General features: G+C 60.2%; 47 protein-coding genes and 1 pseudogene (1 of these 48 running past the window's edge). 33 read left to right on the top strand and 15 right to left on the bottom strand.

Annotated elements, in window-relative coordinates; genetic code table 11:
- The 9 genes from NH195_RS17610 to NH195_RS17565 form a co-directional block, all read left to right on the top strand.
- Window positions 1-218: the final stretch of a methionine ABC transporter permease gene (locus NH195_RS17610; protein ID WP_066710101.1), read on the top strand. The gene continues 457 nt to the left of window position 1, outside the view; only the last 218 of its 675 coding nucleotides appear in the window; its start codon lies beyond the left edge, outside the window; the stop codon is at window positions 216-218.
- Between the two features lie 33 nt (window positions 219-251).
- Complete coding sequence (locus NH195_RS17605) at window positions 252-1,028, top strand: MetQ/NlpA family ABC transporter substrate-binding protein (protein ID WP_066710100.1); 777 nt, start codon at window positions 252-254, stop codon at window positions 1,026-1,028.
- Between the two features lie 427 nt (window positions 1,029-1,455).
- Window positions 1,456-1,950, top strand: a complete 495-nt coding sequence (locus tag NH195_RS17595; RefSeq protein WP_238379802.1) for a TRAP transporter small permease — start codon at window positions 1,456-1,458, stop codon at window positions 1,948-1,950.
- Window positions 1,950-3,251 (top strand): TRAP transporter large permease, encoded by a 1,302-nt coding sequence (locus NH195_RS17590; protein WP_066710092.1) that lies wholly within the window; start codon window positions 1,950-1,952, stop codon window positions 3,249-3,251. Before NH195_RS17595 ends, NH195_RS17590 begins: the two co-directional genes overlap by 1 nt.
- Window positions 3,252-3,270: 19 nt before the next feature.
- Window positions 3,271-4,284: a TRAP transporter substrate-binding protein gene (locus NH195_RS17585; RefSeq protein WP_066710090.1), complete on the top strand. Its 1,014-nt coding sequence runs from the start codon at window positions 3,271-3,273 to the stop codon at window positions 4,282-4,284.
- 107 nt (window positions 4,285-4,391) lie between these two features.
- On the top strand, window positions 4,392-5,384 hold the full coding sequence (locus tag NH195_RS17580; RefSeq protein ID WP_066710081.1) for a VOC family protein: 993 nt from the start codon (window positions 4,392-4,394) through the stop codon (window positions 5,382-5,384).
- A complete protein-coding gene (gene mhpA / locus NH195_RS17575; RefSeq protein WP_066710079.1) occupies window positions 5,385-6,893 on the top strand; it encodes a bifunctional 3-(3-hydroxy-phenyl)propionate/3-hydroxycinnamic acid hydroxylase MhpA in 1,509 nt (502 codons plus the stop codon).
- A gap of 2 nt (window positions 6,894-6,895) precedes the next feature.
- Complete coding sequence (locus NH195_RS17570; RefSeq protein WP_066710077.1) at window positions 6,896-7,750, top strand: fumarylacetoacetate hydrolase family protein; 855 nt, start codon at window positions 6,896-6,898, stop codon at window positions 7,748-7,750.
- 45 nt (window positions 7,751-7,795) lie between these two features.
- Window positions 7,796-8,587 carry a DNA-binding transcriptional regulator gene (locus NH195_RS17565; RefSeq protein ID WP_066710074.1) on the top strand — a complete coding sequence of 264 codons (792 nt, stop codon included), beginning with the start codon at window positions 7,796-7,798 and terminating at the stop codon, window positions 8,585-8,587.
- A gap of 4 nt (window positions 8,588-8,591) precedes the next feature.
- On the opposite strand, the gene NH195_RS17560 is transcribed toward NH195_RS17565, so the two are convergent.
- Window positions 8,592-9,137, bottom strand: a complete 546-nt coding sequence (locus NH195_RS17560) for a carboxymuconolactone decarboxylase family protein (RefSeq protein ID WP_066710072.1) — start codon at window positions 9,135-9,137, stop codon at window positions 8,592-8,594.
- A 145-nt stretch (window positions 9,138-9,282) separates the two neighbouring features.
- Between NH195_RS17560 and NH195_RS17555 the strand changes: the two genes are divergently transcribed.
- Window positions 9,283-9,870 (top strand): glutathione S-transferase family protein, encoded by a 588-nt coding sequence (locus tag NH195_RS17555; protein ID WP_157779882.1) that lies wholly within the window; start codon window positions 9,283-9,285, stop codon window positions 9,868-9,870.
- Between the two features lie 242 nt (window positions 9,871-10,112).
- Here NH195_RS17555 and NH195_RS17550 read toward each other — a convergent pair whose 3' ends face one another.
- Complete coding sequence (locus NH195_RS17550) at window positions 10,113-11,027, bottom strand: AraC family transcriptional regulator (protein ID WP_066710066.1); 915 nt, start codon at window positions 11,025-11,027, stop codon at window positions 10,113-10,115.
- A 55-nt stretch (window positions 11,028-11,082) separates the two neighbouring features.
- Window positions 11,083-12,126: an alpha/beta hydrolase gene (locus NH195_RS17545; RefSeq protein WP_202906526.1), complete on the bottom strand. Its 1,044-nt coding sequence runs from the start codon at window positions 12,124-12,126 to the stop codon at window positions 11,083-11,085.
- 347 nt (window positions 12,127-12,473) lie between these two features.
- Between NH195_RS17545 and NH195_RS17540 the strand changes: the two genes are divergently transcribed.
- From NH195_RS17540 to NH195_RS17510, 7 genes are all read left to right on the top strand, one after another.
- Complete coding sequence (locus NH195_RS17540; protein WP_157779883.1) at window positions 12,474-13,454, top strand: substrate-binding domain-containing protein; 981 nt, start codon at window positions 12,474-12,476, stop codon at window positions 13,452-13,454.
- A gap of 86 nt (window positions 13,455-13,540) precedes the next feature.
- The gene (locus tag NH195_RS17535) at window positions 13,541-15,037 is read left to right on the top strand and encodes a sugar ABC transporter ATP-binding protein (RefSeq protein ID WP_066710060.1); all 1,497 of its coding nucleotides are present in this window, start codon (window positions 13,541-13,543) and stop codon (window positions 15,035-15,037) included.
- A complete protein-coding gene (locus NH195_RS17530; RefSeq protein ID WP_066710058.1) occupies window positions 15,030-16,010 on the top strand; it encodes an ABC transporter permease in 981 nt (326 codons plus the stop codon). The genes NH195_RS17535 and NH195_RS17530 overlap by 8 nt, the downstream gene beginning before the upstream one ends.
- Window positions 16,011-16,049: 39 nt before the next feature.
- Window positions 16,050-16,538, top strand: a complete 489-nt coding sequence (locus NH195_RS17525; RefSeq protein ID WP_066604082.1) for a VOC family protein — start codon at window positions 16,050-16,052, stop codon at window positions 16,536-16,538.
- A gap of 434 nt (window positions 16,539-16,972) precedes the next feature.
- Window positions 16,973-18,016: a 2-hydroxyacid dehydrogenase gene (locus NH195_RS17520; RefSeq protein WP_066710055.1), complete on the top strand. Its 1,044-nt coding sequence runs from the start codon at window positions 16,973-16,975 to the stop codon at window positions 18,014-18,016.
- Between the two features lie 46 nt (window positions 18,017-18,062).
- On the top strand, window positions 18,063-19,631 hold the full coding sequence (locus NH195_RS17515) for an FGGY family carbohydrate kinase (RefSeq protein WP_066710054.1): 1,569 nt from the start codon (window positions 18,063-18,065) through the stop codon (window positions 19,629-19,631).
- Between the two features lie 22 nt (window positions 19,632-19,653).
- Window positions 19,654-20,925: a class II aldolase/adducin family protein gene (locus tag NH195_RS17510; RefSeq protein WP_066710052.1), complete on the top strand. Its 1,272-nt coding sequence runs from the start codon at window positions 19,654-19,656 to the stop codon at window positions 20,923-20,925.
- A 9-nt stretch (window positions 20,926-20,934) separates the two neighbouring features.
- Here NH195_RS17510 and NH195_RS17505 read toward each other — a convergent pair whose 3' ends face one another.
- Window positions 20,935-21,783 carry a sugar-binding transcriptional regulator gene (locus tag NH195_RS17505; RefSeq protein ID WP_162265892.1) on the bottom strand — a complete coding sequence of 283 codons (849 nt, stop codon included), beginning with the start codon at window positions 21,781-21,783 and terminating at the stop codon, window positions 20,935-20,937.
- A gap of 367 nt (window positions 21,784-22,150) precedes the next feature.
- A complete protein-coding gene (locus NH195_RS17500; protein WP_066710048.1) occupies window positions 22,151-23,668 on the bottom strand; it encodes a M81 family metallopeptidase in 1,518 nt (505 codons plus the stop codon).
- Between the two features lie 114 nt (window positions 23,669-23,782).
- Here NH195_RS17500 and NH195_RS17495 point away from each other — a divergent pair, with 114 nt between their 5' ends.
- The 7 genes from NH195_RS17495 to ortB all read left to right on the top strand — a co-directional run bounded on the left by NH195_RS17495 (window position 23,783) and on the right by ortB (window position 30,599).
- The gene (locus NH195_RS17495; protein WP_066710045.1) at window positions 23,783-24,685 is read left to right on the top strand and encodes a LysR family transcriptional regulator; all 903 of its coding nucleotides are present in this window, start codon (window positions 23,783-23,785) and stop codon (window positions 24,683-24,685) included.
- Window positions 24,686-24,886: 201 nt separating this feature from the next.
- On the top strand, window positions 24,887-25,930 hold the full coding sequence (gene dctP, locus NH195_RS17490) for a TRAP transporter substrate-binding protein DctP (protein ID WP_066710041.1): 1,044 nt from the start codon (window positions 24,887-24,889) through the stop codon (window positions 25,928-25,930).
- Between the two features lie 73 nt (window positions 25,931-26,003).
- Window positions 26,004-26,534 (top strand): TRAP transporter small permease, encoded by a 531-nt coding sequence (locus NH195_RS17485; protein ID WP_162265891.1) that lies wholly within the window; start codon window positions 26,004-26,006, stop codon window positions 26,532-26,534.
- Window positions 26,534-27,817, top strand: a complete 1,284-nt coding sequence (locus NH195_RS17480) for a TRAP transporter large permease (protein WP_066710036.1) — start codon at window positions 26,534-26,536, stop codon at window positions 27,815-27,817. Before NH195_RS17485 ends, NH195_RS17480 begins: the two co-directional genes overlap by 1 nt.
- Window positions 27,818-27,845: 28 nt before the next feature.
- The gene (locus tag NH195_RS17475; protein ID WP_066710034.1) at window positions 27,846-28,880 is read left to right on the top strand and encodes a hypothetical protein; all 1,035 of its coding nucleotides are present in this window, start codon (window positions 27,846-27,848) and stop codon (window positions 28,878-28,880) included.
- A complete protein-coding gene (gene ortA / locus NH195_RS17470) occupies window positions 28,877-29,197 on the top strand; it encodes a 2-amino-4-oxopentanoate thiolase subunit OrtA (protein WP_238379801.1) in 321 nt (106 codons plus the stop codon). The genes NH195_RS17475 and ortA overlap by 4 nt, the downstream gene beginning before the upstream one ends.
- Window position 29,198: 1 nt before the next feature.
- Window positions 29,199-30,599 carry a 2-amino-4-oxopentanoate thiolase subunit OrtB gene (gene ortB / locus NH195_RS17465; RefSeq protein ID WP_066710031.1) on the top strand — a complete coding sequence of 467 codons (1,401 nt, stop codon included), beginning with the start codon at window positions 29,199-29,201 and terminating at the stop codon, window positions 30,597-30,599.
- A 108-nt stretch (window positions 30,600-30,707) separates the two neighbouring features.
- Here ortB and NH195_RS17460 read toward each other — a convergent pair whose 3' ends face one another.
- Together NH195_RS17460 and NH195_RS21310 are read right to left on the bottom strand one after the other, a co-directional pair.
- Window positions 30,708-33,365, bottom strand: coding sequence for an Ig-like domain-containing protein (locus tag NH195_RS17460; protein ID WP_155846220.1), 2,658 nt, complete (start codon window positions 33,363-33,365; stop codon window positions 30,708-30,710).
- Window positions 33,366-33,699: 334 nt separating this feature from the next.
- The gene (locus NH195_RS21310; protein ID WP_155846219.1) at window positions 33,700-33,843 is read right to left on the bottom strand and encodes a hypothetical protein; all 144 of its coding nucleotides are present in this window, start codon (window positions 33,841-33,843) and stop codon (window positions 33,700-33,702) included.
- Window positions 33,844-34,468: 625 nt separating this feature from the next.
- On the opposite strand from NH195_RS21310, the gene NH195_RS17450 reads away from it, so the two are divergent.
- Both NH195_RS17450 and NH195_RS17445 read left to right on the top strand, forming a co-directional pair.
- The gene (locus NH195_RS17450; RefSeq protein WP_162265890.1) at window positions 34,469-41,623 is read left to right on the top strand and encodes a DUF7507 domain-containing protein; all 7,155 of its coding nucleotides are present in this window, start codon (window positions 34,469-34,471) and stop codon (window positions 41,621-41,623) included.
- 11 nt (window positions 41,624-41,634) lie between these two features.
- The gene (locus NH195_RS17445) at window positions 41,635-45,225 is read left to right on the top strand and encodes a TonB-dependent receptor (protein ID WP_066710019.1); all 3,591 of its coding nucleotides are present in this window, start codon (window positions 41,635-41,637) and stop codon (window positions 45,223-45,225) included.
- A gap of 51 nt (window positions 45,226-45,276) precedes the next feature.
- Here NH195_RS17445 and NH195_RS17440 read toward each other — a convergent pair whose 3' ends face one another.
- On the bottom strand, window positions 45,277-46,305 hold the full coding sequence (locus tag NH195_RS17440) for a helix-turn-helix domain-containing protein (protein ID WP_238379800.1): 1,029 nt from the start codon (window positions 46,303-46,305) through the stop codon (window positions 45,277-45,279).
- A 195-nt stretch (window positions 46,306-46,500) separates the two neighbouring features.
- Between NH195_RS17440 and NH195_RS20985 the strand changes: the two genes are divergently transcribed.
- The 4 genes from NH195_RS20985 to NH195_RS17420 all read left to right on the top strand — a co-directional run bounded on the left by NH195_RS20985 (window position 46,501) and on the right by NH195_RS17420 (window position 49,537).
- Window positions 46,501-46,842 carry a M20/M25/M40 family metallo-hydrolase gene (locus NH195_RS20985; protein ID WP_162265889.1) on the top strand — a complete coding sequence of 114 codons (342 nt, stop codon included), beginning with the start codon at window positions 46,501-46,503 and terminating at the stop codon, window positions 46,840-46,842.
- Window positions 46,843-47,488: 646 nt separating this feature from the next.
- Window positions 47,489-48,187: a GntR family transcriptional regulator gene (locus tag NH195_RS17425; protein ID WP_066710006.1), complete on the top strand. Its 699-nt coding sequence runs from the start codon at window positions 47,489-47,491 to the stop codon at window positions 48,185-48,187.
- A 247-nt stretch (window positions 48,188-48,434) separates the two neighbouring features.
- Entirely contained in the window at window positions 48,435-48,662 is a 228-nt protein-coding gene (locus NH195_RS21770; RefSeq protein ID WP_238379799.1) for a hypothetical protein, read from the top strand.
- Complete coding sequence (locus tag NH195_RS17420) at window positions 48,647-49,537, top strand: BMP family ABC transporter substrate-binding protein (RefSeq protein ID WP_238379798.1); 891 nt, start codon at window positions 48,647-48,649, stop codon at window positions 49,535-49,537. The genes NH195_RS21770 and NH195_RS17420 overlap by 16 nt, the downstream gene beginning before the upstream one ends.
- A gap of 134 nt (window positions 49,538-49,671) precedes the next feature.
- On the opposite strand, the pseudogene NH195_RS21850 reads toward NH195_RS17420, so the two are convergent.
- A pseudogene (locus NH195_RS21850) lies at window positions 49,672-50,046 on the bottom strand (nucleoside hydrolase).
- A 2-nt stretch (window positions 50,047-50,048) separates the two neighbouring features.
- Window positions 50,049-50,363 (bottom strand): nucleoside hydrolase, encoded by a 315-nt coding sequence (locus NH195_RS21590; protein WP_066710003.1) that lies wholly within the window; start codon window positions 50,361-50,363, stop codon window positions 50,049-50,051.
- 266 nt (window positions 50,364-50,629) lie between these two features.
- Here NH195_RS21590 and NH195_RS17410 point away from each other — a divergent pair, with 266 nt between their 5' ends.
- From NH195_RS17410 to NH195_RS17400, 3 genes are read left to right on the top strand one after another with little or no spacing between them, the layout of a single operon-like run.
- The gene (locus NH195_RS17410) at window positions 50,630-51,343 is read left to right on the top strand and encodes a GAD-like domain-containing protein (protein WP_081424000.1); all 714 of its coding nucleotides are present in this window, start codon (window positions 50,630-50,632) and stop codon (window positions 51,341-51,343) included.
- Window positions 51,340-51,915, top strand: a complete 576-nt coding sequence (locus NH195_RS17405; protein ID WP_066710000.1) for a hypothetical protein — start codon at window positions 51,340-51,342, stop codon at window positions 51,913-51,915. The genes NH195_RS17410 and NH195_RS17405 overlap by 4 nt, the downstream gene beginning before the upstream one ends.
- On the top strand, window positions 51,912-53,324 hold the full coding sequence (locus tag NH195_RS17400; RefSeq protein ID WP_066709992.1) for a T6SS phospholipase effector Tle1-like catalytic domain-containing protein: 1,413 nt from the start codon (window positions 51,912-51,914) through the stop codon (window positions 53,322-53,324). The genes NH195_RS17405 and NH195_RS17400 overlap by 4 nt, the downstream gene beginning before the upstream one ends.
- An 8-nt stretch (window positions 53,325-53,332) precedes the next feature.
- On the opposite strand, the gene NH195_RS17395 is transcribed toward NH195_RS17400, so the two are convergent.
- From NH195_RS17395 to NH195_RS17375, 5 genes are all read right to left on the bottom strand, one after another.
- Window positions 53,333-54,202, bottom strand: coding sequence for a DUF4123 domain-containing protein (locus tag NH195_RS17395; protein WP_162265888.1), 870 nt, complete (start codon window positions 54,200-54,202; stop codon window positions 53,333-53,335).
- A 320-nt stretch (window positions 54,203-54,522) separates the two neighbouring features.
- A complete protein-coding gene (locus NH195_RS17390) occupies window positions 54,523-54,783 on the bottom strand; it encodes a PAAR domain-containing protein (RefSeq protein WP_066709986.1) in 261 nt (86 codons plus the stop codon).
- 33 nt (window positions 54,784-54,816) lie between these two features.
- Complete coding sequence (locus tag NH195_RS21305; RefSeq protein WP_155846218.1) at window positions 54,817-55,437, bottom strand: hypothetical protein; 621 nt, start codon at window positions 55,435-55,437, stop codon at window positions 54,817-54,819.
- Window positions 55,437-56,435 carry a DUF4123 domain-containing protein gene (locus NH195_RS17380; protein ID WP_066709980.1) on the bottom strand — a complete coding sequence of 333 codons (999 nt, stop codon included), beginning with the start codon at window positions 56,433-56,435 and terminating at the stop codon, window positions 55,437-55,439. The genes NH195_RS21305 and NH195_RS17380 overlap by 1 nt, the downstream gene beginning before the upstream one ends.
- 32 nt (window positions 56,436-56,467) lie before the next feature.
- Window positions 56,468-57,671: type VI secretion system Vgr family protein (locus NH195_RS17375; protein ID WP_155846217.1), on the bottom strand; the 1,204-nt coding region annotated here is incomplete at its 5' end.

Raw genomic sequence — 57,671 nt, 5'->3', positions numbered from 1 at the left:
CCGTGGTAAGCCTCATCGGCTATTCGGCCATGGTCGGCGCCGTCGGTGGCGAAGGGCTTGGCGATCTCGGCATTCGCTACGGTTACCAACGCTTCATGCCCGATGTCATGGCCGTGGTGGTCGTCATTCTCATTGTTCTCGTCCAGCTTGTGCAGTCCATCGGTGAATGGATTGCCGCCCGCGTGGACAAACGTGCGCCCAAGGGGCGTGGTCAATAACCCTATCCGAACCGCATCATAAGGAGTTTACACATGCTGCGCGTTGCAACCCTTTCCTCCGTGCTGGCTCTGATGGCCTCCGTGGCCATGGCCGAAGAGATCAAAGTCGGCGTGTCCCCCGGAGAACATGCTGAAATCATGGAAGAAGTCGCCAAAGTCGCCGCCCCGATGGGCCTCGACATCGACGTGGTGGAATTCTCCGACTACGTGATCCCGAACACCGCGCTGGCCGATGGCGACATCGAAGCCAACTCCTTCCAGCACGTGCCCTATCTGGACAACCAGATGAAGGATCGCGGCTTTGAGCTTGTTGTCGTGGGCAACACGATCACCACGCCGATGGGCATCTATTCCGACAAGATCGAAGATCTCGCCACCCTCGAAGACGGTGCAAAAGTCGCGATCCCGAACGACCCGACCAACGGCGGCCGTGCTTTGTTGCTGTTGCAAGACCTCGGTCTCGTGACGCTCGCCGAAGGCACCGGCCTCGTGCCGAGCCCGCTCGATGTGCAGGACAACCCCAAGGGCCTCAAGTTCCTCGAACTGGACGCCGCCCAACTGCCGCGCACCCTGTCGGATGCCGACATCGCGATCATCAACACCAATTACGCCATCGCTTCGGGTCTGAGCCCGAAAGACGACGCCATCGCAATGGAAAAGGCCGACAGCCCCTATGTGAACGTGATCGTCGTCCGCAAGGGTGACGAGGACCTGCCCTGGGTGAAAACCCTTGTGGAGGCCTATCACTCCGATGAGGTCAAAGCCTTTATCGAAGAGAGCTATGACGGCGCGGTGATCACCTCTTGGTAAGAGGCCTCTGTGGCATGGCTCAGGCGACGTCTTGACCGTTTCACCTGCCTGAATACCGAAACGCCGCCCTGCATCGGGCGGCGTTTTTCATTTGCGACGAGACATATCCAAGGTCCGTTTTTTGGCATTCCACATCAGCAAGCGAAGAGAGGTCTGCCTGCCCGGGGTGTTTGCTGCGGACGCGGCAAAACCATTCTGAAACACCGAGAGGGGATCAAACGAAAGACCATCGAAATGTGGCGCCTGATCTCCCTGAAGATGCCGTCGTCCATGCGTCCGCCAGATGGACACATCTTCCTTCCGCGTATCTTTTGACTGAACACGTTCCTTATTTTCGGCCAAAAGCGTTTGGGAGGAACGCAATGAAAACGCATCACACCTGCATGACTGCGGGCATCCTGCCATCCCGGAGACACGAGGGAAAAGAATGGCACGCATGACCCGGCTTACTTTCAAGAAAATCATCTCGAACGGCTTCCTGGCAGGCGCCGGGGTTTGTTTCCTCTTTGGGACAGGCGTGACTGTGGGGGATGTCGCCCTGCGTGCGCTTGCGGACAAGAACATTCCCGGCGCGATCGAGATGACGTCTCTCTCCATCGGCCTCGGCGCGCTTCTGTCTATGCCGGTTTGCTATGCCAAACGCACCCATGTGACGGCCAAGTTGCTCTCCGAGCTGTCGCCGAACCGGTTCACCTATCCGCTTGGAGTGGTGGGTGCGATCGCTTCGACCGTGTTTGCGGCGTTGCTGGTCTGGATCGTTGCCGAAAATGCCATCGGCAAGATCGGCTCTCCTGAAACGACAGCCGATCTTGGCTTGCCGATCCCGGTTCTGATCACGCTTGCCGCACTGTCGCTCGCGGCCTGTCTGGTTGCCGCATTGGCCGGACTGCGCTTTGCGCTGCGCAATGAGAGGGATTGGTGATGAGCGGACTTCTTTTGGGCGGCCTCGGCTTTGCCGCGGCCATTTTGATGATCTTTCTCGAAGTCCCTGTCGCCGTGGCTCTGGGTCTCGTCGGTATCCTCGGTTCGGCCATGATCATCGGCGCCGACGGGGCCATGGCCATCGGTGCGACGACAACCTGGGACAGTCTGACGAACTACACGCTGACCATGCTGCCGCTGTTCGTGCTCATGGGCAACATCGCCGCGCGTTCCGGTCTCTCGGCAAAGCTCTACCAGTCGATGTCGGTTCTGATCGGTCATCGTCGAGGGGGGCTGGCTCTGGCGACCATCGGGGCGTCGGCCGGTTTCGGGATGATCTCAGGCTCCTCGCTTGCCACCACCGCGACCATGGGCCGGATCGCCATGCCGGAAATGCAAGACGCGGGCTATTCGCGCTCGCTTGCCGCAGGTTCCGTTGCCGCAGGCGGCACTCTGGGCATTCTGATCCCGCCCTCCACCGTGCTGGTGATCTATGCTTTCATCGCGGAGCAGTCCATTCGGGATCTTCTGCTTGCCACTGCCGGGCCGATCTTCCTTGCCGTGCTGCTCTATTGCATGGCGATCTGGGTGCCGATCTGGTTCGGCTGGTCCACCGCGCCGCAACGCGCCCGTGCCAATGCCCATGAGCGCACCCTCGCCCTCAAGGAACTTTTGCCTCCCGTCGGCATTTTCGGCCTGATCATGGGCGGTCTCTATTCCGGCGTCTTCACCGCCAACGAAACCGCAGCCATCGGCGCCTTTGTCGTGCTGCTCTACGGCCTGCTGTCTCGCCGACTGACCCTTGAAGGCATGTTCTCCGCCCTGATGGATACGGCGATGACCTGCGGTGCGCTTTATCTCGTGCTGATCGGGGCGAACCTGTTCAATTTCTTTCTGGCGCTTTCCGGTCTGCCGTTCTCTTTGACGGGCATGTTCTCCGGCATTCTCGATCAGCCGCTTCTGGTGATCCTGCTGATGCTGGTGATCTACCTGGCGCTCGGCACGCTGATGGACAGCCTTGCCATGCTGCTGCTCACCGTGCCGCTTTTCGTCCCCATCGCACAGGCCGCCGGAATCGACCTCGTATGGTTCGGTATCTTCGCGGTGATGGTCGTCGAGATGGGGCTGATCACGCCGCCTGTGGGGATGAACCTCTTCGTGCTCAAGACCGTCCAGCCGGACGTGAAACTGACCGAGCTTTGGAAAGGTGCCGCGCCTTTCGTGATCGCCGATTTCATCCGCGTCGCCATCATCATCGCACTTCCGGCCATCGTGATCTGGCTGCCCTACAACGCCTTTTAAGAACATAAGGGAGGAAACCATGTTCAACCGACTGCACATCAAGACGCTTCTCAGCGCAAGCGCTGTCGCTCTTGCCCTCACCGCCACCGCGACGCAGGCCCGCGAGCTGCGCGTCTCCGTGCATGAACCGGCGCAGGGGTTCTATTCTTCGAAAGTTCTGCAACCCTGGATCGACGAGGTAAACGCGAAACTGTCCAGTAAAACCAGTCTCAAGCTTTATCCCGGCGCAATTCTCGGTGCGCCGCCCGCGCAGGCGGAACTGGTTAAGGCCGGGGTGGCCGATATCGCGCTTGTGGTGCCGAACTACACGCCGGGCCTCTTCCCGCTTACGGGCGTGGTCGAACTGCCGGGTCTTGTGGACAAAAGCGCGACCGGGGCCAATATTCTCAATACGCTGGCCGAAGACGGCGCGCTCGATGCGGAATATGCCGATTACAAGGTGATCGCGCTGTTCTCAACGCCCGCCTACCGTTTTTTCATGACCGACAAACCGGCGGAAACCCCGACAGATCTCGGCGGGCTGAAACTGCGCTCGCCGTCGAAATTCGGCTCGGCACTCTTCGATATGGTCGGCGCCTCCGGCGTCGGGATTCCGGCCCCGCAGGTCTACGAAAATCTGGAGCGCGGCGTCGTGTCCGGCGCGGTTTGGGTGATGGATGCCTATCGCACTTTCCGTCTCAACGAGGTTGCACCCTATGTTTCGACAACGGGCTTCATGTCTTCGCCCATGTCCATCCTGATGAACAAGCGGACCTATGACAGCCTGTCGGATGCGGACAAGGCGGTGATCGACGAGATGTCCGGTCGCGCGACTGCGGAATGGATCGCCTCTGTCGTCGATCAGACCGATGCAGAGATCGAAGCGGCCTTCCGCGAAGACGACAAGGTGACCTTCATCGACCCGGACGCCGCGGGCATGGCCGCCTGGGCCGAAGCTTTTGCCGCAGCGCCCGCACTTTGGGTGTCCGAGCAACCGGACCCGGCGGCGGCGCAGGCGGCGCTGGACCGCGCCCATGAGGTTGCCGGGCACTGAACATCACAGGCCCTGTCCGCTCTTCGGACGGACAGGGATCCCGCCTCGGGGTCAGGGAGCAGATCCCCTAAACTGAGGCATTCCGATTTCAACCAATGGAGACAACCATGGCGATCATTGCTCTGGGCTATCTCGGTGTGCGCTCCGACAAGCTCGACGACTGGTCCGATTTTGCCGGCAAGCTGCTGGGCATGCAGAAGATCGACCGCGGCGGCAAGGCTGTTGCCTTCCGCATGGACGACAAGATGCAGCGACTTCTGGTGTCCGATGAACCCGGCGAAACGCTGGCGTTTCTGGGCTTTGAAGTGGCGGCCAAAGACGATCTGCAACTCTACGCCGGGCGCTTGGACGCCGCTGGCGTCAAGGTCACGCTGGGTTCGAAAGAGCTGTGTGACCGGCGTTTTGTCGAGGGGCTGATCTGGTTCGAGGACCCGGGCGGAAACCGGGTCGAGCTGTTCTACAATCCGATGATCGCTTCCGATCCCTTCGTGCCGGGCCGTCCGATTGATGGGTTCAACACAGGCCCCTTGGGCATGGGGCATGCGGTTTTGCACGTCAAAGACATCGACGTGATGATGCCGTTTTACCGCGATCTCTTGGACTTTCATGTGTCTGATTACGGTCTCGAACCCTATGGCCTCTACTTCTTCCACCTGAACGACCGTCACCATTCCTTTGCCATGGTCGGCTCCGGTCAGTTGGGCTTTCACCACTTCATGGTCGAATTCCAGAACCTCGACGATCTGGGGCAGGGCTATGACCTCGCCCAGATGGATGAGGGCCGCGTCGCCTATACGCTCGGGCGGCACACCAACGATTACATGACGTCCTATTACGCCCATTCGCCGTCGGGTTTCTTTGTTGAAAACGGCTGGGGCGGACGGCTGATCGACCCGGAAACATGGGAACCGCATCAAACCCATGACGGGCCGAGCTTCTGGGGGCATGAGCGACTTTATCTCACCGAAGAAGGCGGGCGCAAACGTCTGCGCGATATGCGCCTCGACGCCGCTGAACGCGGCCGTCGCAGCCCGCCGATCGCGGAATGTCCGTGGCTCTACGGTGAACTTGCCAAAAAGAACGCAGCAGGGAGAACATAAATGGAGCATTTTGACGTCGCTATTGTGGGCTACGGGCCTGCGGGCGCCACGCTGGCACATCTGTTGGGGGCCTGCGGGGTGAAAACCCTCGTGCTGGAACGCGAGAGCGCCCATTATCACCTGCCACGTGCGGTGCATTTCGACGCCGAAGTCATGCGGGCTTTCCAATGGATCGGCATCGCTGACGAGATGGCGCCGAAGACCCATCGCCACCCCGGCATGCAATTCGTCGACCGGGACGGCAAGATGCTCCTCGACTGGCCGCGTCCGCAAGGCGAAGGGCCGCAGGCGTGGAATGCGAACTACCGCTTCCACCAACCTGACCTCGAAGAGCTTTTGCGGGACCGTATGGCGGATCGCCCGGAGGTGACCGTGCGGTCGCGCTGCGAGGTGTTCAATATCGACGACCAAGGCGACAAGGTCGAGTTGCGCTACGAGGACATGACCAAGGGCAAGGTGCATCACGTCACCGCCAAATATGTCGTCGGTTGCGATGGCGCGCGCTCCTTGGTGCGGCGGTATATCGAAAGCGATATGGAGGATTACGGATTTCACGAACGCTGGCTCGTGGTCGATGTGATCCTCAATGAGGACAAGCCGGAACTGGGCGATCACTCGATCCAGTATTGCGTGCCGGAACGTCCCGCGACCTACGTGCGCACGCCCGGGATGCGGCGGCGGTGGGAGATCACCGTGCTGCCGGAAGAGGCAAGCCATGAGATCGCCAAGCCGGAATGCGTTTGGGAATTGCTCTCGGACTGGCTCAAACCCGACGAGGCCGAGCTGGAGCGCACCGCCGTCTACACCTTCCATTCGCTCGTCGCCAAGGATTGGCGCGAAGGGCGGCTGTTGCTGGCGGGCGATGCCTGTCACCAGACCCCGCCCTTCATGGGCCAGGGTATGTGCGCGGGCACCCGCGATGTGGTGAATCTCTATTGGAAACTCGTGCTGATCTGCAAAGGTCTGGTCACGGGAGAGGAAGCCGAAAAGCTGCTCGACACCTATGAGAGCGAGCGCAAACCCAATGCCGCCGAATACATCAAGACCGCCGTGCGGCTCGGCGGGCTGATCAACACGGTCGGCACCGAAGAGGCGTTGCGCGCCGCTCTGCCCTCCGCCGATGGTTCGGCTCGCATGGAAAGCATCGCGCCGCCGATCGGGCCGGGGCTTGGCGATGGCAGCAACAAGGCCGGGCGTCTTTTCGGTCAGCCGCGGATGAGCGATGGCGCACGGATGGACGATGCCTTCCCGCACGCTTTCGTCGTCGTGGCCGAAGCCGATCTGGCCGAGGGGCTGACGCTCCCGGATGGCGTGGGGCTTGTGACCTCCGACAACTCGAACGCCGCCGATCACCTCGCCCGTCTTGGGGCAAGGGCCACCGTTCTGCGTCCCGACCGCCACACTCTGGGCGGGGCCGACACAAAAGCGGAGCTTGAGGCGCTGATCGCTCGCATCCTCCCCAATCCGCTTCAACCTTCTTCTGAAACGCAACAACCGGAAATGGCTTAATCATGAAACTTTGCTCTTTCACCAAAGACGGTGTGTCCTCCTACGGCCTCGTCAACGACTCTGGAATCGTCGATCTCGGCAAACGCTTCGACGCGCCGACGCTTCGCGACTTCCTTGCCACGGGCGATATGGCGGCGGCTGAGAAATTTGTGTCCGCCGATGCCGATTACGCCTTTGACGACGTGAAGCACGATCCGGTTATTCCGAACCCGGACAAGATCATCTGCGTCGGTCTGAACTACCATGCGCATATCGAGGAAACCGGACGCGAAGAGACCCCGAATCCTGTGCTCTTCGCCCGTTATCAGGGCTCTCAGATCGGCCACAACGAAGCGCTGATCAAGCCGCTCGAGTCCGACATGTTCGACTATGAGGGCGAAGTTGCCGTGATCATCGGCAAGGAGGGCCGCCGCATTTCCGAAGCGGACGCGATGGATTATGTCGCGGGCTACGCCTGTTACAATGACGGTTCCGTGCGCGACTGGCAGAAGCACACGCATCAGTTCATGCCGGGCAAGACCTTTGCCGGCACCGGCGCCTTTGGTCCTTGGATGACCACCGCCGACGAGATCTCGAAGACGATTGGGGATCACACCAAGATGCGCCTGCAAACCCGCCTCAACGGCGAAACGGTTCAGGACACCACGCTTGACATGCTGGTGTGCTCGATCCCGCGTCTGATCGCCTATTGCTCCACGATCCTGCCGCTTTTGCCCGGTGACGTGATCGTCTCCGGCACGCCGGGTGGGGTTGGCGCGCGCCGCAATCCGCCGCTGTTCATGAAAGACGGCGATGTCTGCGAGGTCGAGGTCTCCGGTGTCGGCGTGCTGTCGAACCCGGTGAAGGCCGAAGTCTGACATCGGCTTCTGGCGCTTTGGCGGGCGCTGTGAAATGGTTGTCCAATGACCAACGAAACAGCCCCGCCGAAATTATCTCAAGGTTCCGTGCGATCTCTCGCGCGGGGCCTGACCATTTTGCGCTATGTCAACAAGGTTGGCGAAGCGCGCCCGGGCGAGATTGCCAAGGCGCTCGGCATTCCGCGCCCCACCGTTTACCGGCTGTTGGAAACGCTTGAGGAACTGGGTTACGTTGCCTTTTCCGCGACCTCGAACTATGTCCGCGTCACCCGGTTTGCCGCCGCCTTGGGCGATGGTTCTGCCCTGACTTCTGAGATCACCCAAGCGGCGGGTCCGATCTTTGGCGAATATGCCAAACGCGTGGTCTGGCCGCTCGATCTCAGCGTCTACAACAACGCCGCCATGGTGGTTCAGGAAACGACCCACGGCCGCTCGCCTTTGTCCATCGACCGGGGCATGACCGGGTTTCGCATGCCAGTGCTGCGCACCTCTGCCGGGCGGGCCTATATGGCCTTTTGCCCGGAGCAGGAACGCAACCTGATCCTCGATCATCTGCGTCGCCTCAATGTCGAGGAAGACCGGCCCTATCTCGAGGAACCGATGTTGTCGCATTTGCTGGAGGAGACCCGCGCCCGTGGCTTTGCCGTGCGCGACAGTGGCGAATTCCGGCTGGAGACCGCCTCCATCGCCGTGCCGATCCTGTCGCGGGGCGTTGTTCTGGGCTGTATTTCCCTGATCTGGATTCGCAGCGCCATGACCACGCGACGTGCGATAGATGACTACGGCACCGCATTGCAGGAGATTGCCGACAAGATCTCGGCGTCGCTGCCGGATTAAGGCTTCAGAGCGGGTTTGCCTCGATCTCGGCCGCGATCTTGTCGTCGACGGGTACGTCGTAGGTCATCAGGATCGTGCCCAGTACCGTGTAGAACCCGACCGTGGCGATGATGTCGAACACGGCCTTCTGACCGAAGACCTCCGCAAGGCGACGCTCCAGCGCTGCGGGAAGCTTTTGATGGTCGATGATCGCATCGACCGCCTGCGCCAACAACGCATCATCACCTTCGGGCGTGGCCAGAACCGCCTTGATCCGATCATCACCCATGCCCAGTGCTCGCGCGCGGGACACGTGGTGCGCCCATTCATAGGATGAGCCAAGCCGCACCCCGGTGCGCAGGATCACGATTTCCGAATTCTGGGCCCCAAGCGTGCTGTCCTTGACGATATGCTGACGCAAAGGCGCCCAGGCGCGCAGCAACTCCGGGTGATGCGCCATGGTGCGATAGACATTCAGAGCCCCCGCGAACCCTTCGCGCAAATCGGCAATCTCGTCCGGCCAGTTTCCATCTGTGAGCGGAGAGATCGTATCTGGATCGGTGCTGGTCATATGGTCTTCCCTTTTCACGCGAGAAAGCCTTGGAAGCCGCAGAGGTCCAAACATATTCTCTCAGATGTCCGTATCGTGGACGCGCGTTGCGCAAAGGCTGCACGCCCGCGGTTGTTCTGCTCTGATGGCGACACAGGAGGCCTTCATGAAATTCTATCACTCACCCGGATCGTGCTCCGAGGGAATTCTTCTTTTGCTCGAGGCTTGTGGCGCTTCATACGAAGTGATGCCCACGGATCTCAAGACAGGCGCGCATCGCGATGCAACCTATCTTGCGCTCAATCCGAAGGGCAAGGTTCCCGCGCTCATGCTGCCCGATGGGACGGTGCTCACCGAATGGCCCGTTATCGCCTATTGGCTCGCCAAAACCTACCCGGAGGCCCGGCTTTTGCCTGCGGGTCTGGCAGAAGAGGTCGCGGTGATGGCCTTGACCGAACATATCGTCTCTGGCCTTCACATGCGCGGCTCTGTCTTCGCCATGATGCCACAGAAATTCGTGTCCGACGCGGCGGCTCAAATGGAACTGAGACGCCATGGGCAAGAGGTCGTACAGACGGGATTCGCCATGCTGGCCAGGCAACTTGGCGATAAGGATCATCTCTTTGGCGGGTTTTCCATAGCGGATGCGGCTGCGTATTATCTCATCTCATGGAAAGACAGGATCGGCGTCGAACCTCCGGCCATGCTCGAAAGCTATTATCTTCGTCTCAAGCATCGCTGTTTGAAACCGTGACGGTACGACTTTGTCGACTGAGGAACGGAGCGATCGGAATTGATACGCGCCCCATGCGGGGACAGATTGTGCGACGTTTGGGGATGTTTCTGTGCGAGCCAGTAAATCGAGCCTGGAAATGAAGATAGCGTTCTGAGCCAAAGGTCAGTTCTCCGGGGCCTCTCGGGCATTCAAGGCTTTCCCGACAAAAGGCCGGTTCGGGGTGTATGGTCTTGCCAGATCGCCCCGAACGAAAGTTCGCGCTACTGCGCAACAGCAAGTCGCAACTGATCAATATCACGTTTGGGCGGATTGCCGAAAAGCCGGGCGTATTCCCGGCTGAACTGCGACGGGCTCTCGTAGCCGACACGGTAGGATGCGGTGGCCGCATCCAGGTGATCATTCAGCATCAACTGTCGCGCTTCGTTGAGACGGAGCCACTTCTGGTATTTGAGGGGGCTCATGGTCGTCAGGTCGCGGAAATGCTGGTAGAAGGTCGAGGCACTCATCTGCGCGCGCTCGGCCAGATGCTCCACACGGAGCGGCTCGGCATAGTTCTCCTTCATCCAGTTCAGCAGCGACAGGATCCGCTGGTTCGGATTGCCGGCGGCCACGAACGACCACATGCGGGCTCCCTGATCGCTCAGCAAGAGGCGATAGTGGATCTCCTGCAGGATCAAGGGGGCAAGCACAGGGATCGCGTCCGGTTCGTCGAGCAGTGCGACCAGCCGTTCGAGCGGCGAGATCAGCTCAGGTGTCACAGTCCCCACCGCGACGCTGCGGCGGTCTGCCCGCTGGCTGGGCGGGATCACGTTGCTGGCCACCATTTCGGCCAGCATCCGTTGGTTGAGTTTCATCACGAGGCCCAGACAGGGTGCGTCCGGGCTGGCCTCGATGATCTGTGTCTGTCCGGGAATTTCCAGAGATGTGATGAGAAAGCCCGAAGGGTCGTAGCGATGCGGCGCGCCACCGACGACCATCTGCTTTGCACCCTGTGCCACGACCAGCAGCGCAGGCTCGACCAGACAGAGATCCGGCTCGGTCGGTCGGGTGCGCCGGAAGAAACTCAGCCCGTCGATCGGGGTGGAGACGTCCTCCGACGTGCCACACCACACTTGGATCATCCGGGCCAGCCTGCTATGCGGCGCCTGTCCGAACTGGGGCTCGCGGTGGCTCATGTGAATGGTTCCAAATCGTGAAGCCGGACCACCCGGAGGCGGCCCGGCCAGTTTATCACAGGTTTTCAGTGAAAAAACGGGTGAACTTGTCGAAGGGGATCTTGTCCATCTGATCGTAGAGGTCGGTGTGCGTCGCATCCTCGACGATGAACAACTCCTTGGGGTCTGCCGCATTGGCATAGGCGGTCTCGCTGAAGTAGAGCGAGTGTGCGGCCGAACCATGGACCAGCAGGACGGGGCGCGGTGCGATCTCGTCGATGTAGGTCAGCAGCGGCATGTTCATGAAGGACAGCGGCGTGGTCAGCGTCCAGGACCCGTTGGAGTTGACCGAACGGGGATGAAAGCCACGGTTTTCGTCGGTGTAATAGGCCGCGTATTCCTTCACGAATTGCGGGGCGTCCTCCGGAAGATTCTGCAGCGCGGTCGGACCGTAGGCGGCGGTGCCAGACTCTGCATCTGCCCAGCGGAGGTCGTTCAGCGCCTTGCGGCCTTCGATGCGCTGGTCCTTCGTGGTGCTGTCGAAGTAGCCTTGCGACATCATGCGGCTGATGTCGTACATCGTGGTGGCGGCGACCGCCTTGATACGGGTGTCGCCTGCGGCAGCGTTCAGCCCCATGCCGCCGAAGCCGCAGATGCCCAGAATGCCGATGCGTTCGCGATCCACGTCGGGCAGCAGCCCCAGATAATCGACGGCGGCGCTGAAATCCTCGGTGTTGATTTCGGGCGAGGCCAGATTGCGGGGTTCGCCACCGCTTTCACCGGTATAGGATGCATCGAACGCCAGAGTGACGAATCCGCGCTCGGCCAGCACCTGGGCATGCAGGCCCGACGATTGTTCCTTGACCGCACCAAAGGGACCACTGATGGCGATGGCTGCAAAGGGGCCTTCGGTCTTGGGGGTATAGAGATCGCCCGCCAGGGTGATGCCGTAACGGTTCGTGAAGGTCACCTTCTTGTGGTCGACCTTGTTGCTCTTCGGGAAAGTCTTGTCCCAGTTCTGAGTGAGTTCCATCGTGTGTCCTTTCAAAATCCGCGCGCAAACAGGCGCATCTGCGTTGAAGGTTAGATAGGTTGGTGACGCGCGGAACAGATAGACCATTCCGACCCGATCATTGCCTGATCCTCCGAGGGGCGGGCTGAATTGCAAAGAATGGTTCTCTGCGCGCAGGCCTGCCCCTTTGTTCCACGGTCACCAAGGGGCGTAGGGACGGCATATCTCTTAAAAGCTGATGCGGCAGGGCGGTCGGCGATGAAGAGAAGAATGTTCCTTGACAGGTCGAATTATATAAATAACATTTGTGAAATAAATAACATCAGGTCAGTGGCCTGGGAGAGGAGCCCTGGTGGGGAACGCGCATGAAGGGCGCGGGTTTGGAGTGGTCCTTCTGGAGGAGAGGGGCTTTTTGTGGAGCATGCCTGGAGGCATGCCCGTCATGGGAGGAAACTATGAGAAAACTTATGCGCGGCCTGTCGGTCGCGGCCTGTAGCATTGTGTTTGGCGCATCGCTGGGCGCAACGGGTGTGTCGGCTCAGGACGCAGCCCCTGAGATCAAGGACGAATACCGCTTCGTGATGATCCCGATTCTGGCGCAGGCTTGGTTCGACATCGTTCATGATGCGGCGGCGGATTCGGCGGAACAGTTGAGTGCCCAGCTTGGCACCAAGATCACCATCGATTACCAAGCCCCGGCGCAGGCCGATCTGGTCGAACAAAACACGCTTTTGGAGCGCGCCATCGCGACCAAACCCGACGGCATCGCCATCGACGCCATCGACGTGAACGCCAGCATGCCGATCCTCAACGAAGCCCGTGATCGCGGCATCCCGGTCGTGCTTTTTGTCTCGACCGCGCCGCAGGGCTCGCAATTCACCTATATCTCCAATGACTTCTACGATCAGGGGCGGATTTTGGGCGAGGAGCTTTTGAAGCGTATCGACAACAAGGGCAAAATTGCGATCCTGCACGGGGTGCCGACCAACTCCGCCCATGCGGACCGCTATGACGCGCTCAAGGACCTGTTCGCGCAATACCCGGATGTCGAGATCGTCGACGAGGGCTTCGATTATGACGATGTGCAAAAGGCCCAGACCGAAGCCTCGCGCATGTTGGCGGCCAATGCCGATCTCGACGCCATCGCCGTGGTGGATGCCGCGGGTCCCGTTGGTGTGGGACTGGCGCTGCGCGAAGCGGGGCGTGTCGGCGAGGTGCAATTCGTCGGCATCGACGATGTGCCGCAGCTTCAGGAACTGATGCGTGACGGGGTGCTCGATCTCTCGATTGCCACCCGCCCTCGTATGATCGGCGAATGGTCCACCGTGGCGCTGATGCTTCAGAACATGGGCGTGGAAACGCCGTCCTGGATCGACACGGGCATCGGTTACATGACGCCCGACATGGTGGCGAACGGCAATATCGACGGTTTCTGAGATCCGATTGTCGGACATGACACCGACCGGGCGCATCTCTGCGATGCCCCGGTCTCACTCTCAGGCCAATCTCAGGGAGACGCGACATGAGTCTTTTGGAAGCCCGTGGCATCACCAAACGCTTTCCCGGCGTGGTGGCGCTTGATGCGGTGGACTTGCGGTTCGAACGCGGCGAAGTGCATTGCATCGTCGGCGAAAACGGCGCGGGGAAAAGCACGCTGGTCAAGGTGCTGACCGGCATCTACCGACCCGACGAGGGCGATCTGCACTACGATGGTGCGACGCCTCCGGCGATTGGCTATGTGCCGCAGGAACTGAATCTGTTCGACCATATGACCGTGGCGGAAAACATGTTCCTGCCGCTGGGAAATGGCGCGCTGTTCCGGCGCAAGGCGCTTGAGAAGGCGGCACAGCCCTTTCTTAAGGACCTGAAGATGACCTGTGCGCCGGATGACATGGTGCGCGACATTTCGGTGGCCGAAAAGCAGCTTTTGCAAATCGCCCGCGCGCTGGCGAGCCGCCGATCCGATATTCTCATCCTCGATGAACCGACCGCCTCTCTGACCGCGACGGAAATCGAACGGCTCTTTGCGATTGTCGAAGAGTTGCAGGCCCGCGGCACGGCGATTGTCTTCATCACCCATCGGCTCGACGAGGTGATGCGGCTGCATTCCGTGGTCTCCGTGCTGCGCAACGGCTGTGTTGTGGGTAACTCCGATGGCGAGGAGGTCTCCGAGGCCTGGATCGTCTCCAAAATGACCGGCAAGGAGATGGACCTGAGCACGCTCTACCGTCCGCGTACCCCGCGTGGCGACCGTGTGTTCCGCGTCGAAGGGCTGTCTGGCGACGGCTTCGAAGAGGTTTCTTTCGATCTTCACGCGGGTGAAATCCTCGGCTTTGCCGGGCTGGTGGGCGCCGGGCGCTCCGAAGTTCTGCAAACCCTGTTCGGGATGCGCAAACCGACAACGGGGCAGGCGTGGTTCGACGGTGAGCCATGGGTGTTCAACAAACCGGCGCGGGCGATTTCCAAGGGGGTGATGTATCTCTCCGAGGAACGCAAGGCACATGGGATTTTCCCGCATATGTCGGTGCGTCAGAACGTCGGCGCAGGCTTGCTGCGCGACGTGGCGCGGCTGGGGGTGGTGTCGGACGCGCGTGAGGCGCAGGCCGCCGCCAAGATCATCGGCGACTATCGGGTCAAAACCGCCTCGGCTGACACAAAGATCATGAACCTCAGCGGCGGCAATCAGCAAAAGGTGCTGATTGGGCGCGGCCTCATGGCCAATCCGCGGGTGATGATTTTCGACGAACCGACGCGCGGCATCGACGTCAACGCCAAGGACGAGATCTACCGCCTGATGCAACGGGTGGCCGAGGACCAAGGGATTGCCGTGGTGCTGATCTCCTCGGAAATCGAAGAGCTTTTGAAATGCAGCAACCGGGTTCTGAGCCTCTATGACGGGCGGATCAACGCGGAAATTGCGGCAGAGAATTTGAGCGAGGAACGCTTGCTGTCCTCGATTATCAATACGGGCGGCGCCTTTGATGCGACGACCGCAAACAGGGAGGAAGCCCATGTCTGACGGGCTGGTGAACATGACGCAGAGACGGGGTTTCAATCTGAAAGACGGCGGCCAGATCGTCGGGGTTCTGATCGCTTTTGTGGTGATCTGTGTGGTCGCGTCTTTGGTCGCGCCGCAGTTCCTGACGAGCTACAACATGACGATCATTTCCCGCGATCTTGCCTTTATCGGCATTGTAGCCATCGCGCAGGGCATGTTGCTTTTGCTCGGCGACATCGACGTTTCCATTGGCGCAATCGCGGGGCTGTGCGGCATCGTCTGCACCAAACTTCTGGTCGATGCGCAGCTCGATCCGGCGCTCGCCATTTCGGCGGGGCTGGCGGTCGGGGCCATTGCGGGCGCCATCAATGGTACGATCATCACCATGTTCAACCTGAACTCTCTGGTGGTTACCATCGGCATGCTCAGTGTCTATTCGGGTCTCAACCTCTGGATCACCAAGGGCCGCACCATCGTGGGCCTGCCGAAAGAGGTGACGGTTCTGGGCGGCGGTACGCTCATGGGGGTGCCGGTGCCGGTCTATATCATGGCGGGCGTGTTTCTGGTGATCCTGTTTCTGACCACGAAAACGGTCTACGGGCGGCGTCTCTATGCCGTGGGCAACAGTCGCGAGGCCGCCAAGATCATCGGCATCCACGAACAACGTGTTCGCATCACCGCCTATGCCGTGGCGGGTGCATTGGCCGGGCTGGCGGGGATGCTGTTGTGCTTTCGCCTTGTGTCGGCGCAGGCCTCGATGGGGCAATCCTGGCTTTTGCCGTCGATTGCCGCGCCTGTCATCGGCGGGATCGCCACCACGGGCGGCATTGGCACGATCTGGGGCGCTCTTCTGGGTGCGGCGATCATTGCGGTGATCGGCAATGTGATCGTGCTGGGCGGTGTCGACGTCTACCTGCAACAGGTGGTCACGGGTGCGATCGTGGTGATCGCCGTCGCTCTCGATGCCATCACACGCAAAATGGGCCGGGGGTAATCCCCCGCCCGCAGTTTCATTCCAAAAGAGGAGAGAGGAATGTCCGAGGAAACCAAAATCACTCAGATCGGTGTCGTTGTGCGCGATCTGGATGCGACGATGAAAATGTATCACCAGCTTCTGGGCTGGGGGCCGTGGAATGTGTACGAACACACTGCTCCCGTGCTGCATGACACCCATCTGCACGGCAAGCCTGCCACCTATTCGATGCTCTGCGCCGAGGTAATGGTGGGCGACATGTGTTACGAGCTGATCCAGCCGCTTGAGGGCGACTCGATCTACAAGGAATGGCTCGAAGAACATGGCGAAGGCCTGCACCACGTCGCCGTGATGAAACACGGCCAGGACGCGGCCGATCAGTTCAAGAAGGACATGGATGCGGCGGGCGCAAAGATGCTCATGGGCGGGCGCATCGGCGAGACCATCGAGTTCTATTACCTCGACAGCGAGCCGCAACTGAAGGTGATCCTCGAATCCGGCACCGGCCACGCCATCGACCTGAAACCGATCCGCACATACCCTGAGTGAACGGACACGGGCGCAACAGAATGCTTCCGCGATTGCGGGGGCTTTCTGCTGTCTCGTGGCGGGATGCGCGTTCAGGGGGGGGGCGTCCGCGTGGCGGTCTGTGTCCTCCGATGTCGGTAGGGCCGAGGGCACCGTGGAGACAAGGTTGCGCGCGGCCCTGAGCGCGGCTTCGCTTTCGAGCGCCGAGCACCCGTCGTCATCGGGGACTTCGCCGCGATCATTGGTGAGAGGGTTGGCGAAGACGGAAATATTCTGAAGCGGCGCACGACTGTCCGCTTCGATTTTTGTCTGCATTTTGGTGTTCATATTGTCCTCCTTTTGGGCTGGGCCCGGCTTTTTCCCGGACCGGCAGGCGCATAAATGAGCTTGACATGTTATAAATATCAGTAAAGTTATTTATAACAAAACGCGGATGCGTGGAATGGGAGGACGACATGGAAAAACTCAAGATTGCGGCCATCGGCGATCAATTCATCACTTCGGAGGTTTTTGAGACTGCGGTGCGCGATGCGATTGGCGCGGGGTGCGAAGTGGTCACGCGCGATTTGCAATGGCCGGAGGTGCCGTTCTTCGCGTATGACGGGCCGGCGGGGACGGAAATCAAGGAATACAGCGGCAACCCCAAGGACCTCGAAGCCATGTTGGCGGAGGCCGAAGTTCTGGTGACGCATCTGGCGCCTGTGACCGCAGAGCTTTTGGAAAAAGCGCCGCGCCTGAAATTCATCGGTGTTTCGCGCGGAGGGCCGACCAATATCAACATGGAAGCGGCCCGCGCCCGCAATGTGACCGTGTGCAATGTTCCGGGGCGCAATGCCTCCGCCGTGGCGGAATTCACCGTCGGCGCAATTCTTGCCAATGTCCGGCGCATCACCGTGGGCCATGCCGGGCTGTCTCAAGGCATCTGGCGTGGCGATCTCTACCGTTACGACCGCACCGGCGACGAGTTGTCGGATCTGACCGTCGGACTTTTGGGGTACAGCCATATCGGACAGCGGGTGGTGCGTCTGCTCAAACCCTTCGGCTGCCGGATCTTGATCTGCGATCCCTATGCGAAACTGACCGTGCAGGATGCCATTGACGGCGTCGAACAGGTCGAAATCGACGATCTGATTGCGCAATCCGATATTCTGAGCCTGCATGCGCGGGTGACGCCAGAGACGACGGGTATCATCTCGGCGGAGCGGATCGCGAAGATGAAAAAAGGCGCGGTTCTGGTGAACTCGGCGCGGGGCGAATTGGTCGATCAACCGGCGCTTTGCGAGGCCTTGGTCAGCGGACATCTCGGCGGCGCGGCGCTTGATACCTTCGAGGTGGAGCCCCCCAAAAGCGACGATGACTTGTTGCGATTGCCCAATGTCACCCTGACCCCGCATATTGCCGGTGCATCGCGCCGCGTGGCGACATTCGCCGCCGAACAGATCGCAGAAGATCTGGCGCGCTTTCTGAAAGGGGAAAAACTCAAAAACCCTTGTAACTGAGGCAGAATGCGAGGCGGTGCGGGGAGGCATCGTCAGGGAGGACATTATGAAGACAGCCTATGTGATGGCGGTCGATGCCGGCACAGGCAGCGGGCGCGCGATTATTTACAATACGCGAGGTGAGATTGTCGGAAGTGCTCAGGAAGAATGGGTGCATCCGGCGGTGGAGGGTGTCCCCGGTGGTCTGGATTTCACAACCGGGCCAAATGGCGAACTGATTGACCGGGTGATTGCCCGATCCATCGTCGCCGCTGAAATCTCCGCCGGGGAGATCGCCGCCGTGTCAACGACCTCGATGCGTGAGGGGATCGTGCTTTACGACGATGCGGGCGAGGTGCTTTGGGCCTGTCCGAATGTCGACGGGCGCGCGCAGGTTCAGGCCGAGGCGCTGACCGAGGCGGGCATCTCGGATGAGATTTACCGCCGTGGCGGAGATTGGGTGTCGATCACGGCACCTGCGCGGTTGCACTGGTTGCGTGACAATCGTCCCGATGTGTTCGCGCGTGTGCATCGCCTCGGGATGATTTCCGACTGGATGGCAACCCGGCTGACCGGCACCTATGTCACCGAACCCACGGCGGGCTCGTCGAGTGCGCTTTTCGATCTTGCGGCGCGGGGCTGGTCGAAAGAGTTGCTCTGTCTGATTGGACTGTCGGAAGAAACCGTGCCGACGGTGGTCGAAGCCGGGACGAAAATCGGCGAAGTCACACCGGAGGCCGCGGCACGCTGCGGTTTGGCCGAAGGTACGCCGGTGGTGGCGGGCGGTGGCGACACGCAGCTTGCGCTTCTGGGGCTTGGCCGTCGGGCCGGGCAGGCCACGCTCGTTGGTGGAAGTTTCTGGCAGATGACGATCCTGTCGGATCAGCCGCTGATCGACCCGGCCTTCGGGCCGCGCACGCTGTGCCATGCGCGGCCGGGCGAATGGATGGTCGAAGGGATCGGATTTCTGAGCGGCTTTGCTCTGCGCTGGGTCCGTGACGCGTTCTTCGAGCCCTTGCTCCAGCTCACCGGCAGCGAGGTTGACGCCTTCGATCTGATAGAAAAACTGGCGCAAGATACGCCTGCGGGCTCTGCTGGTGCGATTGCCGCCACGGCCTGTCCGATGCAGTCGGATGCGTGGAAACAGCCGCCGCTGAGTTTTCTGGGCCTCGATCTGAACGCGCCGGGACTGGCGCTTGGACAGGTGGCGCGCTCTGTCATGGAGGCGGGGGCCTTCCTGGCCAATCACCATCTTGAGACGCTCGAAGCCCTGTCGGGGCAGCGTTATGACACGCTGCAATTCACGGGTGGATCGAGTCAGGGCAGGCTGTGGCCGCAGATCATTGCGGATGTGACGGGTCGGGACATTGAGATCCCGGTGGTCAAGGAAACCACCGCGCTAGGGTGCGCCATGTTGGCGGCTGTGGAGGCGGGACTGTTTGCGACGCTGGACGAGGCGGTCGCGGCGATGGCCAGCCCGATCGAACGCCGCGTGGTGCCCGATCCGGACAACATGGCGCTCTATGCGCCGTTGAAAGCGCGTTGGTCTGAGGTGACTGACGGTGTGCGCGACCTTGGTGAGGCCTCCGGCTTGGAGCCGATCTGGCGTCCGGCGGGGGCACGTGTGAAACAGTAATTATGGAAAAGGACATGTGATTATGAAGTCTCTTTGGGACGAAGCGGAAGCGGAGCGTTTGCGCCGCGCGGCGGGGGATGACCCGGCGGAACAGGATCTTGCGATGCGGGTCTATACGTCGCAGCTGATCGGGCAGGAGCCGGATCTGGTGCTGCATGGTGGGGGCAACACCTCGGTCAAAACCCGGCGGCGCGACGAGAACGGCGCCGAACACGATGTCATCCATGTGAAGGGCTCCGGCTGGGATTTGGCGACCATCGAGGGGCCGGGTCTGCCCGCGATGTGGCTCGATCCGCTGTTGGAGGCCCGCAAGACGGCGACGATGTCGGACGAAGAGATGGTCGCTTTCCTGCGCCGCGAGATGTTGGACCAAAGCGGGCCGAACCCGTCGGTGGAGGCGTTGCTGCACGCATTTTTGCCGGCGAAATTCGTCGACCACACCCATTCCTGTGCGGCGCTGGCCATTGCCAATCAACCGGACGCCGCCGAGCGCGCCCGAGAGATTTTCGGCGATGAGCTGAGCATCGTGCCCTATGTCATGCCCGGTTTCAAACTCTCGCACGCGGCGGATCAAATCCATGTCCAAGAGGGCGCGGGAACGTCGGGGCAGTTTCTGGTGAACCATGGCTTGTTCTCCTTTGGCGACGATGCCCGCACCTCTTACGAGCGCATTCTGCGCTATACGACGATGTGCGAAGAGTATCTTGCCGCGAAAGGCGCGGCCTTGTTGCCCGAAGAGGTCGGCACCAAAGCGCTGGACCCTGAGGCTTATACTGCGGTTGCGGCACTGCGCATCGCTTTGAGGGAATGGGGGCTTTTCGCGGAAAACCTGGCGCTAGACTTGCGCCTCAGCGAGGCAAATGACTGCTTTCTGGCCTTGGAAGGACTGGCGGAGATCACCGGGCGGGGCACCGCGACACCGGATCACGTCATCCGCATCAAACCCCGTCCGGTCATCGGCGAGGCGACATTCGGCGTCGAAGACTGGCGCGAAGCGATCAAAGGCTTCGCCGCGTGGTACGAGGCCTATTTCAACCGCAACGCGCCCCATGCTGACGAGCCGAAAACCATGCTCGATCCGCTGCCGCGCGTGGCGCTGATCCGGGGGCTCGGCATTGTCGGCATCGGGCGGACGGCAAAAGAGGCCGGTGTGGCCGCCGATCTCGCCGAACAGACCGCGCGAATCGTTCTGGCCGCTGAAGGGATCGGGCGCTTTACGCCGCTCAATGAGCGCGATCTGTTCGATATGGAATACTGGTCGCTGGAACAGGCCAAGCTCAAACCCAAAGCGTAAAAGTGGCCGTTACTCGGCGTCCAGAATGCGCTGGGCCACGCTAAACGATGAAATGAATCCATTGAGCAGGCCCGAGCGCAGCGCCGCGCGGGCCGCTTGCCATTTCTCGATCCCGGCGCAGACGGCGACAATTTCGCGATCATGCATCAGGTCGCGCTCCATCCCCAACATGCGTTTTGCGATGCCGCTGTCGATAAAGGCACCGGTGTCGTCGATCAGGTTGCCCGCGAGGTCGGCGGCCACGCCTTGGCGGATCATCTCGCCCTGTTCGGCGTCGGTGATCAGGCCGAAAGAGCGGAAAAATGAGCCGGGGCCGACATGGCCGACGCCTATCATAATCATGGAGGCGTCGCGCAACCGCTCGAAGGACTCACGAATGCTGCGCTGGCGCAGGAACAGGTCGCGGTCCGCTTCGCTGTCGACGATCAAGGGCGCCGTGAAGGCGTAGCCCTTGCCCCCGGTCTTGTCGATCAGGGCGTGAATGACCTCGAAGGGGTTGGCATCGCTCAGGGCCGCAAAATCGCCGGTGACGGAAATGAATTCCGCCTTTTTACGCTTGATTGTCGGCATGGCCTTTACAATCGCGGACATGGTGCGCCCGGAGCCGATGCCAAGGATCATCTGGTCCGTGTTCTCCAGCCGGCCATGCAGGAAACGCGCTCCGGCGCTGGCGACGGCGGGCATCGAGACATCCATGGTCTGGAGCTCATTGACATCCGGCACGATGGTGCAACTCGACAGACCGTAACGCTCGATCAAGCGGCTTTCGAGATCCATGCAATTCGTCGGCACGTTGTTCACGAAAATCTTGACCAGCCCCTGTTCATGGGCGGTTTGCACAAAACGATGTACTTTCATCTTGCTCAAACCACGGCGCGTAGCGATTTGTGCCTGTGTCAGGCCGCCCACGTAATGCATCCATGCGATTTCGCGTATCTGATCTTGTATCTCTGTGCTCGAGCTCATGCGCCGTAGGTCTTTGTTTCTAAGTCTTCTGTGATGTATGCCGCATGATAGTCATGTGGCCTGACGTCGCAATAGCTGTCAATGAGGCGCGAAGTGAGGAGAGGCGTATAAGGCTGCGAACTGCGGTTTTAGCCGATTGCGTCAGATTTCCCTGATGGCACCCATTGAGTGGATGCAGTTTTTGTGGGAGTTCGTCCGGTCGCCCCCGACAGGGGGGGCGATATATCCGCGGGGCGCTTGGGGTTCCGGCCATCTCCAATCATGTATGTTTGTCAGAGTGTGTAAAATCTGTGCCGCGCCATTCATCCAAAGGGTAGATCGGACGTGGTATGCGATCATAGGTCCTGCGACCGCTGCGGGGACTTGCCAGGCCGCCGCCATCGACAAGGGCAATTCTTGCGGCGTAAGGTGTATAGGCCGCCCGGAAATGTTGGACCGATTTCAAAGCCACGACCCGGTAGCGGGTCGGTTCCGCTCCGAGTGCCCTGAAGATTCCCATGTCGAGGGCCTGGGTCGGGATGCTCGACACCAAGACATCCACGTCTTCGATCCGCAAGAGAGCCGCCGTACCGCAGGATTGCGCGACACCGTTCCACATGGGCCCGTCGCAGATGAAGGTGCCGTCGCTCAGAGCTCGCACCTCTGCTGTGACCTTCAGAGGGGCACCACCGAATTCGGGGGCGCTATGCCCGCCCAGGGACAGGGCAACCTGCGCACCCACTCCGGCGTGCTGCGCCTGCGCCACGGCATCGGGATCACACAACGCACCCAAAAGGATGTTGTCGCCGCCTTTCTCTATCAGTGCACCGAGCACTTCTGTGGCATCGGCATAGGCGCCATCGCCGGGATTGTCCGACAGATCGGCCAGAACCAAAGGCGCGTTTTCCGCATGCGTGCGCGCAAGCTCCGCTGCTTCTGTCGGTGTCAAAATGGGTTCTCCGGTCTCGTCACGCACCTGCCACATTGCCTCGGCAATCTGCTCGGCGACCCGCGCGGCACGCTCCGGTGCATCGCGATGACAGACGGTCACCGATGGCCCGATTTCCGGCACATCGGCAAGCGAAAACCCGGCGTTGATTGAAATGTCGCAAATCTCCGGCGCATCGACCTCCAAGCTGCGCGCCAGTTTTTGCAGGCCTTGCATCGGCTCGCGATCAGTGCGCCCGCCTTCGGGCAGGGTTAGCATCGGAAGTTTGCGGATCACAGTCCGCAGATCGGTCTGTCCGTGCAAAATCTCGGCCAGCGCCCGTGCCGCCTTTGCCCCGGTGCCGCGCATGTCGACATGAGGAAACGTCTTGTAAGACATCAGGATTTCGGCATCCTTCGCCATCTGCGGCGCAAGATTGGCGTGCAGATCGAGCGTCACGGCAATCGGGCAGTCCGGCCCAACGATCTGCCGCAACTCACGCAGCAAAAGCGCATCTCCATCCCGTCCATCTGCGCGCACCATCGCGCCGTGCAGCGACAAGAGAACCCCGTCGAACGGGCCTTGTTCCTGGGCGATCCGCAGGATGGTGCCGGCAAAATCCGACCAGGCCCGATCCGACACTGCACCACCCGGTGTGGCAAAGGTCGCCACCGTCGGTACAAGCTCCCAGCCCTCGGCCTCGGCCACATCGACAAAGCCTGCGACTTCATTCGCGGTGCCGCGTAATGCCGGGATCAGCGCCGGACCTTCATAACAATAGAAGCCGCGGAAGGCGGGCGTGTCCGTTTCCCTGTGGGAGAATGTGTTGGTCTCGTGCATGAATTGCGCGAGAAGAACCTTGGTTGGCATATCCGATTTCCTTGTACCGCTGCTGCGGTGGAGAAAATCGTGGCCGGACATCAGAATGCTGTCGGTGTAGTATAGAGCCGCGCGGCAAGGCAACAGGTTTTTACGGGAGGTCCCATGCTGGATTCAAAACTCGACTGCTTTCTGGCCGTCGCGACCGAAGGCTCGATCCGCAAAGCCTCGGAAAAACTCAACATCGCCGCCTCCGCCGTGAGCCGTAAGATCACCGGTCTCGAAGAAGATCTCGGTGTGCCGCTGTTCGAACGCCATGCGCGCGGGTTGCGCCTCACCGAGGCGGGCCAGATTTTTGCCGATCATGCGCGCAAGGTGATGCGTCATGAATCCTGGGCTTTGGGCGAGATCGAGGCCCTGCGCAATCTCCAGCGCGGGCAGTTGCGCATCTATTGCGTCGAGGGCACGATCAATGGTCTGATCACCCCCGCCATTGCTGCGTTTCGCAAGAAAGCCCCCGGTGTGAAACTCACCGTAACACGGTCGGGCAGCACCGGGGTGATGCGGGCTGTGGCAGCCGACGAAGCCGATCTCGGGCTGGCCTTCGACCCGCCCAAACATCGCGATGTGACGGTCGTGGCGGATGTGCCCGCGCCGCTTTATGCCGTCAGCGCTCCGGATTTCGGGATGCCCGACGGCCCGCTCAGTCTGGCCGATCTGGCACATCATCCGATCTCGATCCCGCAAGACAGCAGTTATGGCATCCGTGATGTGATCGACCAGGGATTGCGGGCACGGGCCGATGTGACACTCGATCCGCCGATGCAATGCGACTCGGTCTACGGGCTGATGGGATTTGCCCTGACGGGACAGGGGATCACGATCCTGCCGAAATGTTGTTTCGAAGAAGAAGAAGCCCGCGGGCTTGTGGTCGCCCGCCCGATCACCGACGTGCCTCTCAGCCAGTCGCGCATCGCATTGGTGTCGCGTCTGCATCGCAATCTGCCACCGCTGACCCGACGGTTTTGCACAATTCTTGCGCAGGTCATGCGGGAGTCTGCGTTCTAATTTCAGCAATCCGGTGTGCCGAAGCGTTGCTTGTTGTGCAGGCATCGGTCGGGAAATCTTACGGCACAGGTGTAAGATCATCGTGGCCGGGCGTCAGAAGTTTTGACCGCGATACACACGCGATACCGCGTGTCTGAAAACAGGCACGGGGAAAAACAAACAGGGTCAAAAGACCCGTTCCGACACAACAGGAGAGTTTCCATGACCACCCCCCTTCGCGCGTTTTGCGCTTCTGCGGCGCTGATGCTGGCCGCGACCCCGCTCTGGGCGCAGAGCCTGACGATCACACTGGCGCATGAAGAACCGGCCGACACCGCCGCGTCCGCCGCGCATATGTCCGCCACCGTCTTCAAGCAGATGGTGGAAAGCATGTCGAATGGCGATATGGCCGTCGACATTCAGGCCGCCAGTGCCCTTGGCAATCAACGCGAGCGCATGGACCTGACCCAGGCCGGGATCATTCAGGTCAACATCGCCTCCGTCGGCGGTCTGGCGCAATTCTACCCGGCGATCAACGGCATCGAACTGCCCTTCGTTTTCCCCAATGAAATTGTCGCAGAGCAGGTGTTCGACGGTCCCTTCGGCGATGCGCTCACCACACAGATTTCGGAGGCCACAGGCTTGCATCTTCTGGGGGTGACCGCCGGGGATTTCTATGTCTTCACCAACTCGGACCATATGGTGAAATCGCCCGAAGACATGGCCGGGCTCAAGGTGCGCACCATGTCGGTGCCGAGCCATATGGAGTTGATGAATTCGCTCGGTGCCGCAGCCACGCCCGTGCCGTGGGACGAGCTTTACGGGGCGCTCGAAACCGGCGTGGTCGATGCCCAGCACAATCCGATCCCGATCATCGCCATCGGCAATCTTCAGGAGGTCCAGAGCTACGCCACGATGACGAACCACCTCTACGGTGCCGACTGGTGGGTGACCTCCGAAGACTTCCTCGCCAGCCTGACACCGGAGCAGCGGCGCATTTTCATCACCGCTGTCGAGACCGCCAAGGTCGCCGGGCGCGGGGCCAAGATCGCATTGCGGGCCAATACCTACGGCGCCGAGTTCCTGAAAGAGGCCGGGCTTGAGGTCTATTATCCGAATGCCGAGGAAATGACCGCCTTCCGCGAGATTGCCGTTCCCGCCGTGATGGGCACGATGGAAACGGAATTCGGTGCGGATGCCGTCACCCTCGGACAGTCTCTGCTCGAAGCTGTCGCAACCGCTGAAGCCGAGATTTACGGCGAATGACCCGGGCGCTCCGCCCGGCGTGATGCGCCCGGTGGAGGTCGCCGGGATCGGGACGGATCGGTGGAGAGACAAGATGAAACAGCAGATCGTGACAGCGCTTTGGCGGCTGTCCAAACTGGTGAATATCGTCGTCGCGGTGCCTCTGGTGCTGGCCGGGGCGGCGATGGTCGGGGTCGTGGTGGCCGGAACGGTGTTTCGCTACGCCCTGTTCGAACCGCTGGTCTGGTCCGAGGCGGCTGCACGCTATTTGATGATCTGGATCGGATTGGTGGGGGCTTCGGTGGCGCTGCGCCATGGCGATCACATCGCGATCGACGCCCTGCGCAACCGGTTGCCTGCGCTGCTCCGGCATCTCGGCGATCTGGTCGTCGCTTTGGCAATCGCGTGGTTTCTCTGGGTGATGATCTCCGAAGGCTGGGCCAACGCTTTGCGCGGCGCACGCCAGGCCGCCCCGGGTCTCGGTCTGTCGATGTTCTGGCCCATGCTCTCCGTGCCGGTCGCGGGGGTCGCCATCCTGATCCAGCACATCCTGCACACGCTTCTCAACCTCCTCGACGCAGAGGTCGTTGAAGACAATCATATTCCCGGCGGAGGCGCGTTCTGATGCTCAGTCTCGTTCTGATCTTTGCCGCCCTCGTGGTCTTGGGAACGCCTCTGGGGTTTGCCATCGGCATCGTCGCCCTTGCCGCGCTGTCCTTCGCCGACGGGCCGAGCCTGTTGCGTCTCGTGCCGATGCGGCTGTTTTCCGGTATCGACATGTTTTCCCTGATGGCCATGCCGTTCTTTATTCTTGCGGGCGACATCATGAACCGCATTCGGATCACGGATCGTCTGGTCGATCTCGCAAATGCGTTGGTCGGGCGGGTGCGCGGGGCGCTGGCGCATGTCAATATCCTCGTCTCGGTGTTCTTTGCCGGTCTCACTGGCGCCGCCGTGGCTGATACCGCTGCAATTGGCCGGATGATGATCCCCACAATGGCGAAACAGGGCTATTCGCCGCGCTTTGCCGCCGCGTTGACCGCCGCGTCTTCGGTGATCGGGCCGATCATCCCGCCCTCGATCATTATGGTGATTTACGGCTCTCTCATGCAGGTCTCGATTGCCGGGCTGTTTGCCGCCGGGATTGTGCCGGGGTTGGTCATGGCGGCGGCACTGATGGCCTATGTCGGCTGGCGCGCGAAGCGCGACGACCTTCCGATTGCCACGCTCGACCGCGAGGTGCCGCCGTTGGGGCAGGCGTTTCGCGCCGCGCTTCTGCCGCTGCTGATGCCGCTGATCATTCTGGGCGGCATTCTGGGCGGGGTGTTTACCCCGACCGAAGCCGCCGCCGTGGCGGTGGTCTATGCCCTTCTGATTGGGGTGCTGGTCTATCGCAACTTCGGGCTGCGCGATCTTTGGGATGTGCTCTACGAAATGGTTCGGGCATCGGGGTCGATTTTCATCATCCTCGCCGCCGCTTCGATCCTCGGCTGGGTGCTGGCCAAGCAAGGCGCGCCGCGCGAGTTGGCGCAGATGCTCGGCGGGATCAGCGACAATCCTGTGGTGTTTCTTCTGATCGTCACCGGGGCGCTTTTGGTTATCGGCATGTTCATGGAGATGACCGCCGTGCTGATCATCCTCGGTCCGATCCTGCATCCGATGGCGGTGCAGATGGGGATCGACCCGCTGCATTTTGCCATCGTCATGGTGGTCAACCTCAATATCGCGCTGATCACCCCGCCGCTTGGCGCCTGCCTGTTTGTCGCTTCTTCCGTCGGCTCGGTCAAATTCGAGGAGGTCGCCCGCGGCATCCTGCCCTTCATGCTCGTGGAACTTCTGGTTCTGCTTCTCATCGTGCTGTTTCCCGCCCTCTCTTTGAGCCTGCCGCATTGGCTTGGTCTCGGCTGATCGGGGCGTTTTCTACAAAGGACTGACCATGCAAAAAGACATTATTCTCTATGGCCTCGGGGCCATGGGGCGGAGGATTGCGCGCCTTGTCATCGAGCGCGGCCACCAAATCGTGGGGGCCATCGACCTCGATCCTGCGAAAAAGGGGACTTCTCTGCACGACCTGCTTGAAATGCCGGAGGCACCGGATCTGACGATCTCCGACGATGCGGAAGCGGTGCTCGCGGCCCATTCGGGCGCCGTGGTGCTTCAGGCCACCGCCTCTTTCCTGCATCAGGTTGCGGGTGCGATCGAGACCTGTCTGAGCCACGGCCACGATGTCATCTCCATTGCTGAGGAAATGACTTTTCCCGAAGCTGCCGATGCCGATCTGGCGGCGCGTCTCGATATGGTGGCCAAGGCCCATGGACGGCGTGTCCTCGGCACCGGGGTCAATCCCGGCTTTGCCATGGACATGCTGGTTCTGGCGCTGACCGTGCCCTGTGGGCGGGTCGATCACATTCGGGCCATTCGCACCAACGACCTGTCGGATTTCGGCCCCAGTGTCTTGCAAAGTCAGGGCGTCGGTTTGAGCGAGGCGGAATTCACCAAAGCGTTGGCTGCGGGAACGGTGGTCGGTCATGTCGGCTTCGCGCAATCCGTCGCACTGATCGCGGGACACCTCGGCTGGCGCATCGACCGGGTCGAAGAAACGCGCATGCCGATCCTCAGCAGGGTCGCCCGTGAAACCCCTTGGCTTACCATCGCACCGGGGCAGGTGGCGGGCTGTCTGCATTGCATCACCGGCTATGCCGACGGGCGCGAGGTCCTGCGGCTTGAACATCCGCAACAGATCCGGCCTGAGGCGGAAGATGTGAAGACCTCCGACCGGATCGTCATCACCGGCGATCAGACGCTCGACATGGTGCTGTCCCCGGAAATCGGCGGCGGGGCCGGAACAGCCGCGGCAGCGGTCAATGCGGTTGCTTACCTGCATCGCGCCAATCCCGGGCTCGTGCATCTGACCGACCTGCCTCTGACCAGCCCCCGCGCCCCTCAACCTCAGGAGCAAGAGAAAGTATGACCATGACAGAACAGGCACAGGCCGGCGATTGGGTGCAAATTCATCGCATCGTCCTGACACCGGAGCAACGCCCCGTCAACCTGCCGGACGAAACCCGCGCGGTGCCGCTCGAGATGCGGACCAAGGGCTGGCTGATCACCGACGCGGCAGGTCTCGGCGACGAGGTGACCATCCGTACGGCCATCGGTCGCGAGATGACGGGCCGTCTGATCGCTGTGAACCCGGCCTATGGTCATGATTTCGGACAGGCCGTGCCGGAACTTTTGGCGGCAGGCGACGATCTGGTCGCCCTGATGCGCGGTGCCAAGGAGAGCTGAAATGACGGACAACAGTTACGCTGCGGTGATGGCCCGCAAGGCGGAGATCATGCTGTCTTCGCTGGGACTCGATTATACCCCCTTCATGCAGGACCCGATTGCCTTCGATTACGAGGCGATGATGGACTTGGTGCCCTACACGCTCAATCAGGTGCGCGAGATTCAGGTGCAATCCGCCGTTGGCAACACCGCGCTGATCGAATTGCGCCAACTCACCCGGCTTGCGCGCAAACTTGCGCCCAAGGGCAAAGGCGCGCGGATTTTCGTCAAGGACGAGGCGGCGAACCCCTCGGGCAGTTACAAGGCGCGCCGGGCCGCGTTGAGCCTGCATCACGCCAAGGTGGCTGGGTTCAAGGGCGTCGTCTCCGCCACCAGCGGCAATTACGGCGCGGCGGTGGCCAGTCAGGCGGCGAAACGCGATCTCGACTGCATTGTCGTACAGGAGGTGTTCGACAGCCATGGCATCGGCCAGCCTGAGATCCTTGAAAAGGGGCGGGCCTGCGAGATTTACGGTGCCGAGGTCATGCAGCTCTCGGTCGGGCCGGAACTGTTCTACAGCTTCCTGCGCGTGCTCGAAGACACCGGCTATTTCAACGCCTCGCTCTATACGCCCTTTGCCATCGCAGGGGTCGAGCCTCTGGGCGTCGAGATCGTCGAACAGATGCAGGCCGTGACCGGGCGCGCGCCCGATGCGGTGATTTGCACCCATGCGGGCGGTGGCAACCTGACGGGCACAGCACGTGGGCTGCGCAAGGCCGGTGCCTTCGACACCCAGGTGATCGGCGCCAGCGTCGATCTGACCGGGCTGCATATGGCCAGCGATCGGGATTTCAACCGCAAGCATTTCACCACCGGTCACACCGGGTTCGGTGTCCCCTTCGCGGGTTGGCCGGACCGCACCGATGTGCCGCGCAATGCCGCGCGGGTGCTGCGCTACATGGATCGCTACCTGCTTTTGAAACAGGGCGAGGTGTTCTACATGACCGAAGCGCTCGCCCGTCTCGAAGGGATGGAGCGCGGTCCGGCGGGCAATGTTTCGCTCGCCGCCGCCTTCGTTCTGGCGCAGGAGATGGATGAGGATCAGACCATCGTCGTGCAGGAAACCGAATATGCAGGCGCCGGCAAACAGCCCTCGGCTCAGCTCACATTCGCACGGGCGCGTGGCATCGACATCCGGCGCGGCGATCCCGATCTCGAACGCCCGGGCCAATCGGTGCTGATCCCCGAACACCCGTCTCAGATGAAGCTGCGCGATGTCGACATGAACCGTCTGCGCAGGGGATTGGTGCGCAAAGCCGCAGCGCTCGCTCCCGCCCCCTTGCCAGAGACGGCCATTGCCTTTCTGGCCGCGGAAACACAGTTTTCATGTCAGGACGTGCGCGACGTGCTCGGCTCGCTCTAAGATCTGTTCCGGGGGCAGCATGACGTGAAACGCCCATGCTGCCCCCGCTTTTTGACAGGGTCGTCTTCAAGACGGCCGCCTGACACATTTTCAGGCATTGCAGGTCAATCAGAACTGCATTTCGTACCCCAGGCTCACGCCAAAGCTTTCAAAGCCGCTGGCGCCGATCCCGTCATAGAAGGTCGCGGCATTGAACTGGCGGGTGGAGGACAGCATGCGGTTGACCCCAAGTTCGATCCGAGCGCGCCCGCCATCGTAATCAGGCGAGACCGTCGAGGCAAAACCGTCACCTTCGGAGTGCGACCATATGCCGGAGACGCCGCCCCATAGTTCGAGTTCACCGGTCGCCACAGGGATCTCTCTTTTGAAATCCATCCCGAATTCGATTTGCCCGAGGCTGATGCCCTGTTTGGGGATCGTATTGCCCAGACTGTCGACATAGCTTTTCTGATCGTCCGTCACATAGGAGGCATCGAAGAACGGATACAAGGTCGCGGCCGATCCGTAGGCATACTCCCCCGTCACCTTGAACTGCGCCAACATGCGTGTGGTGTCGAAGTCGTCTTCGTAGGTTCCGAAAGGAGAGATCGTGTTGCTGGTCTCACCATACAGAAGCCGTCCTTCGAAAAACACCGGTTGCTGGGCGCTTTTGGCGACGAAATATGGGCCGGCCATCCAGCCTGTGCCGTCGACCGAGGCCGCACCGGTGTCTTCTGACAGATGGTCGAACTGCACCATCATGCCGATCAGAAGGTTGTCCCTGACTTTACGGTGCGTCCCCAAAGCGCCAAACATATACCGGCTCTCGCTGGTCGTGTCCGACGACCAGGAGCCCTGTGCCTGCATCCAGATCGGGTATTCGGGATTGCTGGCAAAATTGAACTGGCCCTGGCCACGCGTGACATTCACACCAAACCCGCCTTGTGCCTGCCTCGACAGGAACCCTGACAGGCCGGGCTGGCTGCGGATCAGGTGGTTGGCACGGGTCTGCATGAAAGACGCGATCAACTCCTGAGTCTGCTCTACCGTGACATCGGCAATGCTGACGGTATTCGAGGCGAGGTTCCCGTTGTTGGCGGCATCGAAGGCGACGTCCTCTGGAACAACCAGACTGACGGCGCCGCTGCCTGATGCCGTCAGTTGCGCCTGATAGACCGCACCGCTGCCTGTCAGGCTGCTGACTGTTGCGTTCGTCGCATTGATGTCAGCGCTGTCAAAGCCGGTGACGTCTTCCGAGAAGGTGATTGTCACGGTGAACGATGACATTGCGTTTACCGTGCCTGGGGCATCGGTGATGCTCACCGTTGGCGGCGTGCCGTCATAGACCGCCGTGACCTCGTTCGAGGCGGTGTTGTCGTTGCCCGCCGCGTCGGTGAACTTGCCTGCCGCGACCGACAGCGCGATTTGGCCATCGGCCAGGGGCGTCAGGGTTGCGGTGTAGCTGGTGCCGGAGCCCGCGAGCGTGGCGCTGGCGTTGGTCAGGGTCAGGTCGCCGACGACGAAATCGGTGCTGGCCTCGGAGAGGGTGATCTGGGCGGAGTACACGCCCGCGCTCGGGCCGGACAGGGCGCCGATGGTGACGGTCGGCGGCGTGCCGTCGTAGATCGCCGTGACCTCGTTCGAGGCGGTGTTGTCGTTGCCCGCCGCGTCGGTGAACTTGCCTGCCGCGACCGACAGCGCGATCTGGCCATCGGCCAGGGGCGTCAGAGTTGCGGTGTAGCTGGTGCCGGAGCCCGCGAGCGTGGCGGTGGCGTTGGTCAGGGTCAGGTCGCCGACGACGAAATCGGTGCTGGCCTCTGAGAGGGTGATCTGGGCGGTGTACACGCCCGCGCTCGGGCCAGACAGGGCGCCGATGGTGACGGTCGGCGGAACGGCTGTCACGGTCAGCGTAGCACTTGCTGTCCCGGAATTGCCGAGGCTGGAGGTCAAACTCCCCGACGTGTTGCTAAAAGAGCCTCCGGCAGGCGATGTGACATCGACTGAGATGGTGCAGCTTGCCGAGGCACCAACGGTGCCACCCGAATAGCTTATTGTGCTCGCTCCGCTTGTTGCAGTGAGCGTTCCACCTGTGCAGGTCGTTGAAGCGTTGGCTGGTGTGGCCAGAGTGACACCGGCAGGAAGATTGTTGGTGAAATCCAGTCCCGTCGCAGCACTGGAATTCGCCGCGTTGTTGATGGTGAAGGTCAAGCTCGAGATGTTGCCTTCGTCGATTGTGCTCGGCGAAAAAGCGGCCGAAAAGGCGGGCGGAGTTCCCGTCGCAGAAATATTGGAGCAGTCGCTGTCCAAAGCGGCGGCATCAAAGGAGCCTGACCCCATTTGGCGCCCGTTCGGGGCATAGGTTGCGCCGATTGATTGGTCGGCCGCATTGGTATCAATGTCGTAGACGTAAAAAGTGAAGTTTCCGGTCGCTGTCGGCTGTTGTTGAACCGTGCCGAAAAAATCATTTGCCAAATAGCTGTTCGGTGGTGCGTTAAACGTCGCACTGCCCAGGATAACCCCCGCTGAATCCGTGAGATAGAACGCGATCCAATCCACGGGGTCCCCAAAGGCATCCGGCCCATCGGCGGGACCGGTCGGCCCCAAGGCATTTGCAAGGAATGTGGTCGAAGATCCACCTGCGCCACAAGTGCCGTCCGACTGAAGCCGAAAATTTGAAACCGTTACGCTTTGCGCATGGCCGGCATCAACGCTTGCCAGAAGGCATAGGCCTGACACGATGAAACCAAGAAGAATCCGGAAACGAACGAATTTGACAAAAGCGACCATGGTACTCCCCCCTTAGGAAACACTTTTCCGTGAAGGTGCATAATGCCGCAAAGCGGATTTTTATTGAGCACTTGTCTTTGGTCGCAGCGCTTATCTCTTGGACTGCAGCAATTTGATCACAATAGGGGAATGGCCCCGCAACGCGCATGGAAGCGATGGCAGGAAACTTCTTTCAGTTATTGAAACGTGAAAAAGCTTGGATACGGGCTTCTCCAACACGCGACGCAGCACGGCGTGATGTCTTTGGGGGCATAGAGGGTGGCATCGAGTTCTTCTGCAATCCGACACGCAAGATCGCGACAACGGCATAGCCTTTGGCTTCTGCATGTCGCCGTCACCGATGCCCCTGAGATTTCAAGTCGCCATCGGAGAGCTTCTGGTTGGTCGAATAGGCGCGACGGTACATGACGACTTGTGTCGGGGTGACGGCATGATCGCGATTGTACTCTATTCTGTAAACAGAAGATGACAGTGTCATCGACTTTCATTCATGCAGACTCTTTTTACGTCACTCTTGGCGCTAGGTAGAGAATTTTTCGGGGGCTTTCCTTTGGGTAACGCATTTACCAGTGCCGGATATGTCGAAACGCCGTTTTGGTGAGAGCGGTTTCATGTGCGGCAATTGTAGTTGAGTTTACGGGGGCGGTATGTGCGGTCGAGAGACAAAAAAAATCTGATATATGGATTACCAGGCGTTTGCGGGACGCAGCTTTGAAAAGCGGTCTCATGCTTTTTGCTGTGGCCACCGGCCTTCTCGCAGCGCTTGTCGCGTTTTTTATGGGGTTTTCCATAGGCCGGATCGCTTTGGCCTATAGTGTCGCGGGCATGTTCGCGATGCTTATCGGGGCAATCTCGGTTGTTTTGGCAGATAAGCTTAAGTCCAGAAAACGCGACAGGTAAATTCTCTGAAAGACAGCCGTCCGATCGTTTCACCTGTATGTGAGGCGTTCGTCGGAAGTCGTATGTCAGATGGCGTCTCTTTGCACAGCCTCTCTCATCCTGATCCGGGCAGTCTGCGGACGGTCCGAGTGTGAGCGGAGCGAGCAGACATGAACATGGGGCATCAACCCACGGAATCTTTTAACTTCAAGAAGCGGAAGAGGGTGTCGTTGCGGGCTGCGGCGAAATCCGTGCTTGCTCTTGCGATGTTGTCTTTTGGGGCAGGCTTTCTTGCCCCGGTCAGCGCCAGTGCGCAGAGTTACGACTGGGTTGTCAACGTGACCGATGCCGGTTCGGACCCGACGGTCGCGGGCGGTGACGTGAGCTATGACATCACGGTCAACAACAACGCTGCGATGGCGGGGGTCGGTCAGGCACCCGAGACGTCGATTGACCTGGCCATCCCCGCGAATGGTGTGTTGCAGGATGTGACCAACACGACCTGTGATCCGGCGCTGCCCGTGACGGGCCCTGCGACGGTTTCCTGTGTGATCCCCGCTCTGGAGGCAGACGAGACATTTGCGCTGTCCGCGATCATCAAGGCGACGGCATCAGGGACCATCACCTTGTCCGGTTCCGTTCCTGCTTACAATGACCCGGCGCCCGGGAACAACGGTTTTGCCGAGACCACGACGATCCTGAGCGGGGCCGATGTTGCCCTCGACATCGTCGGGTCGACCGAGGCGATCTCCGGCGAGACGGTTACTTATACGTTCAATCTTGAAAACAACGGCCCGGACACAGTGACGGCAGCCGTCGTGGAAATTCCGGCGATCACCGGTCTGACGGTCACCTCTTTGCCGTCCTATTGCAGCGCCAGCGCATCGGTTTACCTCTGCACGATCCCGAGCGACATTCCGGCTGGCGATGCCTTCGGATTCGACCTGACGGGACAAGTGACGGCAGCGGGCACGGGGTCCTCCCTGATCGTGGCCGGGACCGCTGATATTTCCGCGCCGCAGGACCCGCTCACCGACGACAATTTCGCGTCTCTGACCACTCAGGTCAGCGATGGCAGCGATGTTCGCCTGACGAAAAGCAATTCCGCACCGGGAACGGTTCTCGTCGGCGATCCTGCCATTTTCACGCTGTCGCCGAGTTTCACCGGAGGGGTGCCCTACGGTCTCGAAATTTCGGACAGTGTGCCTGCCGCCTATCAGATTGATGAGGTGGAGGTGTTGTCCGGCGGATGGGACTGTACGATCAGTGGTCAGGACGTGAACTGTACGCGCCCGTCCGACGGGCTGATGGCCGGGACGGATGTGCCGCTAGGCGACATCCTGATCAAAACGACGGCGGTGACGTCCGGGAATGTCAGCAACAGTGCGACGGTGAGTTCGACGGGGCCGGATGACGCGAACCTGAGCAATAACACCGACACCGACGGCGGTCGGACCATTGCGGATCCGGTGGTCGATCTGTCCGTGTCCAAAACCGGCCCCAGCCCGGCTCTGGTCGTGGTCGGCAATGAATATGAATTCAACCTGCAGACACGAAACACGGGCAATGCCGATTTCTACGGCACGCTTTACATGACGGACAGCCTGCCGGAGGGAATGACCTTCACAGGCTATGACAGCAATGGCTGGACCTGTACGCCTGCGGCGCCTCAGGCCGGGCCGGTGGATGTGGTCTGCGAACGCGTCTATGAAGCAGGCGTGTCGGGCGCTTTGGTGGCCGGGGCGAGCACACCTGTCCTGGTGATCCGCGCGGAGGCGACCCAGTCGGGTCCGCTGACCAACACGGCCAGCGTCTCTTCGCCAGAGTATCCGGGTGTCGGGAACTCCTCGAGCTACGATGTGGACAGCAGCGCAGACAACGCCTCTGCCGACATCACCGTGAATAAGACGGTGGCCGAGGCGACCGTAACCGTGGGCGAAATTCAGACCTATTACATCGAAGTGGTGAACGAGGGGCCTGCCGCATCGGCCAATGTGACCGTGACAGATCCTTTGTTGAGCCTGATCAACAATCAGGTCGGGGCGACAGACGCCGGTTTGGTGAGCATCTCCGCGCCTTCCGGTGCGGTTTGTGACAGTGCGTCGCGCTGGCGGGGCAGGGATCTGAGCTGTACTTTCGATGTGCTGCCGGTCTGTACCGCCGGAAACGATTGCCCGATCATCGAAGTGCAGGTGCGCCCGGGCGGCAATGCCGGACAGCGCAGCAACACGGTTCAAGTCCTGTCGTCGAGCGTGGCCGACCCCGATCTGACCAACAACGATGATACCGTGACCTTCGAGATTGACGCGCGCACGGATGTCACCATCACGAAAACCGCAACGCCCGAGCAGGCGATTGTGGGTCAGAACCTCAGCTACATTGTCACGGCACTCAACCCTGCAAATGAATTTTTCCTCAGCAATGCGCCAAACACGACGATCACGGACACCTTGCCGGATGGGCTGATCTTTGTTTCCGCGGCGCCGACGACGGGAAGTTGCTCGGTCGTGCCGACGGTGGGAACGCTGACCACTGGGGGCAACAATCAGGTTGTCTGTAACCTCGGCACGGTTGTGACCGGCGGACAGCAAGCCGTGGAAATCGTGGTTCAGCCGACAGAGGCGCTGGTCGGTTCCGTGCTGGAAAACACCGCGACCGTGAGCAGCAGCCTCGATGAAACCGATGACACGAACAACAGCGCCTCTGTCCAGACGACGGTGAACGCGCCCAGCTATGATCTTCAGGTCAACAAGGTCGATAGCCTTGATCCCGTGGCGGTCGGTGAGGATGTGACCTACACGGTCACCATCCGCAACAATGGCCCCTCTGCGGCAGAGAACGTCACGATGAACGATCTCATGCCGGAGCAATTCCTGAGCTATCAGTCGCATGACGCTGGGACAGGTGTCTGTGGCACGGTGCCGAGTGTCGGGGAAGTTGACGGTACGCTGAGCTGTAGTTTTGATCGGATCGAATCTGGCGGGTCTCGTGTCGTGACCATCGTGGCACGTGGGGTTCAAAAGGGGACGGCGACCAATACGGCGAACCTGACGTCGCCTGGGATTGATGATGGCTACGATCCGCTTCCGGCGAACAACGAAGTGACTGAAAACACCACCGTGCGCACCCGCGCCGATGTCGAGGTTGTCAGCAAGATTGCAAGCAAATCTCCGGTCGAACTTCTTGAGACCTTCGATTTCGTCATCACCGTGCGCAACAACACCGGCTCCGATGGGGGCGTTGTGCTGGCCGAGGCCGATGGCGTCCAGGTGACCGACAGCCTGCCGGCCAATATGGTGCTGGCGGGGACACCTTCGGTGACTGTCACCTCCGGGACGGCAACGCTGCAAAGCTGTGGCGGGGCTGTGGGGGGGACGAGTTTCACCTGTGAGCTTGGCACATTCTCAAGCGGTGCGACGGCGCAAATCACTGTGCCGGTGAAAGTCACCAGCGTGACCTCCGATCCGCAGAGCTTTACCAACACGGCACGGATCACCACGACCTCGCTCGATGTCGATCCGAACAACAACGAAAACTCCGGCCCGGTCGATGTCGTGTCTTCTGCGCTCTCTGGCACGGTGTTCCGCGATTTCGATGACAATGGCGATTTCGATACCGACGACACCGGCGTGGCCGGGGTGACGGTGACGGTGACCGGGACGGCCTTTGACGGAACGCCCGTTTCCGTGTCGGCGACGACGGATGCCAATGGCGATTATACCATCGCCAACCTGCCGCGCGGCACCTACACGGTGACACGCGGAAGCGTGAGCGAGACTTATCTCGAAGATAGCAAAGCCATGAGTGGGTCCGAGGGCGGGAGCCCATCTGGCGCCACCGCGATTACGACGATTGATCTGCCGTCCGACACGGATGCCACCGATTACGATTTCACTCTCGTGCCGCAAGCGCGGATCGGGATTGCGAAACGTGTCAGCTCCGGCCCGACTTCTGCGGCGGATGGCTCCTTCACCGTTGGCTTCAGCTTTGTCGTGGAGAACTTCAGCCTTGAGCCGCTCGACACAGTGGTTGTGACGGACGCCCTGTCGGGAGCCGCACCGCTGTTCGGCAGCTATGCGAGCCTGTCCAATCCGGCGACGGATGACATGGTGCGCGGCACCTACACGATCCTCTCCGCTCCGGGCGGCTCCTGTGGCGCGCTGAACGCCGGGTTCAACGGCGAAGGTGATCAGACGCTGGTCTCCGGGGCGACGCTTGCGGCGGGGGCAACCTGTGAGATTTCCCTCTCGCTGCGCGTCCGCCCAGAAGTTCCGCTGCCGAGCGCTCAGGCCTCTGGCGGTGTTTATGAAAACCAGGCGACGGTGACGGGCAACGGCACTTGGACCGGGCAAACGCCGGGTGACAACCCGCTGCTCAGCGATGATTCCGACGACGGTACCGATCCGGACCCGAATGGCAACGGTCGCGCCGATGAGACGGGTGAAAACGACCCGACGCCGGTGACACCGATCTATGAGCCTGCCATCGCGCTGGTGAAATCCGCGACCACGGCGTTCTCCGATCCGCCGGTGCCGGGGGAGGAGATCACCTACAGCTTTGCGATCACCAACACCGGCTCGCAGACCCTGACCGATGTGACCCTCACGGATGCGATGCTTGAAGGTGTGGGTGTTCTGACCGGAAGCCCGATTGCGTCGCTGGCGCCGGGTGCCACAGACGACACGACCTATTCTGCCGTCTATGAATTGACGCAGGAGGACATCGACCGCGGGTACGTGGAGAACACCGCACTTGTGACCGGTACCGATCCGTTCGACGAAGAGGTGACTGACACCTCCGGCACGTCGCAGGACAACGACACACCGACCACCACGCCGGTGGCGCGCACTGCGGCGATTGAGCTGATCAAAACCGCAGATGCGAGCAACGTGAGCGATCCCTCCGAAGTCGGCGAGATCGTGACCTACAGCTTTACGGTGACCAACACGGGCAACGTGACGCTGACCGATGTGACCCTTGCGGACATCCTTCCGGGGATCGTTTGGGAGACACCGGGCGCCAGCATTGCCGAAATGGCGCCGGGGGCTGTCGATACCGACACGTTCAAGGCGAGCTATGTGCTGACGCAGGCCGATCTGGATGCAGGCCAACTGGTGAATGAGGCGACGGTCACGGCCGACTCGGTTGTCGGCGAGGTCTCGGATACGGACGATGAAACCGTGCCGCTCGGTCAGGCACCGTCGATCGTTCTTGAGAAAACCGTCGACAATTCCGGTCTGACGCAAACCGTCGGGCAGGTGGGTGAGGAGCTTGAATATACCTTCAAGGTCACGAACACCGGCACCGTCACCTTGACGAATGTCACGATCACCGACCCGCTTTTGGGCGCTAATCAGATCAGCGAGGTTATCCCGTCTCTGGCCCCGGGTGCGGAGTACACCTTCACGGAAAAAGGCATCTACGCGATCACTCAGGCTGATATTGACGCGGGCGAAGTGCTCAACACTGCGACTGCAACCGGCACCTATGGTGAAGACGGAAATGGCGGCGACCTGACGGTCGATGACGAAGATGACGCGGTGGCGGAAACCGTCTTCATCGAAGCCATTCCTGAGACGCCTTGGGAGTTTGACACCGACGGTGGCATCACGACCTCGATGCTGGCCTCCGACATGATCGGCCAAGAGCAGGCGACGCTTGACAATGTGACGATTACGGTCGTGGACAGCGATCCGGCTCTGACGCTCGATCCTTCCACGGGTCTCATCACCCTGTCCGAAGGCAATCCGGCGGGCACCTATGAGGTGACCTATGAGATCTGTCGCATCGATAATCCTTTGGTGTGCGATCAGGCCACCGAAACGGTGATCCAACGTCCGATCAGCGCGATTGAGGCGGTGAAGACGCAGGCGCTGACTGACAATGGCGACGGTGTCGATGGGGTTGGCGATCTGATGACCTACACGATCACGGTCGAGAACCTCGGCAACACCACGGTGAACGATGTGGCGCTCGAGGACACCTTCCTGACGCTGACCACCGGCCAGACGCTGGCTCTCGACAGCGGTCCGACCTTTGTGTCCGCGAGCGAAGGCTCTTCGGAAGGCACGTTGGTGATGGGCGAGACCGCCACTTACACCGCGACCTTTGAACTGACCATCGAAGCGGTGGACGCAGGCGGGCTGTCGAACCAGATCCTCGCCACGGCGATGCCGGAGTACCCGGACGAATTCACCGAAGACCCGACCGAGGTGAACGATCTTTCCGACGACGGCGACGATGGCGACGGCAATACCGTGGACGATCCGACGGAATATCCGCTTGAGCCTCTGCTTTATGACAGCGGTCTGGTGCTGCGCAAAACAACGCCGCGTGGCGTGGTGGAGCGCGGGTCCGTGGTGCCCTATTCTATCACGGTGACCAATGAGAATCCGCGCACCAGTGGCACGATGGATCTCATGGACGTGCTGCCCGCCGACTTCGTTTATGTCGAGGGCACGGCGACCTGGGACGGGGAACCGATCGAGGTCACGGTGCAGGGCAAGGTTGTGACCTGGCCCAGCGTCACCGTGCCGCCGCTCACCACCATCGAGGCGACGCTTTCGGCGCGGGTTTTGACCAGCGCGGATGTGGGCGATCACGTGAACCGGGCGCGCCTGCGCGACTCGACCACGCGGGAACCGCTGTCGCCCGAGGCGACGGCCACTGTCTCGATCTTCCCGGAGCCGGTGTTTGATTGTGGCGATGTCTACGGCAAGGTGTTCAACGACCTGAACCGGGACGGCTATCAAAACGGTCCGATCAGCCGGATCGTCGATGAGGATGCGATCTTCAGCGGCAAATACAGCGGCAAGGGCGATGCGCCCGTGGAGCTGGGCCGCGAGATCGTCGAGAACGGCATCCCCGCTGTGCGCCTGACCGGTGTCGATGGCACGGTGATCACCACCGACCAATACGGCCGCTTCCATGTGCCCTGTGCGATGCTGCCGGAAGATCGCGGTTCGAACTTTATCCTGAAGCTCGACACCCGCTCGCTGCCGACCGGCTATCGCCTGACCACGGAGAACCCGCGTGTCGTGCGTCTCACGCCCGGCAAAATGACCGAGCTGAACTTTGGTGCGGCGCTGACCCGTGTGGTGCGTGTGGATGTGAATGCGCAGGGCTTCGCGCAAACCGCCTCCGGTCCGAAGATGACGCCTGCGCTCGAAACGGCGCTTGCAGGTCTGGTGCAGCAAATCGCTGGCGAACCTGTGCATCTGCGCATCGCCTATCACCTGCCGGATGAGGCGGGATCTGCGGAGAAACGTCTGGCGCGGCAATCCATGCGGCAGGTCGAGAGAGAGCTGCGGGATCTTTGGAGAGAGCCGGGCCGTGTGAAACTGACCATCGAGAAAACCATCGTGAGGGTTGAGCAATGAGGACGCTTGGTATGAGCAGCAAACAGAAAACCTTCACGCGGATTTTGTGCGGTGGATCAGTGATCGCAATCAGCGCCGTACTTTTGGCGGGCGAGGCGCGGGCGGAAACGCTCTGTGCCGAGGCGCTGGCGCCGCAGCCCGAAGGCTGTGAACGGTCCAATTCTGACGTGGTCGTGACCATGCCGGTGGGCAAGAACACGGAAATGGTGAAGGAAGTGATGGGATCGGATTTCGAAGCTCAGGGCTTTTCGATCTCCATCGACCAAACGCCGGTGGCGGGGGCCATGCCGCCCCCCGATCCGCGCCGTCCGGCCGACATCGTGGCGGACAGGGCGGATGTCGACATTCGTTTCGACGGGCTGACGCCGCGTCGGTTGCTCAATGTCTCGACCGACGATCTTCGAGCGACCTATCGGGCAGGCGAGGTGGTGCGGTTCCGCGCCTCCACCAACTACCCGGCCTATATTGCCCGCGCCGAAGTGCGGGTGATCGACACCATGGGCCGCACCCCGCGCACGGTGGCAACTCTGCCGGTGGCGCCCAATGGCACGGTCAATTGGACCATGCCGGAGGATGGCCCGGAAGAGATGGTCTATGTGGTGCGCGTCTATGACGCCAAGGGGCGCTACGACGAAACCTGGCCGCTGGAACTGAACCGCAGCGAAGGCCATTTCGACACGCATGAGACCACCGGCGCGCCATTGACGGCGGCGGGCGAGGGCGAAGATCGCACCCGCCAACGCGCCATTCCCATCGTGGGCGGCATGGTCACCGTTTCGGGCCGTGCCGATGCCGGTCAGCCGGTGCGCGTCATGGGCGAGACGGTTCCGGTAACGCCCTCCGGCGAGTTTCTCGTGAGCCGGATCGTGCCTGCGGGTGACCGTGCGGTGGATGTGGAGTTCAAGCGCTACGGGCAACCGCAACAAATCACCCGCAGGCTCGAGATTCCGGCGAGCGACTGGCACTATGTGGCCATCGCCGACCTGACCTTCGGGCATCGGATCAAGGACACGGAATCTGAGGCCGACCCGGATTACGAACGCAATTACGCCGAGGGGCGTCTGGCCTATTATGCCTCGGGGATCACCCGCAACGGCTGGTCGGTGACCTCGTCTTTGGATACGGGCGAGGGCGATTTGGAGGACATCTTCCGTCGCCTTGACGAAAAGGATCCGCGCTCGGTGATCGAACGCCTGGACCCGGAGGACCTCTATCCGACCTATGGCGACGACTCGACGAGCTATGACGACACACCGACCTCGGGCCGGGTGTATCTGCGGCTGGAGAAAGACGACACGCGCCTGACCTGGGGCGACTTCAAGGTCGATGTGTCTGGTGGCGAGTTGTTGTCCAACACACGTTCGCTTTACGGCGCGGAGCTGCGCAGCGCGACGAGTGCCCGCACCGAAGACGGCGAAGCGCGGGTGCAGGGGGTGCTTTATGGCGCCCAGCCCGACACTCTGCCGCAGCGCGATATCCTGCGCGGCACCGGGGGCTCAGTCTATTTCCTGACCCGTCAGGATTTGAACGGCGGTTCAGAGACGGTGCGCGTTCAGGTGGTGGACCCCGACACAGGGCGGGTAATCTCGACCGAAAGCCTTCAGGCCGGTGTCGATTACGAGATCGACTACATGCAGGGTGTGATCACGCTGACCCAACCTCTGGGCTCGTCGAGTTCCGATGGTGGTCTCGTGGGCTCCGGCACGGGCGCCTATGACGTCAATCTGGTGGTGCAATACGAATACACCCCGACCGTCGAGGATGTGGACGGCTTCTCCTACGGCGGACGCATCGAAGCCTGGGCGACCAACGATCTGCGTCTCGGCTTCACCGCGATGAACGAGACCACGGGCGTGGCCGATCAGCGTATGGCGGCGGTGGATGCCTATTACAAATTCGGCAAATCGAGTTTCCTCGAGGTCGAAGTGGCGGGCACCGATGGGCCGGGGTTCAGCCGTAGCCTGTCGTCGGATGGCGGTCTGACCATCACCGAAGATGGCGTCGCAGGCCTTGAAGATGCGATGGCGTATCGCTTCGACAGCCATGTCGATTTTGCCGATCTCGGCCTGTCCACCGGCGGTTATGCCGAGCTTTATTACGAACGCAAAGAGGCCGGGTTCTCGACCCTCAACGAAGATATCACCGAGGATCAGACCCTGATCGGTTTGCGCAGCGAGATCGAGGTGTCCGACCGGCTCAGCTTTGGCGTGCGGATCGAGGATTTCGACCGCGATGGTGGCGACAGCAAGGCCGAGGGCGAGCTGGGCGTGGCCTATGATCTGACGGACGCCTGGACCATCGAGGCGGCGCTTGGCTATCTCGACCAGACCACGATTGGCGATCCGACGGAAACCGGGGACCGCACCGATCTGGCGGCGCGTTTGAGCTATGCGTTCAGCGATGACACCAAGGTCTGGGTCTTGGGGCAGGCGACAGTGGACCGCTCCGGCGGGCTGGACCGCGACGACCGTCTGGGCTTTGGTGCGGCCACGCGTCTGGGTGAAAAGGTCAAAGTTTCGGGCGAGGCCTCCGACGGCACCGCAGGCTTTGCGGCCAACGCGCGTCTGGCCTATTCGCCGACCGCCGACAATGAGCTCTATCTCGGCTACACGCTGGACCCGACACGGACCAATGGCGGCTATGAACTTGTCGGCGAGGATCGCGGCAAGGTGGTGATGGGCGGGCGCTATCGCCATTCCCAGACCTTCTCGAGCTTTGCCGAAACCTCGATGGATTTCTTTGGCGAACGTCATTCCATGACCGATGCCTACGGGATCACATTCACGCCGAATGCGCGCTGGGCGTTCAGCGGCGCGATGGAAAGCGGCACGGTGCGCGACAAGATCAATGGCGACATCGAACGCGATGCCTATTCCTTTGGCGTGGCCTATACAGACGAGGATCGCCTGCGCGCACGCGGCCGGTTGGAATATCGCACCGAAAGCGGCGATGGCGTGTCGCAGGATGCCGACACCTGGGCCTTTGCGGGCGGGTTCGAATACCATGTCAGCGAAAGCGCGCGGTGGCTCGGCAATGTCGATGCGCTGATCTCCGACAATGACGACGACAGCTTCCGTGACGGGGAATATGTCGAGGCCAGCCTCGGCTACGGCTTCCGCCCGATCGACAACGAGCGCCTGAACGTGCTGTTCAAATACACCTATCTCTACGACCTTCCGGGTGCGGATCAGGTGACGGCGAATGGCGACACCGAAGGGGACGCGCAGAAAAGCCACGTTCTCTCGATTGATGCCGATTACGACCTGAACCAGCACTTCACGCTGGGCGGCAAATACGGCTACCGCCGTTCGGAAGTCGCCCCGCGCGGCACGGAGGACTTTAGCGACTCGACGGCGCATCTCGGGATCATGCGTCTAGACTGGCACGTCGTTCACAACTGGGATGCGATGGCCGAGGGGCGCTTGATGTATACCGAAGGGAGCGAGACCTACGACACCGGGGCTTTGCTCGGCGTCTATCGCCACGTCGGGAATAATGCGAAAATCGGTGTCGGCTACGAATGGGGGCAGGTGTCCGAGGACATGACCGATCTCGATTACGAAAGCTCCGGGGTCTTCCTGAACCTGATCGCCAAGTTCTGAGCGAGACTGGCGTGCGACGATGGAAAGAGGGGGCCCTGGCCCCCTCTTTTGTCATTCCACATACATTCCGGCGCTGAACTCTGCCCGGATGTCCTTTTCCGTATGAAGGTCGTCGAGGCGCCATGCCCCGCAATGTCGACGGAAAATCTGTAAGGGGGGGCCTGTGACTTTCCGCATGATCACCTTGGATGGCACGATGTTGCCAGAGACATGGATGCTGGTCGTCAGCGTGTGACCGTGGAGTGTCTTTTCCGAAGGCAGCCGTGGAAGTTTCAGGATCATCAGCCCGAGATCGGTCTCCCCACCCGCCAGATGCGACATGCGCACCAGATGCAGGCAGCCGGCGTTCAGAAAAATATGTGAATCATGCACATAGGTTTTGATCCCATGCGAGGGCTGACCGTCGCGTCGAATTGCGATCAGGGATTTCGCATAGGTTTTTCGATCTTTCTGATAAATCCGGATGAGGCTTGCGTGGATATAGGCGTCGGAAATGGCCGTCCGATGCCAGCAGAGATAGTCGCCGCAATAGGCTTTCAGAGTGCCCTCTTCCCGAATGAGGCGATCGAGAGATGCGCTATAAGCGGATTGCATCGCGGCTTCTATCGGAGAGGGAGATGCGGTTTGGGCTTCTAATGCCTGTTTCGCCTGGGCAGGATCTGCAAGCAAAACATCTATATCGACACCGAGAGTCGTGGCTATCCGCTGAAGAGTTCTGGCAGAGGGAAAACTGCTGCCATTGAGATATTTGTTCAACTGCTGGCGGTTGATCCCGATGTCATGGGCCCCCTCGGCCAGGGAGCGGTATTTGCCAAGCAGGAGGCGGAGATTTCGCGGAAGGTTCTGGGGTTGCATTGTTTCTTTTCCTAACGCGGTTTGTACTCGAACACTTTCGATGTGAAGGGCGACAGTAATGACATGCGCGCCCGTCCACAAGGCCAGCAGCCCTGTTTGGAATGAGCGTTTCCACGCGCCTCGCGCCGTGTTGCCTTTGGATGTGTCGGCCCGGATGTTCTGACACCGGCCATGGTCTGCCGCGAGAGGAGTATTGGGTTTTCCTGACTGCGGGAAAGTGGACAAAAGCAGGATTTCGTCACCGTAAAACCGGTCTGCAAAAGGAGGGCGACAGGCGGCGCCCGGAGCAAAATGTGAGCCGGGCCATCAACTTCATCAGAGATGCCGAACTGTAGGCAAACCGATGCGATGCACTCACGGCAGTGCCAACCGGATCGTCGATGCGAATGTCTATCGCAAATATGATTGGGAGGCGGCCGCGTGGCTGGTGGACAATGCGCTGTCCATGATGCCCTTGCCGGGCACTCCGCGACAGATGCGCTTGAAACGGTGTTGCCGCAGGATCCGGATCGTGACGTCCGGCACTGTGCGATGGTGGACAGCAGAGGCAGTGCGGCGGTCTGGACCGGGGCGGGTTGCACCGCTCTGGCCGAGCATCGACAGGGCGACCGGCTTTATGGTCTCGACAGTGCCGATATGAAAGGGCCGGTCGCGGCTTTCATTACGGCGGCTCGCGACCTGCCGAAAGATGTGCCGGTGATGCTTCTGTTGTCCTGCGACGAGGAAACGACCAAGGCCGGGGCACGTCGCATCGTGGCCTAAAGTCAGATGTTGAAGGCGCATAAGCCCGATCTGATCCCGTTTTTGTCCGATATGAGGGCGCTGCACCTGAAACTGCGGGATGAGAGCGCGTTTCAGGATGTCGCCTATATGCCGTCCTGGTGCGATCTCAATATTGTGGTGAACAACGATGGTGCGGCGCCGAATATCACCGTGGGCAGGGCGAGCTGCCACATGAAATTTCGCTATAGCAAAGCGATTGATCCGGTCTGGGTCGCCGAGGCCGTCGAAACATCTGCCTCAGCGCATGGGATTGCGCTTGAGGTCCGCCTCGAAGGTCATGCATCCGAGCTTGCGGCGGATCATCCCTATGTTCGGGAGTTGGAAAGCTGTCCGGCAAGCCCGCCCGGGTGGCGGGGTTTGGCAGCGACGCCTCGCAGTTTTCGGCGATCGCTCTCTGACTTTTGTTCGGTCCCGGCTCCATGGCGCTGGCCCATCAGCTGGATGAGTTCGTGTCACGTTCCGAGATACAAGCCGCCGTCTGGCTGTATCGACAATTGGCGTGTCGTTTCTCTGTCTTCGAATGCTTTTTCGAAATTCTGTTCACTTTCTGCCTGAACTACGTAATGTCGGTCCTCATATTCGTATGAAACTGATATCAAAGACACGGAAAGAGACCGGAAAAGCGATGGATGCGACAAAATTGGCCTTCCCCGAGGAGGCGAAGTCCAAAGCCACGACCGCTTACCGGCTTTTGCGGCATGATATTCTTTATGGGCGTCTTGCGCCGGGTGAGAAACTGGCTTTTTCCAAGCTGCGTGAGGTCTATCCCGTCGGCACGGCACCTTTGCGCGAAGCTCTGGTCAAACTGGCGAATACCGGTCTTGTCGAAGGTGCGGAACAACGTGGGTTCCGGGTTGCGTCCGTGTCCGTGGAAGAGCTTTGGGATTTGACGGAAAACAGCATTTATCTGGAAAAGAAAGCGATTCGGAACGCGATTTCACGGGCGAGCAAAACGGATGACCGGGCACTTTTGGCGGCATTTCACCGGCTTGAGGATCTTTTGCTGGCGTCCGACCACGAAGGGATCGCGTTTTTTGAGACCTGGAATGTCGCGCATGCACAGTTTCATGAACAGGTGGTGCAGGCCTGTGGCTCGCCGGTGTTGCTGGGTCTGCGTGCACAGCTTTGCGAACGCTGCGAACGTTATCGGTGTCTGTCGATCGCGCTCTCCGGTGAAACGCGTGATCTGAATCGCGAGCATCGCGAGATCATGATGGCGGTTCTGGAACGCGACGCGCCGCGCGCAGAAGAGCTTGTGGCGCTGCACTGGACGAAAACCGCTGAAATAATCATCGAATCCTTGCCGCTTCTGCGCAAAGATTAAAATTTCGAAAATATGAGGAGGACCATGATTAAGACGCACAATTCCGTTTCTCGCCGTGCCTTGCTGGCCGGTGGGGCCGCCCTCTCTGTGACGCACTTTTCGGTCAGAAAGCATTGGCCGTTTCCGGTCTGACGGTCGGCTTCATCTATGTCGGGCCCAAGGACGATTATGCCTATCATCAGGCTCATGCCGAAGGGGCTACCGCCGTTCGGGCCAGGCCGGGCGTGAGGGTGCTCGAAGAGGAAACGTGGCGGAAACCTCGGATGTGGCGCGCACCATGCAGTCGATGATCGAACTGGACGGCGGGTCCCTGATCTTTGCGACGAGTTTCGGCTATTTCGATCCATACATGATTGAAATGGCAAATAAATATTCGCAGGCCGAGTTCCGCCATTGTGGCGGGCTGTGGCAGGACGGGTGCATCCCGACAACACGGGCTCCTATTTCGGGTATATCGGCATGGCGCAATATCTGAACGGTATCGTGGCCGGACATATGACCAAGTCGAAGAAGCTCGGTTTCGCCGCCGCAAAACCGATCCCGCAGGTGCTTCTGAACATCAACAGCCTCACGCTTGGTGCGCGGGCCGTCGATCCCGAGATCGAGGTACAGGTGATTTTCACCGGTGAATGGTCTGCCCTCGTGAAAGAGGCAGAAGCCACCAATGCGCTGGTCAGCAGCGGCGCGGATGTCATCACCTGCCATGTCGACGGCGCGAAAGTGGTGATCGGGACGACCGAACAGATCGGAGGCTACAGTTGTGGCTATCACACCACTCAACAGGAGATCGCACCGCATGGCTATCTGACCGGGGCGGAATGGAATGGGGCGCCGGTCTACGAGACATTCGTTTCGGAAAAACTTGCAGGCCAGCCGCTTGGTCATTTCGTGCGTGGCGGTCTGGGCGAACATTTCGTCAAGTCCTCGCCTTATGGCCCCGCGTTCACCGAGGCGGCAAAGTCGCAGGCCGATGCGGTGCGTGCAGAGATGATGAAAGGCAATTTTGCGATCATCAACGGGCCGCTCAAGGACAACACTGGCAAAGAGGTCGTGCCCGCAGGCTTGTCTTACCCGGAAACGGCGATTGAGCTTGAAGCCATGGATTACCTCGTCGAGGGCGTGATCGATCGGTTGTGTAAGTGTCGACGCTATGATCGCAGACAGTCACACCGGGGAGATCCGGTGCAGACGTGCCGGATTTTCCCCGTCGGAACGGACCAGGCAAATCGCCGAGTCGCTCCAGATCCCGCTGGCGGCCATTGTCGCGGCGCATTCGGCACGATGTTTTCACTCGAAAACAAGTTGCAGCGGGCCTCGGGACGCAGATTCTGGCGGATATGCCTGACCTGACACGCGAGGATTATGCGCTTTTTGGCGCGGGGCATAGGATCGGTGCTTGCCATGTCAGATGATGTTGCGGGCCGTTTCGCTTTGTCCTGTATCGTGCGAGACCTACTGGCATATTCCGAGGCTGTGTGCCCGCTTCAATAGCGGGCGATACGTTCTGCCAAAAGCGCGAAGACCCGATCCGCATCCACGTCTCTTGCCACGTTGACAATCGGTTGCGAGGGGGCGCGTTTGCGACTGTCGTAAACGGTGCGTCCGAAATTCGGCCCTTCGTTCGTGTCGATCAGAACGGCCATTTCCGTAAGGCTGAACAACGTCGGGTCAATTGCCCAAGCAATTGTACACATGTCATGAATCGCAGCTCAGTCCCAACCGTAGCGCTCGGTGTATGAGGGGCGGTAGGCCTCTATCAGTCGAGCGATCAGCCGCGCAATCGGTGTCCCGAGCGCCGCAAGCGCGGCGACGCGATCTGGTGTGGCGATGACCTTGTGAGTGGCGTCGAGGCCGAACATGGTCACGGGGCATCCGGCTTCGAACACCACGCGCGCGGCATGGGGATCTCGACCCCGCCGAACCCGGAGGCCCCATGCACGTTGCTCGCATGGATCGCGGGCCGCACCAAAGGCCGATCCGCCCCGGCATAAACGCTGATGTTTTGATTGAGGACGTCAAGCAGAGCAAGGGTGTTGGTCGTCGTCCGTTCCAGAGCCACATTGCCATGGGTGGTCGTGATCCCGAGAAGATCAAGCTCATCTGAAGCGCAACAGAGTGCGATGGTCACGGCATCGTCAATTCCGGGATCACAGTAGAGGATCCGTTCCTTTGTCATGATCGGGCCCTTTTGGGGGTATGTTTAAATAATTTCGAAATTTAATGAAAGTCACTGGCGGCACATGGCTGAGCTATACATGCGGCGCAGCTCCGGTTGTCCTGCCAGCGGGCTCTTGTCCCCGTTGTGGGATGGGGGGCGCAACGTAGCCATGCGATGGAGCGCCCGCTCGATTTTCACTGGCCTTCCTGAAATTCACTGCGATGGGTTGAGGTTTCAAATGGCTTGAGTAATGTAGGGTGTGGTTGGCGATTTAGGTTTGGTTCATGACATTTCGTAGCAATCTTCCGGGACTTGCAGCCAAGGCGGCTTTGGCCAAGCTTATCAAAGACAGGGGGCCTCTGCGGAATGCCGTGGATGTCCGACCTGGCGAAATCGCCCGTTTTGAGGGGCGCATTGCGCCTCTGTTGCTGGATTTTTGGGACAATTACGGTGTCGGGGATCTGGCGCAAGGTGCGTTGCGCTTGTGTGCCCCGTTCGAATTGCAGGACGCCGTGCAGGCCATCTTTCGTGGCGACCCGGAGTTCAGCGACAAGACCGGTCGGATCGACGTGCATGCCGTGGCGCATACGGCTTTCGGGGATCTGTTCTTGTGGAGCGAGCGTCACTGGCTCGTGCATGTGAACATTGTGTTGGGGCTGGTCGAAGCCCCTTTCCTGCATCATCCGGAGATGCGGTCGCATCCTGACACCGTTGCCTATGAGATGTTGCTGAACGCCAGCGGGCCGATTCTGAATATGGCGGATGCCGATGGCGTGCCGATGTTGGAGCGCGCGCAGAAGGCGTTCGATCCCTTGCCACGCATGGTGATTTATGCCCCGGGGCAGGCCATCTCCGCCGATCCTTTCCCGCGTTTCGAAGATCTCTATGCCGCACATTACCCCGAGTGGTTGCTGGACCGGGCGCAAAGCAAGGTCTGGTATCTGTCGGACCTCGCAACGGGTCGGCCCAATATTCGCGAGATCGGAGGCCGGACATGACGATGCGCTTTCTCGCTCTTGCCGGAACGCTTCTTCTGAGCGGCTGTATCCCATCGGGCCCCAAACGCGTCGATCTGTCGATGACGAGTTTTTCATATTCCCCGGTTCTTATTACTCAGGCAGATATCGCTGATGTGTATCGCGAGCCGATTCCGACAGTCCGTTTCGGGATGGCCGATATTGAAGCGCCGCGCAGCACGGAGACCATGTCCCTGACCCGTCCCTTGTCCGGCACGGACGAGTTTCAGATCACCGCGCAGTGGGTCGAGCTTTTGACCAACCGCGCCTGGCAGGCGTCTGTCACGGTTGACCCGCGAGAGCTGACGACCATACGCGACGACAGGGTCGATCTCATTCTGATTTTCGGGGCCAATGGACATCTGGTGATCGGCTCTGATGATGACTCGAAACATATAAACAAAGATGTCGCTGAAACCTGTGGCCTGCGTGTGCCGGAGGCCGACCGGGATGTCGCTGCGGAGGCCAATGCGCATGCGAAACTGGCCTCGGCCCTGGCGTTCGAGTACCCGCCTGTTCCCACAGACGCCCCCTGCCCGGAGCCCGCGCAATGAGTGTAACATCATCCGCCTCAGATCAGTCGCAGGACATGGATCGGGCCGCCGGGGCCTATGCGCAACCTTGTCCGGCGGTGACCTTGGAAATCGGAGTGTTCTTCGACGGTACGGGCAATAACGCGGCAAATGTGCGTGGCCCGTCGAGCCGTATTTCCGACAGCTACAATTCTTCGCTTACCAATGTGAGGTTGCTTTACGATCTCTACGAATGGGAAAAACGCTATTGGCCAAGAAATTCCTGTGGGTATGCGGTCAAGCGCCATCGCCTTTATAAGCAAGGGATTGGCACAACGGCGGGCGAGTCGGATTGGTGGCCGACCAACAAGGTCGGCGCTGCAATCGGGATGGGGCCGACCGGCGTTGAATCCCGCGTTTTCGAGGCTTGTCTCGAAGTCGGCAAGATCATCAATGAGCTCAGTCCCGGCATCGAGCCGACCGAGGTGATCCTGGATGTCTTCGGCTTCAGTCGGGGCGCCGCGGCGGCGCGCTATTTCGTGAACTGTTTCCGACAGGGCTTTATCGAATACGATGCGCTCGATTACTCGCTCCTGTTCGGGGTCCATATGGATCGCAATCGCGCTCATTTGCCGGAGGGACGCAAAGTGCGCATCCGCTTTGTCGGCGTGTTCGACACGGTGGCGGCGGTCGGTCTCGGCACGAATGACGACAACGGCCCGGTCAACGTCCATATGTCGACGGCGCAGGCCGACGGGATCATGCATCTGACGGCGGAAAACGAGTATCGCGAAAACTTCCGGCTCAATCACAACACGCCCGGCGGAGGGCCGTTCAAGGCCTGCACCGGCGCGCATTCCGATGTCGGAGGCGGTTATGCGGGAACGGGTAGCGAAGCCCTCGTCGAAAAAGCCAAAACCAAGACCTTTTATACCCGTGCCGATGCGGAAGCCGCGCGGGCGAGGGATATGGCTCTGGCGGCGAGTCAGCGCGATTCGATTGCCAGTTTTTATGTCGACGAAGGCTGGATCAAGCCCGGCGATCCCGAAGGCGGGCTAAAGAATGCGCCGGGTCCCATTGTTGAATCGAGACCCTGGGGGCTGGCGGGATTGGTAACAAAAACCTATTCTTATACGACCGCCGCCCGGCTTGATCGCGATTGGGTAGAGCTTGGCCTTTCCCGCATTCCACTGGCCATGATGTACGATGCCGCAACAGCCGCAGGTGTTCCGCTGGACACCCTGCCGACCGGGGGAGAATACGAGATTCCCGCAGAATTGGCGGATATGGCCGGGACGATGCGCGCCGGAGGGACGCCGGACGAGGCGACGAAACGAGCCGCCCTGTTCAAGTTCGGCCATATGTCCTCGAATTTCGACAAGATCGGCATGTCTCCGGAAGCGGCTTTCAAACGCTCCGTGGACTATAATATCGCGGGAAAAGCGAAGTAGACCCGCCGCTAACCCATTGTCTCTTCGAGGGCGATCATCCGTGTCTTGATCTGTTCAAAGCGCCATTCTGGCGGTGCATCGGATTGCATGAAGCCAGCGATGGCACCGGTCTTGTCCATGCTCTCGAAATCCGGGCCAAAGTTGATTGCCCAGGCGCAGAAGACGTAAAGCATGTCGAGATGGGCAAAACCCTGCGTGACGGCACGGCGCATCTGGGTATCGCAAAACGCGGTGAGCGGCAGCTCAATGGCCGTGACCTGCTGTGGAAAGGCCTGACGCAACTGATCCGCGACCTTCGCCACGTCACGATTCCATTGCAGCCGGTGCAACGCATCGAAATCCGATCGGTCCAGACGAAATTGTCCGCCGCCCAGATCGTTTCTTGTCAGTTCTGTGCCGCGCTCGAATTGCAAAAGATAGGCGTCATGCGTGAAATTGCGGACTGGGGCCCAAATCGCGTCGATTTGCGTCCTCGTGTCATGGGGGAAAACCCAGCGGGCGGCTTTCTGCGGGTCGGTTGCGGCGTTGGAGAAATAGACCTCGGCGACTTCAGGCTGCCAGAATCTGAAGTAATAGGCTTTTTCTCGGGCATCGAGCACGCGCATGAATCTGCGCAGATGGGATCTGAGATCGGACAGGGGCATTGAGGTGCTGATGAAAATACCGGCCTGAGCATCCCAGAAAGCGCCAGCCTGTATCTTCGCCTCTTCGGTACAACTCAGCAACCCCCGCAGCACGTCATTGTCTTCTGAAAACTCGGCAAGATAGGGCGCGACGTCTTTTCCGGTCTCGGCGAGGTCTCCGGAAAACAGGCTCATATGCGGGATATTTCCTGTCTCGAGCAGCACCGGAAGACATGCGAGGCGTCCGGCATCCATGACGGCAAATATCGTCCTTCTTTCGTTCAGGAACCCCGTCGGGAAAAACGGTTCGGTGAAGCTTTGCGCTGTGTTTCCTTTGAGAATGGGAATGTTTTCAGAGGATTTATGCACGGAGAGAGCCGGGAGGACGGGGCGTCTCATGGGATTCTCGAAGGCGGCATCCGGTTCTGACCAATCCTCTTTGACCATGGCTGCCTCCTTTGAATGACGATCTGGCTGTTTCTCTCGGCAAAACCGACCAGAATGGCGGTTTGCTTTTCACGCCTGTCTCGCGCCGCCGCCGAAACACGAGACAGCGTGACGGAACGCGTCAAAAGTTAAAGTGTTTTCGACGAGTGAGACCCCGAGACAATCGTTCCGCCGCCGGATGTCTTGGCGCCGATCACGGCGACCGGCTTGCCGTCGCAGGTCGAACCGGAGGAGCCCGAGACAATCACGCAGCCACAGGCGCATTTGTCACCGATCCGCGCGATCGGCCGGCCGTCGACAAGGGCAGAGCCCCCGGACACGATGCTGTTGGTGCCATGCCCTTTGATGGGGCAAACATGAGTGTCTCCGACGCGGGCAACGGGTTTCATGATGTGTGTCCTCTGTTTCGGGGGCCGTTTAGGTTAGTATCGTTCGGTAAGATTGGGTGCGTAATGCGGGTTTTGCAGGTGAGTGTTGAAGTCCATCTCGGTATGGTTCGAGGACGGGGCATCGGCATAATCATAGGTGCCCCTGTCGGTGCTGGTGTCGTCAAGTTGTCCTTTGTAATAGCGGCATTGCCAACCGCGTTCGTCTTGAGACAAGCCAAAGTCGAGACGAAATGTCATGCTGTCATGTGTGCGATGGCCAAAGCCCGCATCACCGTGGAAAATTGGTGCTGTTAAATCGCTGTCCGGTTGCCATCTGCGTCCAGTATGATCCTCAAAGTATAGAATGCGTCTCGGATGATTACGGTCTCCTCTCACGGAATAGCGCGGGACTGGTGGTGAAGAAGGACACTTGTTACACGCGTTGCGCTCAATATGGGCGCGGCTGTCTCCGGTGATCGGATCGCCGACGTTGACTTGTTCGCAAACCTTTTCCGCACCACAATTTGCCACCGGACAGTTGTAATCAGGAACAGGACTATCTGCCGGATTGCGCGGCTCCTGATTAAACAGGTCGCCGACATTAGCCACCATTTCACCCACAACAGTTTTCGGGCTGGATTCCGCAGTGTTAGCCGCATCACTATTGCCAGCCATCACTTGGTCTCCCAGTTGCGGGGGATGTCATGCCATTGCTCTTCTGGCCGGCCAAAGCGATTGGCTTTGTAAAAAAGTAACTCAACCGTTTCTCTGTCGTGTGGAAAGTTTTCGTCAAACATAACTGATAACAGAAAGATTGCGCGCGCACCTGGGTGCTCTTTACCTGCACCATCGTAGGCGTGGCGCCAATACTTTGAATTCGTGCTGACAGACGGGTCGATCAGCCGGATAAGCGTCATCGCCAGCACAGAGTTGTCTGTCATACTTTCGAGTTTTTTTGCATCCGCGATGCCGTCTTCGACGATCTGGGAAAGCTGCTCTTCCGGCATATCCTCGGCATATTGCCACCAGACGATGCGCAGATAGCGTTTGAGCCGGTCTTTAAAGACCTGACTCGTCACATCCTCCATCGCCTGAACCTGTTCGGCGCGAAACAGATAATGCTCCCCGACCCCAAGTTTAAGCGGCGCCGTATTCCGAACAACTGCTTCGGGCGTGGCCACCTCAAGCTGGCCATCTTGAAAACCGATCAGATGTTGTGCTGGCCCATAAAAACTATGTGCTTCGGCGGCACTCAAGGTTGCGAGAAAGGCGAACAGAATTCTGGGATCGAAAAAGCGGAACATGACAGGTTGATCCTCATTTGGAATGCGAACGGATATCCATTTTTTCCAATGCCGACGCAGCTGGTGTATATCGACTGTTTCCGGTGCAATGAGGCCGATTGCCACATTTTGGTTTCTGAGATTCTTGATCAAATGTTTCCAGTTGGCGATGTCGCGTGCGTTCAACTGGACAATGTAAGGCGCTTCTGTTTGCCCTAAAACACCTTCCCCTTTGCCATACAGGTTGGTGTATGGAAGATCAGATTCCTCAAGCGCGTCCCCCAGTTCAGGAAAGGAGTCCGGGTCAACAACAAGATAAACACGACCGCGCCGCAGCACTTCTCTGAAATGAAAATGGGACGCTTTCCAGAGTGTATAGACCCCGTCCATTATGATTTTCTCTTAACAAAGGCCTGACCCTTTTATGAGGCATCGGATCGCGCCGCTGCGCATTCCTCGCAAAGCGGAAGCCCTTCGTTGGCGGCGAGTTTCAGCGTCTGCACCTGACCGCTGCCAGATCCGCCCATGGACACATTGCCCTTGAGCCGGATGTTCGGAGCTTCAAGCGTGATCCCCGAGCCGTCGATGGTGATCTTGCCGCCCGGACCCGTGATCTGGAACTTCTCGAACGCCATCAGCGTGTGCTTGCCGGTGTTGTTGGTGATCGAGGTGCCGACGTCGAGCGTATATTTACCCGCGACTTCGCCGGTAAAATTGCGACCGGTTTCATAGAGGTGATCGGCATAGATCGACTGTTTGTAGATGTTGCCGACCCGGTGCAGGTGGTCCTTGCCGTAGCTTTCCTGCTGATTCTGGCCGACGGTGTAATACATGTCGTTGCCGATGTTCTCACGGTGGTCGTGACCGACAGAGATCGTCTTGTCGTTGCCGATGGATTCGGACTGATCATTGCCGACGCTTTTGCTGCGGTCATGGCCGATGGAATGGCTTTCGTCATTCTCGATGATGGTGTTGTGGTCCTTTTGCGCATGCATAAAGACCTCTTCCTCACCCCTCTCGTCCTCGAAGCGGAACTCGTTGTAGCCGCTGCCTTGGTGGGTGTCGGATTTGAATGTCGAGACGGTCTTGTTCGCGGGCAGCTCATACGGCACCGCGTTCTTGCCGTTATACACGCACCCGGTGACCAGCGGTTTGTCCGGGTCGCCGTCGAGGAATTCCACCACGACTTCCATGCCGATCCGAGGGATCACCATGCCACCCCAGCCGTTGCCTGCCCAGGATTGCGACACCCGGCAGCGCATCGAATAGGCGGCGTCCAGATCCCAGTGGAACTGCACCAGAATGCGCCCGTACTCGTCGCAGTCGATCTCGCCGTCGCCCACGACCACCGCGGTTTGCGGGCCTTTCACATCGGCGCGCGCGGTCTTCAACTCCGGCACCAGAGGCGCGTCGGCGGGCAGCAAAACATAGCGCCCGGTGTAGGCGTAGCCGTCGCCCTCTTCGCCGCCGGAACCGTAATTGTCCGACGTGTAGCTGTGATGCGCCACGAGGCACAGATAGTCCTCCCCCGATCCCGGAAGGGGCTCGCCGCCAAGCGTCACCCGCAGCCCCGCGCCAAGCGCAGGAATATCGCCCTGCGCCTCAAAGCGCCGGTCCTGGCCGGTC

The organism is Celeribacter ethanolicus, from assembly GCF_001550095.1.
GTDB classification, from domain to species: Bacteria; Pseudomonadota; Alphaproteobacteria; order Rhodobacterales; family Rhodobacteraceae; genus Celeribacter; species Celeribacter ethanolicus.
This window is presented reverse-complemented; position numbering and strand designations above follow the sequence as displayed.

Bases quoted from the DNA above. Each gene is read 5' to 3' on its own strand.
- NH195_RS17445 (WP_066710019.1), top strand. From the start codon at position 41,635: ATGAGCAGCAAACAGAAAACCTTCACGCGGATTTTGTGCGGTGGATCA.
- NH195_RS21305 (WP_155846218.1), bottom strand. From the start codon at position 55,437: ATGGCTGGCAATAGTGATGCGGCTAACACTGCGGAATCCAGCCCGAAA.
- NH195_RS17515 (WP_066710054.1), top strand. From the start codon at position 18,063: ATGAAGACAGCCTATGTGATGGCGGTCGATGCCGGCACAGGCAGCGGG.
- NH195_RS17585 (WP_066710090.1), top strand. From the start codon at position 3,271: ATGTTCAACCGACTGCACATCAAGACGCTTCTCAGCGCAAGCGCTGTC.
- ortB (WP_066710031.1), top strand. From the start codon at position 29,199: ATGACGGACAACAGTTACGCTGCGGTGATGGCCCGCAAGGCGGAGATC.
- NH195_RS17560 (WP_066710072.1), bottom strand. From the start codon at position 9,137: ATGACCAGCACCGATCCAGATACGATCTCTCCGCTCACAGATGGAAAC.
- NH195_RS17565 (WP_066710074.1), top strand. From the start codon at position 7,796: ATGACCAACGAAACAGCCCCGCCGAAATTATCTCAAGGTTCCGTGCGA.
- NH195_RS17580 (WP_066710081.1), top strand. From the start codon at position 4,392: ATGGCGATCATTGCTCTGGGCTATCTCGGTGTGCGCTCCGACAAGCTC.
- NH195_RS17520 (WP_066710055.1), top strand. From the start codon at position 16,973: ATGGAAAAACTCAAGATTGCGGCCATCGGCGATCAATTCATCACTTCG.
- NH195_RS21590 (WP_066710003.1), bottom strand. From the start codon at position 50,363: ATGACAAAGGAACGGATCCTCTACTGTGATCCCGGAATTGACGATGCC.
- NH195_RS17540 (WP_157779883.1), top strand. From the start codon at position 12,474: ATGAGAAAACTTATGCGCGGCCTGTCGGTCGCGGCCTGTAGCATTGTG.
- NH195_RS17410 (WP_081424000.1), top strand. From the start codon at position 50,630: ATGACATTTCGTAGCAATCTTCCGGGACTTGCAGCCAAGGCGGCTTTG.
- NH195_RS17545 (WP_202906526.1), bottom strand. From the start codon at position 12,126: ATGGTCTATCTGTTCCGCGCGTCACCAACCTATCTAACCTTCAACGCA.
- NH195_RS17570 (WP_066710077.1), top strand. From the start codon at position 6,896: ATGAAACTTTGCTCTTTCACCAAAGACGGTGTGTCCTCCTACGGCCTC.
- NH195_RS17485 (WP_162265891.1), top strand. From the start codon at position 26,004: ATGAAACAGCAGATCGTGACAGCGCTTTGGCGGCTGTCCAAACTGGTG.
- NH195_RS17595 (WP_238379802.1), top strand. From the start codon at position 1,456: ATGGCACGCATGACCCGGCTTACTTTCAAGAAAATCATCTCGAACGGC.
- NH195_RS17530 (WP_066710058.1), top strand. From the start codon at position 15,030: ATGTCTGACGGGCTGGTGAACATGACGCAGAGACGGGGTTTCAATCTG.
- NH195_RS17380 (WP_066709980.1), bottom strand. From the start codon at position 56,435: ATGGACGGGGTCTATACACTCTGGAAAGCGTCCCATTTTCATTTCAGA.
- NH195_RS17500 (WP_066710048.1), bottom strand. From the start codon at position 23,668: ATGCCAACCAAGGTTCTTCTCGCGCAATTCATGCACGAGACCAACACA.
- NH195_RS17525 (WP_066604082.1), top strand. From the start codon at position 16,050: ATGTCCGAGGAAACCAAAATCACTCAGATCGGTGTCGTTGTGCGCGAT.
- NH195_RS17550 (WP_066710066.1), bottom strand. From the start codon at position 11,027: ATGAGCCACCGCGAGCCCCAGTTCGGACAGGCGCCGCATAGCAGGCTG.
- NH195_RS17555 (WP_157779882.1), top strand. From the start codon at position 9,283: ATGAAATTCTATCACTCACCCGGATCGTGCTCCGAGGGAATTCTTCTT.
- NH195_RS17535 (WP_066710060.1), top strand. From the start codon at position 13,541: ATGAGTCTTTTGGAAGCCCGTGGCATCACCAAACGCTTTCCCGGCGTG.
- mhpA (WP_066710079.1), top strand. From the start codon at position 5,385: ATGGAGCATTTTGACGTCGCTATTGTGGGCTACGGGCCTGCGGGCGCC.
- NH195_RS17480 (WP_066710036.1), top strand. From the start codon at position 26,534: ATGCTCAGTCTCGTTCTGATCTTTGCCGCCCTCGTGGTCTTGGGAACG.
- NH195_RS17405 (WP_066710000.1), top strand. From the start codon at position 51,340: ATGACGATGCGCTTTCTCGCTCTTGCCGGAACGCTTCTTCTGAGCGGC.
- ortA (WP_238379801.1), top strand. From the start codon at position 28,877: ATGACCATGACAGAACAGGCACAGGCCGGCGATTGGGTGCAAATTCAT.
- NH195_RS17400 (WP_066709992.1), top strand. From the start codon at position 51,912: ATGAGTGTAACATCATCCGCCTCAGATCAGTCGCAGGACATGGATCGG.
- NH195_RS17605 (WP_066710100.1), top strand. From the start codon at position 252: ATGCTGCGCGTTGCAACCCTTTCCTCCGTGCTGGCTCTGATGGCCTCC.
- NH195_RS17425 (WP_066710006.1), top strand. From the start codon at position 47,489: ATGGATGCGACAAAATTGGCCTTCCCCGAGGAGGCGAAGTCCAAAGCC.
- NH195_RS17495 (WP_066710045.1), top strand. From the start codon at position 23,783: ATGCTGGATTCAAAACTCGACTGCTTTCTGGCCGTCGCGACCGAAGGC.
- NH195_RS17390 (WP_066709986.1), bottom strand. From the start codon at position 54,783: ATGAAACCCGTTGCCCGCGTCGGAGACACTCATGTTTGCCCCATCAAA.
- NH195_RS21310 (WP_155846219.1), bottom strand. From the start codon at position 33,843: ATGACACTGTCATCTTCTGTTTACAGAATAGAGTACAATCGCGATCAT.
- NH195_RS17460 (WP_155846220.1), bottom strand. From the start codon at position 33,365: ATGGTCGCTTTTGTCAAATTCGTTCGTTTCCGGATTCTTCTTGGTTTC.
- NH195_RS17475 (WP_066710034.1), top strand. From the start codon at position 27,846: ATGCAAAAAGACATTATTCTCTATGGCCTCGGGGCCATGGGGCGGAGG.
- NH195_RS17510 (WP_066710052.1), top strand. From the start codon at position 19,654: ATGAAGTCTCTTTGGGACGAAGCGGAAGCGGAGCGTTTGCGCCGCGCG.
- NH195_RS17590 (WP_066710092.1), top strand. From the start codon at position 1,950: ATGAGCGGACTTCTTTTGGGCGGCCTCGGCTTTGCCGCGGCCATTTTG.
- NH195_RS17505 (WP_162265892.1), bottom strand. From the start codon at position 21,783: ATGAAAGTACATCGTTTTGTGCAAACCGCCCATGAACAGGGGCTGGTC.
- NH195_RS17395 (WP_162265888.1), bottom strand. From the start codon at position 54,202: ATGGATGCCGGACGCCTCGCATGTCTTCCGGTGCTGCTCGAGACAGGA.
- NH195_RS17420 (WP_238379798.1), top strand. From the start codon at position 48,647: ATGGCGCAATATCTGAACGGTATCGTGGCCGGACATATGACCAAGTCG.
- dctP (WP_066710041.1), top strand. From the start codon at position 24,887: ATGACCACCCCCCTTCGCGCGTTTTGCGCTTCTGCGGCGCTGATGCTG.